This window comes from Aurantimonas endophytica, from assembly GCF_014196845.1.
In the GTDB taxonomy this organism is placed as follows: domain Bacteria; phylum Pseudomonadota; class Alphaproteobacteria; order Rhizobiales; family Rhizobiaceae; genus Aurantimonas; species Aurantimonas endophytica.
The window spans coordinates 1-54,007 of sequence record NZ_JACIEM010000001.1 but is presented as its reverse complement, the minus strand read 5'-3'; the positions used below and the strand labels follow the sequence as shown (position 1 = coordinate 54,007).

Below are 54,007 nucleotides of genomic sequence, written 5' to 3'. Positions count from 1 at the left end.
GTGACATTCGATATGACCGGGACGGAAGGCGCAGCGATGACGGTCTCGGCCAAAGCTGCCTGCATGCGGTCGGCCGCCGGCTGCATCAGCCGGCAGTGAAAGGGTGCTGAAACGGAGAGCGGGATGGCGCGTTTGGCGCCCCGCTCCGGCGCCATCGCCACGGCGCGGTCGATGGCCGCCTTGTCGCCGGAGATGACGATCTGCCCGCCGCCATTATCGTTTGCCGGCTCGCAGACCTGCCCTTCGGCCGCAGCCTCGCAGAGGGTGAGCACCGCATCCGCATCGAGGCCGAGAATCGCCGCCATCGCGCCCTCGCCCTGCGGCACCGCGGCCTGCATGGCGGTGCCCCGGATGCGCAGCAGCCGGGCCGTGTCGGCGACGGTGATCGCGCCGGCCGCCGCCAGCGCCGAATATTCGCCCAGCGAATGGCCGGCGACGTAGCGCGCCTCGGTCAGGCTGAAGCCTTTGGCCTCGAGGGCCCGCAGGGCAGCGATCGACACCGCCATCAGCGCCGGCTGGGCATTGGCCGTCAACGTCAGCTGGTCTTCCGGTCCTTCGAAGATCAGAGACGATAGCTTCTCGCCCAGCGCCTCGTCGACTTCCTCGAAGACGGCACGGCTTTCGGCGAACGAGTCATGGAGCGTCCGACCCATGCCGACGCTCTGACTGCCCTGTCCCGGAAAAACCAATGCCATGGCCATGCGCCATCTCCTGTGATTGCTGTTCGGCGTGTGCCGCAATGGTTGTCGCCACGACCTCCTGTCAAGGCTGCGGTGGCACATGAGCCTCCGCCGGCCCCAGGCAACACCGCTTCAGGGTTGAATTACCGCCGGAAACCCGGTAGGTGCACACTCGTCAATGCTCGGGCCTCAGCTGGGGGCTGAACGGAAGGCTGCCGCTGTGCCGGCAACAGGGTGCCATAGAAGGCATCGGCTTCCCGTGTCTCCGCTCTCGACCGTTCTCGTACAGGCGCCTTTCCACATCGTCCCGGGTCACCGGGTTCGCAGGGAAGTCGACGAGGCTTAGCCGCTGTACCCGGGCAGATGCGAACGAAACAATGGAAAGGCGATAGCGCATGGCTCTTTACGAGCACGTATTTCTTTCGCGCCAGGATATCTCGAACCAACAGGTCGAGGCTCTCGTCGAGCAGTATCGTGGCGTCCTCGAGGCCAATGGCGGCTCGGTCGGCAAGGTCGAGAACTGGGGCCTCAAGACCCTCACCTACCGGATCAACAAGAACCGGAAGGCCTACTACACGCTGATGAACATCGACGCCGCTTCGGCGGCGGTCCAGGAGATGGAGCGCCAGATGCGCTTCAACGAGGACATCCTGCGCTACATCACCATTCGCGTCGATGAGCACGAGGACGCCCAGTCGGTGATGATGCAGAAGCGCGACGACCGGCCCCGCCGTGGCGGCCGCGACGATCGTGGCGACCGGGGCGACCGTCCCCGCCGTGACGATGACCGCCCGCGTCGCGATCGCGACGATGACCGCCCGCGCCGCAGCCGTGACGATTCGGAGTAAGAAACATGGTCGATATCGCTCAGCTTCCCACCCGCCGGCCGTTCCATCGCCGCCGCAAGTCCGATCCGTTCGCCGGCACCGATTCGCCGAAGATCGATTACAAGGACGTCCGTCTCCTGCAGCGCTACATTTCCGAGCGTGGCAAGATCGTCCCGTCGCGGATCACCGCCGTGTCGCAGAAGAACCAGCGGGCCCTCGCCCGTGCGATCAAGCGCGCCCGCTTCCTCGGCCTTCTGCCCTACGTCCTGAAGTAAGACTTCGATACCGGGAGGCGGCGCGCGGGCGCCGCCTCCCGTCCCACGCGCGTCAGGCCGCCGCGGGACACGACCAAGCCTAGTTGGGGCGAACGCCTCTAACTGCCGCGAGCAGGACAGCGCACTTAAGATGAAACCAACCACCATCCTCATCGCCGTGGCCTCGGGCCTTGCCAGTGCGCTGCTGTTTGCCGGCATCGTCCTGCAATCGGCGTCGGCGGTGAGTCTGGCTCTCGCCGCCCCGATCCCCATCGCCATCGCCAGCCTCGGCTGGGGCTCCGTCGCCGGCTTCATCGCCGCCGCGACCGCCGGTGCGACGATCTTTGCGGTGACCCTCTCCGTTCCCAGCGCGCTGACGCTGCTCGTCTCGATGGCGATCCCGACGGCCGTTGCCGGTCATCTGGCGGGTCTTGCCCGGCCCGCCGAGGCGCCGATGCGCGCAGCGAACGGTAACGTCCCGGCCACGCCGCCGCTCGACTGGTACCCGCTCGAGCGGGTGCTGATGGCGATCACTGCCATGGCGACGGTCGCCTGCCTGTTTCTCGGCTGGATGCTCGGCTACGACGCGCAGGCATTCGTCCCGGCCGTCGCCCAGGCGCTCGGCGAGGGCGGCGTCGCCGGACCCGATGCACCGGACCAGGAACAGATCAGGGAACTCGCCAGCCTCGTCGTGTCGCTGGTACCGTTCGTTCAGCCGGCGATGCTGACGATCATCCTGGTCATCGGGCTCTATCTCGGCGCCACCGTGACCCGCATCTCCAACCGCCTGCCGCGGCCACGCGACGACATCCCCGCCATCGCCGGTCTGCCGCGCACGACGCTCCTGGTCTTTGCGGCCGGCCTTGGCGCGGTCCTCGCCGGTGGCACGCTCGGCCTCATCGGCGCGGTCATCGTCGGGGCCTTTGGTGCCGCCTACACGCTGATCGGCCTGGCCGCCCTCCATCGTCGCAGCCGCGGACGGCCCGGCCGCGGCCTCGTGCTGTTCACCAGCTACGCGGCGATCCTGCTGCTCTCATTCCCGCTCCTCGTTTTTCTAGGGCTCGGGCTCTTCCAGACCTGGCGACACGGCGACGGCACTGCCTCGCCCGCCAGCCAGTAGACGACGCATTCAACCCCTCCAGAAAGGAACTCAAAATGGACGTCATTCTTCTCGAACGCATCGCAAGGCTCGGCCAGATGGGCGACACCGTGAAGGTGCGCGACGGCTACGCCCGCAACTACCTCCTGCCGACCGGCCGCGCCCTTCGCGCCAACGAGGCGAACCGCGCCAAGTTCGAATCGCAGAAGACCCAGCTCGTTCAGCGCAACGAGGAGCGGAAGGCCGAAGCTCAGGAGATCGCCAAGACGCTTGAAGGTCGCAGCTTCGTCGCGGTCCGTTCCGCCGGCGAAACCGGCCAGCTCTACGGTTCGGTGTCGACGCGCGACATCGCCGATCTGCTGGCGGCCGAAGGCTTCAAGGTCGGCCGCAACGAGATCGAGCTGCGCCAGCCGATCAAGGCGATCGGCGTGCATTCGATCTCGATCGCCTTGCACCCGGAAGTCTCGGTTTCCATCAACGTCAACGTCGCCCGCTCGCCGGACGAAGCCGAGCGCCAGTCGCGCGGCGAGGATCTGACCTCCGCCGATGCGATCTACGGCATCGACGATGAGGACGAGATCGACGAGGACGAGGACGCCGAAGGCGAAGCCACCGAAGAAGAAGGCGGCGAGACGACTGCTGCCGACTCCGAGGAAGAGGCCGACGAGGCCCGCTAAGCGCCAGTCAGAGCGTCGATACCAGCGGCCTGGCCCGCGGGCGGCGCCCGGAAACGCTCAGCAGACATACGTAGAGGGGCCCCACACCGTGGGGCCCCTTTTCATATGTTCAGTGCGGGTATTATCTTTGGTTCGCAGTGCATCGTGCGAAGCAACTCCCGGCGGCGTTCGGGCCGTCGAGGTTCTTCAGGCTACGGCCAGGAGATCGACCTCATGAACCGCATCCTCTCCGTCTTCCTCTCCCATCTCTTCAAGACCGGCAACCTCACCATCACCGATGCGTCGGGCGGCGTGACCCAATGGGGTGACGGCACCGGCGAGAAGCTGCACATCCGCTTCAACACGAAAGCGGCGGAACGGGCTGTCGCCCTCCATCCGAGCCTGAAATTCGGCGAGGCCTACATGGATGGCGGCCTCGACGTCGTCTCCGGGTCGATCTACGACGTGCTGGCGCTGATCTTTGCGAACGCCGACAGGGGTGACGCCGCCCGCGAGCCGTGGATGCGCGCCATCGCCCGGATGCGGCTCCTGTACCGGCGCTACATCCAGAACAACACGCCGAGGCGAGCCCGCGCCAACGTGCAGCATCACTACGATCTGTCCGGCGCGCTCTACGATCTCTTCCTCGATGCGGACCGGCAATATTCCTGCGCCTATTTCGAGCGTCCCGGTGCATCCCTCGAAGAGGCGCAGCTGGCCAAGAAACGGCACATCGCCGCCAAGCTGAACTTCGACCGGCCGGGGCTGCGCGCCCTCGACATTGGTTGCGGCTGGGGCGGCATGGGGCTCTATCTCGCGGGCCAGCTGCAGGCCGAGGTCACCGGGATCACCCTGTCCGACGAGCAGCTGGCGGTCGCCCGGAAACGCGCCGAGGATGCCGGGCTGGCCGACCGCGCCAAGTTCCGCATCGAGGATTATCGCGACGTGAAGGGGCAGTTCGACCGGATCGTCTCCGTCGGTATGTTCGAGCATGTCGGCGTCGACTTCTACGAAGCCTATTTCAGCCGCTGCGCCGAGCTCCTGGAGGCGGACGGGGTGATGCTCCTCCACACGATCGGCCGGTTCGAGGAGCCGACCAACACCAATTCCTTCATCGCCAAATACATCTTCCCCGGCGGCTACATTCCCTCGCTGTCGCAGATGACCGCGGCGATCGAGCGCGCCGGCCTGATCGTCACCGATGTCGAGGTGCTGCGCCTCCATTACGCCGAGACGCTGCGCCACTGGCGCGAGCGCTTCGCCGCCCGACGCGACGAGGCCAAGGCGCTCTACGACGAGCGATTCTGCCGGATGTGGGAGTTTTATCTCGCCGCTTCGGAGGGCTCGTTCCGCTGGCAGGACCTCGTGGTCTTCCAGGTCCAGCTGACCAAGTCGCGCGATGCGCTGCCGCTGACCCGCGACTACATGTTCGAGGCCGAAGCAAGATTGCGCCAGCGCGACGATCCCGACGCCGCTGCCGCCTCACGCGAAGGCACCTGGCCGGAGCGCTGTGCCGCGGAGTAGCGAATGCGGGGCACCGTGCCGCGGAGCCTCGCGGTCGGCTTGTCGAAGATATCCACAGGCTCACGGCCGTCCAGACTCCCGCGCAAAGGCCCGGCGGCGCGCTTTTCCCCGTAATCCTTCCACAGGGAAAATGGGGCGCGAAGCGGTACCCGGCGTGGCGGTTGAAGACGCTAGGAGCGAAGCCTGCGCTGGTGTAGGCAGGGTCCATACGGGATCGTGGGCAGGGGTGACGCGGCATGGCGGATGCGGCGCGGAAATTCGATGAGGACGCGGCGGCGCTCTATCGCGAAGCGCCGAACAACATCGAGGCGGAGCAGGCGCTGCTCGGCGCGATGCTCGTCAACAACGATGCCTATTACGTCGTCCACGATTTCCTGAAGCCGGACCATTTCTTCGAGCCGCTGCACCGCGAGATCTTCTCCAAGACCTCGGAGATGATCCGGATGGGCAAGATCGCCAATCCGGTCACGATCAAGACGTTCCTCGCCGCCAACGACAAGGTCGGCGAGCTGACCGTGGCGCAATATCTCGCCCGCCTCGCGGCGGAAGCCACGACCATCATCAACGCCACCGACTATGGCCGCGCCATCTACGACCTGGCGATGCGCCGCTCGCTGATCCGGATCGGCGAGGACATGGTCAACATCGCCTTCGACGCGCCGCTCGACATGGAGCCGAAGGGCCAGATCGAGGACGCCGAAAGGCGACTGTTCGAGCTTGCCGAGACCGGCCGCTACGATGGCGGCTTCCAGTCCTTCACCGAGGCGGTGACGCTGGCCGTGCAGATGGCGACGGCGGCGAAGGACCGCGACGGCGGCCTGTCGGGCGTGTCCTCCGGCATCATCGGCCTCGACCGGCGGATGGGCGGGCTGCAGTCCTCGGATCTGATCATCCTCGCCGGCCGTCCGGCCATGGGCAAGACGTCGCTCGCCACCAACATTGCCTTCAACATCGCGGCTGCGTACGAGCCCGCCGAACAGGCCGATGGCTCCTTCAAGGCCAAGAATGGCGGCGTCGTCGCCTTCTTCAGCCTGGAAATGTCGGCCGAGCAGCTGGCGACGCGTATCATTTCCGAGCAGACGGAGATCTCGTCCTCGAAGATCCGCCGCGGCAACATCAACGACCAGGAGCTGACCAAGCTGATCGCCTGTTCGGAGATGATGCAGAAGCTGCCGCTCTACATCGACCAGACGGGTGGCATATCGATCGCCCAGCTCGCCGCAAGGGCAAGGCGCCTGAAGCGCCAGCGCGGCCTCGACGTCATGGTCATCGACTACGTCCAGCTGATGCAGGGATCGTCCAAGGCCTCCTCGCAGAACCGCGTGCAGGAGATCACCGAAATCACCACCGGCCTGAAGGCGCTGGCAAAGGAGCTGTCGGTGCCGATCATCGCGCTGTCGCAGCTGTCGCGGCAGGTTGAAAGCCGCGAGGACAAACGCCCGCAGCTCTCGGATCTGCGCGAATCGGGCTCCATCGAGCAGGACGCCGACGTGGTGATGTTCGTCTACCGCGACGAATATTACCTCTCGAACCGCGAGCCGAAGCCCGGCACCGACGAACACCTGAAGTGGGAGCAGGCGCTGAACGAGGCCCGCGGCAAGGCCGAGGTGATCATCGCCAAGCAGCGTCACGGGCCGACCGGCACCGTGCCCCTCGCCTTCCAGGCCGAATACACGCGCTTCACCGACCTGGCGGACGAGACCTATCTGCCCGAACGCTACGAATAGGCGCCGCCGTGCCGAGTCTTGCCGATAGGAGCGCCGAACCGTCCCGCATGCCGGTGCTGGAGATCGACCGCGCCGCGCTCGCCGCCAACTGGCGGACGCTGGCGGCGCGCCAGCCGGGTGCCCGCACCGGTGCTGCCGTCAAGGCCGACGGCTATGGCCTCGGGGCGGCGCCCGTCGCGACGGCGCTACACGAAGCCGGCTGCCGCGACTTCTTCGTCGCCTGGGCGTCGGAGGGCGTCGCCGTGCGGAAGGCTTTGTCGCAGGCCGGGGCCGACCCAGGCGATGCGCAGATCTTCGTCCTGCAGGGCCTCGAGCCGGCGACCGTACCCCTGCATCTCCGGCACGATCTCACCCCGGTGCTGTCGACCCCGGACGACATCGCCGTCTGGCGGGACGGCTTGTGCACGGCTGGCGTACAAGCCCCTGCGGCCCTGCAGGTGGAAACCGGGATGAACCGCCTCGGGCTCGACGACGGCGAAACGCATCAGGCCGCAGCGCTGGCCGCCTCCGGCAACCTGCCGCTCTGCCTGGTGATGAGCCACCTCGCCTCCGCCGACGAGACGACGGCGCAAAGCGCCGAGCAGTTGCAGCGATTCCTGGCTTTGTCCGCGCTGTTCCCCGGCGTGCCGCGCTCGCTGGCCAATTCCGCCGGGGTGTTTCTCGGGCCCGATTACGGCTTCGACCTCACCCGCCCCGGCATCGGCCTCTATGGCGGCCGCGCCGGACCCGCCGGCGCGCTGCAGCCGGTCGCGCGCCTCACCGCCGCGATCCTTCAGCTGCGCACCGCGCGGACCGGCGAGGCCGTCGGCTACGGCGCAGCGACGCGGCTCGAACGCGACACCCGCATCGCCACGGTCGGGATCGGCTATGCCGACGGCCTGCCGCGCGCGGCCTCGGGCGCCGGCATCGCCTTGCGGCCGTTGTGTCCGGCGGCCGACGCCTTGCTCGCCGGGCAGCGCGTGCCGGTCATCGGCCGCATCTCCATGGACATGACCCTGCTCGACGTCACGGCGCTGCCGGACGACGCCGTCAGGCCGGGCGATCGGGTGGAATTCTTCGGACCGGGCGTCGCGATCGACGAGGTGGCCGCGGCGGCGGGAACGATCGCCTACGAGCTCCTGACCGGCATGGGGAAACGGGTGGAACGACGCTGGGCCTGACGGTCATCGAATGTCCGGGCGCGCGGCCCTATGGCTTCGACGCGGCGCCGGCGACCATGTCACCGAACGCCGCCAGGCCATCAGCGCCGACGATGGCCGCACCGAGCAGCAGGAGGCCGTGCAGGACGAGGATCGCCCGCAGCCGCGAGCGGAACGGCTCCTTCTGCGTCTTGTGCCGCAGCAGGCGCTGCGCCGCGACCGCCCCGACGATGCCGCCAATCAGCGCCAGGCCGAGCAGCCGACGTTCGGGCACGCGGCGCCGGCCTTCCATCGCCATCGCCTTGTCGTAAGCGAAGGCGGCATAGGCCGTCGCATTGACGACGAACAGGTAGACGAGGACGGCGAGGATCATGACGCGGCTCCGGGCGGGGCCACCATCCTGTCGCATCCGCCTTGCCAAACCCTGTCCCGCGATCCGAGCGGCAAGTGCAGCGCCGGTCGGACGTTATAGCCAAGACGGCGACGACGCCCGCCGCCCTTGTTTCTGATTTGTTCTCACTTCATATTGCCGCAACTCCCGTTCGACGAAAGACCGCATGGCCAAGCCGAAACTCTCCTTCATCTGCCAGAATTGCGGCTCGGTGACCGCCCGCTGGCAGGGCAAGTGCGAAGCCTGCGGCGAGTGGAACACCGTCGTCGAGGAGAATTCCGCCGGCGGCATCGGCGGTGGACCGCAGGGCGCTTCTCGGCGCCGCGGCCGTCCGTCCGCGCTGCTCCCGCTCTCCGGAGAAATGGAGGAGGCGCCGCGGATCATCTCGAAGATCGATGAGCTCGACCGGGCACTCGGCGGCGGCATCGTGCGTGGTTCGGCGATCCTGATCGGCGGCGACCCCGGCATCGGCAAGTCGACGCTGCTGATGCAGGCGGCGGCCGCCCTCTCCCGCAACGGCCACAGCGTCGTCTACGTCTCCGGCGAGGAGGCGGTAGCGCAGGTGCGGCTCCGGGCGCAGCGGCTGAAGGCCGCCGACACCGACGTACAGCTGATGGCCGAGACCAACGTCGAGGACATATTAGCGACGTTGGCCGAGGCGCGGCGGCCCGACCTCGTCATCATCGATTCGATCCAGACGCTCTGGTCGGACATGGCCGATTCCGCGCCCGGCACCGTCACCCAGGTGCGGGCGGGCGTCCAGGCGATGGTGCGCTTTGCCAAGGCGAGCGGCGCGGCGGTGATCCTCGTCGGGCACGTCACCAAGGAGGGCCAGATCGCCGGGCCCCGGGTCGTCGAGCACATGGTCGACGCGGTGCTCTATTTCGAGGGCGAAGGCGGCCATCACTACCGGATCCTGCGCACCGTCAAGAATCGCTTCGGCCCGACCGACGAGATCGGAGTGTTCGAGATGGGCGACCTGGGCCTGCGCGAAGTGCAGAACCCGTCAGAGCTGTTCCTCGGCGAGCGAAACGAGAAGGCGCCGGGGGCGGCGGTCTTCGCCGGCATGGAGGGCACGCGGCCGGTGCTGGTGGAGATCCAGGCGCTGGTGGCGCCCTCCGCGCTCGGCACACCGCGGCGGGCAGTTCTCGGCTGGGACCAGCCGCGCCTCGCCATGGTCCTGGCGGTGCTGGAAGCCCATTGCGGCGTCCGGCTCGGCCAGCACGACGTCTATCTCAACGTCGCCGGCGGGTTCCGCATCTCCGAGCCCGCCGCCGACCTTGCCGTAGCCGCAGCTTTGGTCTCTTCGCTGAGCGGGGCGCCCTTGCCGTCGGACTGCGTCTATTTCGGCGAAATCAGCCTGTCGGGCTCGGTGCGGCCCGTCGCCCATGCCGCCCAGCGCCTCAAGGAGGCCGAAAAGCTCGGCTTCCGCCAGGCGGTGCTACCCTCGGCGCCCGCCGACATGCCGCGCTCGCGCGACATGAGCGGCTTCGAGGTCGAGGCTCTGCCGGACCTCGTGGCAAGGGTCGCATCGGGCGGCGGGGCCACAGATGCTTGATTTTCCGCCACGGCCCTAGTGTAAAATCGGCGGCAAAGGGTTATTGCCCAGCGACGCTGCGCGGACGGGACCGGCAAGACCCGTTGCCCGCTCGCTCCGAAAGGCCAGAGGATCGATCGTTTATGACGCTTACCCTTCTCGACGCGATCCTCTTCGCGATCATGCTCGTCTCGGCGCTTCTGGCGATGGTGCGTGGTTTCTCCCGCGAGGTCCTGTCGGTCGTCGCGTGGCTGGTTGCCGCGGCCGCCGCGTTCTTCTTCTACCGGCCCCTTACCCCCTACGTGTCCGAGTACATCGCGTCGGACATGGTGGCGCTGGCGGTTTCCGCCGCGCTGATCTTCCTGCTAACGCTGATCGTGGTGTCGTTCATCACGCTGCGGATTGCCGACTTCATCATCGACAGCCGCGTCGGCGCGATCGACCGGGCGCTCGGCTTCGTGTTCGGCGCGATACGCGGCCTGCTGCTCGTCGTCGTGGCCATGCTGTTCTTCAACTGGCTGGCACCGGCGAATCAGCCGCAATGGATCGCCGACTCCCGCAGCAAGCCGTTTCTCGACGATCTCGGCCAGCGACTGGTGGCGGCGCTGCCGGAGAATCCCGAGCAGGTCATCATGGACCAGATCCAGGGCACGGATAGCGAACCGAACACCGTGCCGGCTCCGGATGGCGAGCCGGGCGCGGCTCCCTTGCCCGACGCGACGGAGGCACCCGGCGAGCCGAGCTCGATCGAGGGGCTCATCGACGATTCCGGCGAGACGCCCCCGCCCGCCAACTGAGGTTTCGCGGGATTGAACGATCCGTGCAGCAAAGACTCGCGCATCGGCGGGCGCGGGCCTATATGGTGATCTTTACGACGGCAGGCCGGGGCGCACCGGCAAACGGCGGACAAAATCATGGATGAGACGCCTTTTGGCGATGACTCGCTGCATGAAGAATGCGGCGTGTTCGGTATTTTCCAGCGGACCGATGCGGCCGCCGTTGTCACGCTGGGGCTGCATGCGCTCCAGCACCGGGGCCAGGAGGCGGCTGGCATTGTCTCCTACGACGGCTCGCAGTTCCATGTGGAGCGCCACTCGGGGCTGATCGGCGACACCTTCACCAAGCAGTCGGTGCTCGAACGCCTCCCCGGCACCTCTGCGATCGGCCACACGCGCTACGCGACCAGCGGCGGTGGCGGCCTGCGCAACGTCCAGCCCTTCTTCGCCGAGCTTTCCGCCGGCGGATTCGCCGTCGCGCACAACGGCAACATTACCAATGCGATGACCGTGCAGCGCGAGCTGCAGCGGCGCGGATCGATCTTCTCCTCCACTTCCGACACCGAGACGATCCTGCATCTGGTCGCGACCAGCGCCGGGCGGCTGTTCGTCGACAAGCTCATCGACGCGCTGTCGCGGCTCGAGGGCGCCTTCTCGCTGGTCGGCCTGTCGTCGAAGAAGATGGTCGGCGTTCGCGATCCGCTGGGCATCCGGCCGCTGGTGCTCGGCGAGTTCGAGGGCTCGCTGATCCTCGCCTCGGAGACATGCGCGCTCGACATCATGGGCGCGACCTTCGTCCGCGACATCGCGCCGGGCGAACTGGTGATCATCACCGAAGACGGCATCGAGAGCGTCTTCCCCTTCCAGGCAAGGCGGCCGCGCTTCTGCATCTTCGAATATGTCTACTTCGCCCGGCCCGACTCCAACGTCGAAGGCCGGAACGTCTACGACATCCGCAAGAAGATTGGCGCCGAGCTTGCCCGCGAAAGCCACGCGGAGGCCGACATCGTCGTGCCGGTGCCGGATTCCGGCGTTCCTGCCGCCATCGGCTACGCCCAGGAAGCCAACCTGCCGTTCGAGCTGGGGATCATCCGCAACCACTATGTCGGCCGGACCTTCATCCAGCCGACGGATGCGATCCGCCACATGGGCGTCAAGCTCAAGCACAACGCCAACCGCAAAATCCTAGAGGGAAAGCGTGTTGTGCTGGTTGACGATTCGATCGTGCGCGGCACCACCAGCCAGAAGATCGTGCAGATGGTACGCGAGGCCGGCGCTGCCGAAGTGCACATGCGCATCGCCTCACCGCCGACCCGCGCCAGCTGCTTCTACGGCGTCGACACGCCGGAAAAGGGCAAGCTGCTTGCCTCGCGGATGACGATCGAGGAAATGGCTGACTACATCAAGGTCGACTCGCTCGCCTTTTTGACGATCGACGGGCTCTACCGCGCCGTCGACGAGCCGGAGCGCAACCGGATGATGCCGCAATTCTGCGATGCGTGCTTCACCGGCGACTACCCGACCTCGCTCACCGACCAGGACGGCACGGACAATGTTCGGCAGTTGTCCCTGCTCGGCGGCGCAGGCTAAACTTCTCCCAACGCATTCGCTTCGACAGAGATCGCATGACCGGACAGCTCAAGGACAAGGTCGCGCTGGTCACCGGCGCCTCCCGGGGCATCGGCTACCAGATCGCCAAGGGGCTCGCCGCCGAAGGCGCGCATGTCATCGCCCTCGCCCGCACGGTCGGCGGGCTCGAGGAACTCGACGACGAGATCAAGTCCGCCGGTGGCTCGGCGACGCTGGTGCCGCTGGACCTCACCGACATGGGCGGAATCGACCGGCTGGGCGGCGCCATCAACGAGCGCTGGGGCCGGCTCGACGTGCTGGTCGCCAATGCCGGCCTCCTGGGCGTGCTGGCGCCGATCGGCCATATCGAGGCAAAGACCTTCGAGAAGACCATGACGGTCAACGTCACGGCGACCTGGCGGCTGATCCGCTCGGTCGATCCGCTGCTGCGCAAGGCGCAGGCGGGGCGCGCCCTCGTCATCTCCTCGGGCGCCGCCCATTCGGCAAAGGCGTTCTGGTCGCTCTATGCCGCCAGCAAGGCAGCGACCGAGGCCATGGTGCGGTCCTGGGCCAACGAGACGCAGAACCTTCCGCTCCGCGTCAATTCGGTCAATCCCGGTGCCACGCGCACCGCCATGCGCGCCCAGGCGATGCCGGGCGAGGATCCGAAGTCGCTGCCGACGGCCCGCGAGGTCGCGGCGAAGATCGTGCCGCTGGCATTCGCCGGCGTCACCGAGACCGGCAAGCTGTTCGACGTGCGGGCCGAAAAGTTCCTGGACTACCGCGACCCGGCCTGATCGTCGCCGCGGGCGTCGAGCGCTGCCCGCTGGCTGAAGGCCCGGGCGGAAAACCCGATCGACACGAAATAGGCGATCGCGGTCAGGGTCAGGGTCTGCCAGAAGAAGCTGAGCAGCACCGCGACATAGGCGACGAGCCCCAGGATGATGGGGATCGCATAGTCGCGCGGCACGCGGATCCCGGCACCCTTGCCCGACCAGGTGGGCAGGCGGCTGGCCATCAGCAGGCCGATGGCGACGAGATAGACACTGGCGATTGCCGCGGTCACGCCCGGCACGCCCAGATCGAACCCCGAAAAGCTGAGATAGACCGGGAACATGGCAAGGGCTGCGCCGGCCGGCGCCGGCACGCCGACGAAGAAGGCCGAATGCCATTTCGGTCGGTTCGGATCGTCGAGCATGGTGTTGAACCGCGCCAGGCGCAGGGCGCAGGCGCTCGAATAGAGCAGCGCGGCGATCCAGCCGAGCGAGCCTGCATCGTGCAGCATGTAAGCGTACAGCACGAGTCCGGGCGCGACGCCGAAATTAACGATGTCGGCGAGCGAATCCATCTCGGCGCCGAACCGGCTCTGGCCCTTGAGATAGCGCGCGACGCGGCCATCGATGCCGTCAAGCAGCGCGGCGCCGAGGACGAGGCTGACGGCGAGCTCGAACCGGCCCTCGAAGGCCATGCGAATTCCCGTCATCCCGGCACAGATCGACAGCAGCGTGATCAGGTTCGGCGCGATGCGCCGGAACGGGATGCGGCGGCGGGCGGGAACATCCGCCTCGTCCGGATTGCCCGGATCGAAGGGCGGGAACGGCGAGCCGATAGCCATCAGTCGCGCCTCGACGGCCATGTCGGCAGCTGATTGCCGAATTCGGCGATGACCGTTTCGCCGGCGATCGCCGTCTGGCCCTCGGCGACGCGCGGCCGGGCACCGTCCGGCAGGTAGACGTCGAGACGCGATCCGAAACGGATCAGGCCGAACCGCTCGCCGGCCTCGAGCCGGTCATCCATCTTCGACCAGCAGATGATCCGCCGCGCCAGGAGCCCGGCGATCTGCACGACGCCGATCTCGCCTTGCGGCCCGTCGATGACCAGCGAGTTGCGCTCGTTGACCTCGCTCGCCTTGTCGAGCTCGGCGTTGCGGAACTCGCCCTCGCGATACGCGGTGCGGGTGATCCGGCCGCGCATCGGCGCGCGGTTCACGTGGCAGTCGAGGACCGTCATGAACACCGAGATGCGCAGCATGGGCTCGGCGCCGAGGCCGAGTTCGGCAGGTGGCACGACATGGCCGACCAGCGAGACACGCCCGTCGGCCGGGCTGACCACCAGATGATCGGCGACCGGCGTGACCCGCTCCGGATCACGGAAGAAATAGGCGCACCAGGCCGTCAGGATCATGCCGATCCAGAACAGCGGCTGCCAGAGAAAGCCGAGCACCACGGCGACGGCGAAGAACGCAGCGATGAAGGGGTAGCCGGCCTTGTGGACCGGGGCCAGCACGTTACGGATCGAGGCGAATATGTGCATCTCTGGCGGTCTTTTCTTCAAGCGGTGGACCCGGCAGTCGTGATGCCGGAAGGGCGGACGCCATCCTGTTGTTCCGCCGGGTCTAGCCGATGGACGCCATCAGCGCAAAAGCCGCCTTATCACGCTGGCGACATCCGGCTCGGTCAGAGCCGCCTCACGGCGCGGGTGGCGGCCGCCGCTCGACGACGCCCAGCGAATCCGCCTCGCGCGCCCGGCGCAGCGTCTCCTCCGCCTCGGTCGCCTCGCGCTGCATTGCCCACATCTCGGCATAGAGCCCGCCGGCGGCCAGGAGGCTGCGATGCGACCCGCGCTCGACGATCTGGCCGGCCTTCAGCACGATGATCTCGTCGGCGTTGATGATGGTCGACAACCGGTGGGCGATCGTCAGCGTCGTCCGCTCCTTGGAGACCAGGTCGAGCGCCGTCTGGATGTCCTGCTCGGTATGCGTGTCGAGCGCCGACGTCGCCTCGTCCAGGACGAGGATCGGCGGCGCCTTGAGGATGGTGCGGGCGATGGCCACCCGCTGCTTCTCGCCACCCGACAGTTTCAGGCCGCGCTCGCCCACCATGGCGCCGAAGCCGCCCGGCAATTCGCGGATGAAGGAGGCGATCTGCGCCAGTTCCGCCGCGCGCTCGACGTCTTCCTCCGTGGCATCGACGCGGCCATAGCGGACATTGTAGGCGATGGTGTCGTTGAACAGGACCGTATCCTGCGGAACGATGCCGATGGCGGCGCGCACCGAATCCTGCCGGACCGAGGCGATGTCCTGGCCGTCGATCAGGATGCGGCCGGCGCTGACGTCGTAGAAGCGGAAGAGCAGCCGCGAGATCGTCGACTTGCCGGCGCCCGACGGGCCGACGATCGCCACGGACTTGCCGGGCGGCACCTCGAAGGAAACGCCCTTGAGGATCTCGCGCTGCGGATCGTAGCCGAAGCGGACATTCTCGAAGCGGATCGCACCTTCCCGCACCACCAGCGCCGGGGCACCCGGGGGGTCCTTGACCTCTGCCTCGACCTCCAGCAGCGCGAACATCTCCTCGATGTCGGTCAGGCCCTGGCGGATCTCGCGATAGACGAAGCCGATGAAGTTCAGCGGCACCGACAGCTGCATCAGCATGGCGTTGATGAACACGAAGTCGCCGAGCGTCTGGGTGCCGGCCCGCACCTCCAGCGCCGACATCACCATGGTGATCCCCATGCCGACGCCGAAGATCACCCCCTGGCCGAAATTCAGCCAGCCGAGCGACGTCCAGATCCGCGTCGCGGCAATCTCGTAGCCCGCCATGGAGCGGTCGAAGCGCTGCGCCTCCATCGCCTCGTTGCCGAAATATTTCACCGTCTCGAAATTGAGCAGCGAGTCGATCGCCTTGGTGTTGGCGTCGGTGTCGGACTCGTTCATGTCGCGGCGGATGTCGATGCGCCAGTCGCTCGCCTTGATGGTGAACCAGCTGTAGAGCCACACGGTCACGGCGATCACCACGACGTAGGACAGGCCGTAGGTGACGCCGAAGATCACCGCGACGAGCGCGAATTCCAGGATCGTCGGCACGGTGTTGAGGATGGTGAAGCGGACGATCGCCTCGATGCCCTTGGTGCCGCGCTCGATGATCCGCGACAGGCCGCCGGTGCGCCGCTCGAGATGGAAGCGCAGCGACAGTCGGTGCATGTGCACGAAGGTCTGGTAGGCGAGCCGGCGCACGGCATGCTGGCCGACACGCGCAAAGAGCGCGTCCCGCAGCTGGTTGAGCGCGACGGCGACGACCCGGGCGACATTGTAGGCGACCACCAGGGTCACCGCGCCGGTGACCACCAGTGGCAGCCATTCCCGGGCGCTGTTGGCGCCGTCCAGCGCGTCCGTGGCCCATTTGAAGAAATACGGGACGGCGACGGTCAAAAGCTTCGCGAGGATCAGGAAGACGGAGGCGTAGACCACCCGCATCCGCAGGTCCGGCCGGTCCGCCGGCCACATATAGGGCCACAGGTTCACCAGCGTGGAGAACGTCGCTCCCCGGTCGCCCGATACGCGCTTGCTGCCTGGATTCGCCAAGACTGTCCTTCCGACGCGGGCAAAGCGCCGATGAGCGCCGCGCCTCTCCACGTCCTGTTAGCTTAAGCCCGCTCGCGAGCCTCTATCCGGACGCGAGCTGGGCGACGCCCTCTCGCGATCGGACGCGGTGACCGCGCCGGTTAGCCGCGGTCACCGACTTCGGGCGTTTCCACGCGCTCGTTCGGGACGCTGAAGACCTGACCGGGATAGATCAGATGCGGGTTCCGGATCTGGTCGCCATTCGCCAGATAGATCACCACGTATCGACTGCCCATTCCGTAGGTCTCCCGCGAGATCCGCCAGAGCGAGTCGCCGCGCCGGATGATCACCCGGCCCTGCGCCGTGGTCAGTGCATCCTGACGGCTCACCGGCACCTGCTCCGACGCGGCGTCGGCGGAATCCGCCGGGAGCGTCTCGACCCGCCCGCCGGCGGGGGTCGGCGCGGCGGCAGCGGGGGCGGATGTTCCGGCAGGGGGCGCGGATGCGGCCTGGCTGGTGGCTGGCGGAGCCGGAGTAGCCACTGACTGATCGGCGGCGTTTTCGCCAGTGGCGACTGGGTCACCCGCAGCGTCGCCGGGCGGGATCTCTGCAACCGTCACGGGCCGGCCACCCTGCGACGAAGCCTCGCCAGGGCCGACTGGCGTTGCCACGGCGTCGTCGGGCGAACTCGTCCGTGCCTGCAAGCCGTTGCCGGTACCCGCCCCGGACGCACTCGACGGAGCGGCGGATCCTGCCGAAGCCTCGCCCGGCGCCGCCGCGCGGGCAGCATCGCGGTCGTCGCCACTGGCGCTGTCCGCCTCCGGCGCAATGGCCGGCGGCGGCGCCACCATGGCGACCGATTCGCCGGCCGGCCGCTGGAACGGCACTTCGGCGCGCATCTGGACGCTGCCGTCCCGCGTCACCTGATCGGCGCGCACGACGTGGTCGCCGGGCGCGACCGGCGTGTCGGCACTGACCAGGAACCGGCCCTTGGGGCTGGCGCGTTCCTCGGCCAGCAGCACATTGTCGATATAGACCCGTACCAGCGCACCGGCCTCGGCCGCTCCCGCGACGAAGACCTTGCCGGCCTCGATTTCCACCGCCTCGACCCGCAGCATCGGCACTGTCGCCGGTACGCCGACGGGGGACTGCGGCGCGGCGCGCGGCAGCGTCACCGCGTCCGGCGCGGCCGGATCGGCAGCCGGCGCGGCCAGGCGCGTCTCGGCTCCGGCAGGCGCAGACGCCGTCTCTGTGGCGCCCGAGGTCGATGGCGGCGGGGCGGCGTTCCGCGGCTCGAAGGCGGGGATGCTGATCAGCCGGGACGCCTCGTTCGGCGCCTCGACCATGGCCAGCAATTCGCCCTCCCGCCCCGGCTGCGGAACCGAGACGATGGCGATCTCCTCGGACGACGCGACCGCGCCGTTTTCGCCGGTGGCGGTGATCCGGATGGCGTGGTCGCCCGGCTCCAGCGCATTCTCGAGCACGATGGCGAACTCGCCGGATGCATTGGCCGTGTCCGTCCCGATCGTCGCCTCGCCGTCGCGCAGGGCGATTCGGCTGCCGGGCGCCGCACGCCCCGCGATCACCGTTGCGCCGTCGGGTTCGACCCGCAGCAGGTCGAAGCGCGGCGTCACTTCGGATGCATCGGCGTCTGCAGGCGCAGCACCGGCCGGCGAAGCGGGCGCCGCGGCAGCGTCCGAGGCACCCGTGGCCGCCGACGGCAGCGCGTCGGCGTCATCCGCCGCCGCATCGTCCGGAACTGGAACTGCCGGCGCCGCTGGATCCTTTGCCGGCGCGCCCGCCTCGGTGCTTTCGGTGGGCGCGACCAAATCCTGCGCCGTCGCCACGGGATCGGCGATGTCTTCGGCCGACCCGCCGCTCCAAGTCGCATCGGCCGGCAACGCTTCGGCCGCTTCGGGAGCCGCCGCGCTCGACGTCGTGTCGCCGGATGAATCCGCGGGCGGGACCGAGCCACCGGGCGAAGCCTGCGACGCCGTTTCGCCGGCCGGTGCCTGCGCGGGCCGACCGCCGCCCTCCCGGGGCACGTCCTCGCCCATCGCCCTGCCCTCGGGCAGGAGGGCGACGTCGTCTTCGGCCGTTTCCTGCGGCGGATTGGAGATGCGCAGACTCTCGCTCTGGAGCATGTCCCAGTAGCCGGCGATGATCGCCACCAGCAGGACCACGCAGACCAGGAGTATCCCCACGACTTTCCGCTGCATCACGACACCATGCCCCACCGTCCCGACGTCACCGTTCGAACACCTCGAGACGCTTTCTCCCGACCTTTAACGAAGCCCTGCCCGCCCCACAAGCAACGGCCCGGGCGCAGACGCCGCGGGCGACATCGCGCAGCCTCCCGCCGGCGACCGGGCGCCGGGTTTGCGGCGGCTTCCCCGGACCGTTCGCCAGAGGGCCGATGCCCCACCAGAAGGGTGCTGCGAACCCTGGCCACGCGCGCACGGCCTCGCACGGCCGCACCGTCCCATGCCGGACCCTGGCTTTTGCGCACGGCTTTTGCCGCCTTCTCCCTTGCCAGCGGCGGCCGTCACGCGTATTGCCGGTCCCCGGAGAGGTGGCCGAGTGGTCGAAGGCGCTCCCCTGCTAAGGGAAGCAATACGATCCCGCCGCGATCCAATTTCCCTCGTGCGAACAACAGCTTACATTCAGGCCCGACAGCCAAGCAATCCGCACTCTGCGGATTTCTTGCAAAACCGGGAGGTGACGATGCCCAGTCCTTGGTCCCGCGGCGCCGTCCAGCCGCACGACGACCTGGCCTCCCTGCTCGAACTCGCGAACGCCAATACACGCGAGAACGCCATCACGTTGCTGCACATGATCGCCAAGGAGACGGATCCGGCCGTCGCCCGATCCGACAGCGCCCAAGTCATCGACGAGTTGCTGCGCGCCATCGGCTATGCTGACGTCGCCGACGCATGGAATGCGGTGCATCGGGGATGGGCGTGACCCGTCTCCCCCAGCCGAAGGAATGACCGATGCCAGCCAGCAAGCTCTATGTCGTGCAGCAGTTCGTGAAGCACGGCCGTCGGCTCATGAACGGGCAGACGATGCAGTTCAAGACTGCCGAGGAAGCTCGGCTGCGCGCCGATCGCGACGGCGGGCGGCTCGGCAATGTGGTTGGCGTCGTGGCGGTAGAGCAGACGGTCGACGTGGAGACCGGCGAAGTCCTGGAGGAGCCGATCGTGCTCGTGCGGCATGGCGAAGTGCCTGCGGAGGTGGCGGGCGATTGAAACCAACACACCAGAGCTTCACCATTTCGACCCTCGGCGACCTGGTGGACAACGGCATGGGCATCGCCTGGGCGTGCGACGATTGCCATAGAGATCTCGACCTAACTCTCTCCCGCGCGATCGAGATGTGGGGCCACGATCAGACCTATGTCCGCTGGAAGGCGCCGGTGCGATGTGTCCGATGCGGGAGCCGGAACGTCAGCATGCGCATAAGGGCGAACACGACTATCAAGCAGGCGACCGGGAGGCCGTTCGAGCCGTCATGATCCGCCGCTTGCTCTCCCGCCTCTCCCGCCGCCCGCCCGATATCCGGCGCGAGGTGACTGTGCTGATCACTCTGTACGGACCGGAAGGCGCATGGCTGGAGGCGCGTGATCGCTGGCGAGTGGCGCGCGAGGATGCGCGGTGGAGGGGCAGCCAGTTGCTGCGTCGCCGCGGCCGCCACTGGAACAGCGTCATGCGGGAGATCGAGCGACAGACGGGCTACCGGCATCAGCCGGATAACGCGCGGGGATATCTGGAGAGGTAGAGCGTCAACTGCCTCTCGTGGCTTTGGCCTACAAGGGGACCCCACTGCGCCTCGGGGCAGCATAAGCCTTCCTCTCGTAGCTGCTCTGAGTTTCGATCCAACCCAGAACGCCTGAGCAGGACCGGCCGCTCAATCACGGACGTGGTTCACTCGGACATGCTACAGGTGGCACGACTGCGCTTTCGATTATGAAGTTAGAAACAGCTTCTTCAGATGTCGCTTGTTAGGGTGGCGCCGTAAGGACACCTCATGATCGACAATTTTGCGCAGCCAAGCCGGCGCCTGTTCTTTCTGAAGATTATGCTGCCAATGCTGGCTGCGGCATTGCTCCTGAACGGCATTGCAGCGGCGCTGCTGTGGTGGTCGGCCTCGGAATCAGACCGTGTCTCGATCGACCGCCAGCACATGTTGGTCGATGTGGTGGTCGCTGAGATCCGGTCGAAGATCGCTCATGACCAGGAGAGCGTAACGGTCTGGGACGACGCCGTTACGGAGGTGAAAAACCCCGGCGGTGCGGAGTGGATCGACGTCAATCTGGGTTCATGGATGGCCAGCTATTTCGGCCACGACCACGCCTATGTCCTCGATGCCGAGGATCGGCCCATCTATGCCTTTGCTGACGGTGCGCAGCAGGATCCGTCTGCGTTTGCTGCCGTTCAGCCACAAACTCAACCCCTCGTGGCGGAGTTGCGGTCCCGAGTGGCGTCGGGAGATACCGAAGGCATATCTGATCGCGTGCTCACTCTCGGAGCATCGGATCTCGTGAACGTCAATGGCCGTCCGGCCATTCTCAGCGTCAAGCCGATCGTTTCCGACACTGGCGATCTGGTGCAGGCACCGGGCGATGAGTACATGCATGTCGCCGCACGCTACCTCGACGGGGAATTCGCGGCTGGGCTCGAGCGCGACTATCTTCTCGATGATCTGAGGTTTTCCTGGGATAGCGAGGTGCCACCGGGCGGGGCAAGAGCCGCTCTCCTCAAGGACGACGGCCTGCCGCTCGGCTATCTCGTGTGGACGCCCTTCAGGCCCGGCTCGACGGTGCTCTGGCGGGTTGGACCTGTCATGTTGGGCCTCGCGATTGCCAGCCTGATCGTCCTGGTGGGACTCCTCATGGCGCTGCGCCGGCGCTCGATCAATCTATCCTTGAGCGAAGCGGAGGTTCGGCATCTCGCCCATCACGATCTCCTGACGGGTCTCGCCAATCGTGCCCATCTCGCCAAACGCTTCAATGCGGCGCTTGCGGACCGCCGGACGGGCGATAACCTCACACTGATCTATCTGGATCTCGATCACTTCAAGGAGGTGAACGATACGCTCGGCCACCCTGCTGGCGACGAACTGCTGCGAGAGTTTGCCGATCGCCTCAGGCGAATGACCAGCGAAGCCGATACGGTTGCCCGCGTCGGCGGCGACGAATTCGTGGTCCTGACGCGCTCCCTATCGTCTTCACAGGCCGTCGAGGATTTCTGCGCGACCTTGATCCAGACGACTAGGCGCCCCTTCGACCTGGAGGGCACGCAGGTGTTTGTTGGAGCGAGCGTTGGGGCGGCAAGAACGTCACACCGGTCCGACGATCGTGAGGAGCTATTTCGAAGAGCCGACGTCGCCCTCTATCACTCCAAACGGTCGGGACGCAGCAGCTATACACTCTACGACCCGCAACTGGACCAGGCGGCCACGCTCCGCCGGAACCTGGAGCGGGACCTGCGAGCGGCGCTGGAGCAGCCGGGCGAGCTTGAGGTACACTATCAGCCGCTCATCCGCGCAAACGACGGCACAATATCCGGGTTCGAAGCCCTGTTGCGGTGGCATCACCCGATCGAGGGGACGATTTCGCCGGCGGTGTTCATACCGGTGGCCGAGGAGACAGGTCTTATTCTCCGGCTGGGTGCGTGGGTCCTAGAACGAGTGTGCACGGAAACCAGCACATGGCCCGTCGACACCGTGGCGGTCAACGCCTCGATGATCGAACTGCACGACGAGCACTACGCCGCCCGCGTCGAGAAGATCCTTCTCGCGAAGGGGATGGCGCCGCAACGCCTCGAGCTGGAGATCACCGAGAGCGCTTTCTGTGAGAGGGCGACGGTCTGCGAGAAGAACATCACGCATCTGCGCGGGCTCGGCGTCAGGTTCGCGCTCGACGACTTCGGCACGGGCTTCTCCTCGCTGGGACGGCTTCACGATCTCCATGCAGAGGCCCTGAAGATCGACCGCAGCTTCGTTGCAGGGTTCGGAACCGACAAGGGTGACGAAGCGATCGTGCAGGCCATCGTCGACCTGGCGCAGGCAGTCGGGATGAAGACCACCGCCGAGGGCGTCGAGACGACCGCGCAACACGACCTTCTCTTGGCGATGGGATGCGACCAGCTACAGGGCTTTCTGCTTTCCCGGCCGCTGCCTGCCCGCGAGATCGAGACATTGCTGCGAGCGGGGACGATAGAGGCGGCACTCGGGGCTCCGGATGGGGGCGGACAGTGGTCCATTATGAGGTGGCGGAAGCAGGAAGCGATAACCGAGACGGCCCGCTGACCCTACCATGCTCCCACACAGCGGGTGTCGATGTCTGCCTAGTTCGCCGCCTCCCCGTCCTTCCGCTCCCCACGCGACACGATCCGCAGCATGTCATCCAGCAGCGGCCGCTGCAGCACTGACGCCTCCGCCCACTCCGCCCGCATCCACACGTCGATCTCGTCCGGCTCCGTCAGGATCACGGGCATTGCCTTCGGGTGGATGGGCCCGACGACAGCGTTCGGCTCAGTGGTGAGGAAGCCGTAGAGGTCAGCGTTCACCTCCCCCTCCTTCACCTTCCGCACGCTGGTCCAGTTCGTCCAGATCCCGGCGAAAACCATCAGGGGGCGGCTCTCATCCTTTGCGAACCAGGTCGGCACCTTCTTGCCCTCGATCGTGTCGTATTCGCAGAAGGAGGTCACCGGCACGACGCAGCGGCTGGCCGGTCCCAGCCAGCGGCGCCAGTGCGGGCTGTTGGTCTGCCGGATATTCGTCACGCCCGGGTCGGTCTTCTTGCCCTCCAGCGCAAATTTCGGCGAGGGCATGCCCCAGCGCGCCATCGTCAGCTCGCGCACGCCGTCCTCGCCGTTCCGGACGACCGGCGCGATTGTGTCCGGGAAGACGCCGGGCAGCGGCGGCATGTTGCCGGTGCGGTCCCGCATGGCGCGGGTGAACTCGAGGATGGCCGTCTGGCCCTTGGTGATAGAGTAGAGGTTGCAGATGTGGACGGCCTCCACTTGTCAGGATCGTAGCAGCCTTCTGACCTGATCGCTTGCTATCAGATGTCCGGCCTGTTTGCGCGGCCAAAGCCGCTGGCCAAGATGGTGTTCGCTACGCACGTTCCAAGCACATGGGCGACATCGGGTGCCAGTGTAACCTTCGGAAGCCCGCGCGTATCGACCGACCGGTCATTCCATCTACTGCGTCCTGCAAGTTCGTAGGGCTACTGCCGAGCAGCCTCGCTCGTCGGCGCCGGTCTCGGATCAGGTAGGCATGGCGGCTTCTGGCCGGTTGTACACGCCGCCCGAGACCATCAGTCGCCAAGCGATGCGGGCGAACTTCTTGGCCAGCGCTACCGCTACCAGTTTCGGTGGCTTTCGCTCCAGCAGGGCGGCGAGCCATGGCGAAGGCTTATGGCGTCCCTTGCGGATGTGCCTCAGCACGGCTGTCGCACCGACAATCAGCGTTGAGCGGAGCGCTGAATCCCCAGCCTTCGTAATGCCTCCGTGTCGCTGGCGGCCGCCTGTCGAATGATCCTTGGGCGTTAGCCCCAACCAAGCGGCGAAGTCGCGACCGGACCTGAACGTCTCAGCCGGCGGAGCCTTCATGCTCAGCATGCTCGATCCAATGAGCCCGACGCCGGGTATCGTTGCGATCCGCCTGCTGACGTCATCCTCACGGTGCCACTTCATCAGCTTGGCCTCAATCTCCTTGAGGTGCGTCTCGACCGTGGCGTACTCCCGGGCCTGGAAGCGAAAGAGATCCCGCGCCATCTCTGGCAAGGTGTCATCCTCGAGCACGCGCTTGATGAGCGCGTTGACGTTCTGTCTTCCGGCGGGACCGATAATGCCGAACACTGCCGCATAGCTCCTGAAAGCATTCGAGAGCTGCGACTTCACGCCGACCAGGCGCTCCCGCACGGTCATAAGCATGCAGGCGGCCTGCCGCTCTTTCGACTTCACGGGCACGAACCGCATGCTTGGCCGAGTCACCGCTTCGCACAGGGCCTCGGCGTCGGCCGCATCGTTCTTGCCACGCTTCACATAGGGCTTCACGTACTGCGGCGGGATCAGCTTCACCTCGTGACCGAAGGATTGCAGCAGCCGCGCCCAGTGATGCGAGCTGCCGCAGGACTCGATGGCAACAAGAACAGGTGGAAGCCGCTCGAAGAAGCGGATCATCTCGGCGCGCCGGAACTGCCGGCGGACAACCACGACCTCGTTCTCGTCAACTCCGTGGAGCTGGAACACCGACTTGGAGGTATCCATGCCAATGCGGACGGGAATGTTCACGGGACTCTCCTCTCATCTGGTTGTGACGCTTGCGACGTCATCAAACGCTTGGGGTGAGAGGCCGTCCACACCAGCACATCACGGTAGCAGAGCACGGGCCACAGCTGCCGTCGAGAACAGGACGCTTGAGCGCCATGGGCGTAAAGGTCACCACCGTGACCCAGAGGGCATGCAATTGCTCCGACCAAGGCTTGGATGTCGCTGCTACATGATTGCACCCTCGAGATGCCGTCTGGCGAATGATTCGAAAGTCGCTTATTGAAATCGGATTAACGTCTTAGGGCGCATACCACTCGTTTTCTCGGAAACTCATTGGAAGCGCAGCCGGCGTGAAGCTGGAGGGGTTGGCATTGGCTAAACGACTTGCCGTAGCAATTTGCGAAGGCAACCCCTTGTACCGCGCGGGGCTAGCACACCTCCTCACCGAGGAGAACCACCGCGTTTTCGCCGTCGCCTCCAATCTCGAGAACCTCACTGAAGTCCCACGAAAGTGGCCGGAGGACATCAGTGTCTTGATCGGGCACGAAGATGGTGCTGCCCTCGATAACGGCGGCATATCTGGGATGCGCAATAATCACCCCCTGGCTCGCATTATCTTCTTAGTCGACACCTTTTCCGAGGTGTGCAGGCGCCAAGCCATCGCCTTGAACGCTCAGGGTATTTTGCACCGTTCGATCTCACGGGAGTTCTTAGTCAAGAGTCTCGAACTCATCGCTATTGGAGGGTCCGTGTTCTCGCCAACTGCGATCGAAGCTTCTCCCGGAGCTCGCGCCGCCGCCGAGGAAACATGCGAGGGGGCATCGTGCAGAACAGGCGACAATTGGGCTCAGGCCCACTCGAGCGCCCCTTTACGGGCATGGCACGCTATAGAAGAACCGGCAAACCGTCACCTCGCCGCTTCATCGCTGGCTGAGCCGGAGCGCCCGACTTTATCTGATGTGGAAATAATTTCGCGGCGCTGCGAAAACCTCTCAGCCCGAGAAATGGAAATTCTCGACTATGTCGCTAAGGGATTTTCAAACAAGGCTATTGCCCGCATCTGCCATATTTCTGATGCGACCGTAAAGGTCCACGTGAAGTCGATCCTTCGCAAGATCAATGTCACCAATCGTACCCAGGCCGCGATCTGGGAAATGAACCGCACGCAGGGAGCGATCGGATTCATCGAGCGAGAAATAATGCGTGGGGCACCGCCTCCCGTGAGGCCTGCCGCGTAGGGAAAAAGGTCGGCGGGATTTGCCAGTCACGCCTTGAACAAGCACCCGATCGCCGCAAACAAAGAAGATCTCAGTGCGAGTTGGCATCACCATAGTTGCATTTATAGCAGTGATGCTTACGGTATTCAGCTGAAGAGCGATTTCTATCGTCTCAGCAACCGGTTGCTCTGGATTCGGCTGTATTTTCTACACAAACGTAAGGGAGTGGAACTATTTCGAGTAGCCATTCGAGTTGCTCTGTTAGGGCCTGCAGGCGCTGACACATTTTCGGCCGATTTTTGTAACGGAATGTGTCAGGACCTAGGCAGTTGGATCATATTGACCATGAGCACCGTGACTTGTCAGCGGCTCTGAGAGAGTTCTGGCTTAGTGTGGCGAGGCGCCATGACTGTTCATTTGTTGAAGCCAAGGACTGTTCATAGATCTAACCGGAAAACCGTGCCCACGGAACCCACTCATGTATTGTGTCTTCAACTGATCGCGGATGGAACTTCAGTGATTGAAGCCGCCAACCTTCTTGGTAGCACCCCATTCGAGGTGGAGGATTTTCTATTCCAGGCGTGCGATCATTTGAAAGCTGTCAACGTGACGCATGCCGTTACGATTGGCTTACGCTCCGGGATGATCAAATAGCTTCGACACCTGCCTTGAGAGAGCCAGTGATGAGGACTGTGCTCCTTACTCTGCAAACTCGCCAAGCCGTCGCGTGACCGGCGGCCCCTCGAACATGACCATCAAGCAGACGACTGGAGCGCCGTTCGAACGGTCATAACCTTGGTGGCCGAAGGGTGCGCCCCGTCCGCGGGAGGGGCGCGCGGGCGGGGCGCCGAGCGCACCAGTGGGGCCGTGCCTGCGCTCGTCCCCCTGTCTCGTTTGGGGGTGAGATGAAGCTTGTGTGGCCGATGAGGAATTCAACGCGGGCGGAGAAACAGAATGCAGAGACGACGAAAGGCCCGCGCCACCCAATGAAGGGCAGCGCTGACGCGGCGGCTCGATGACGTGGTGGTCCGCAGCCGCATTCGCTGCCCCTCACCAGCCTTGCTCATGTCTCATTAAAAGCGCACGCTCGGTAATCGCTCGCATTTCTTCGGCGCGGGCGGCTGAGAGCTGGTTACTCTTGCCGAACGCGCAGGAGAGCCCAATGGCTCGGTTCTTCTTCAATCTGCATGATGGCATCGATGTGCTTGACACCGTTGGCTCGGAGCACGCCGACATGGCAAGCGTACGGGGAGAAGCAGTCGAATTCCTGGCTGAGAGGGTGCGGGGCAACCTGCTGCGCGGCAAAGATACCGCCGCATGGCTGCTGAAGGTAACGGATGAGTCGAGGAAAACTGTTCTCACCGTGAGCTTTTCCGCCGCATTGCAGGTCACAGGCGAAGGCGTCGGCGCCTAGCTCACCCTTCCGATCCTGCGCAGCCGGCTCAGGCGTCGTGACGCAAGAGGCCGATGTAGCGCTCATATTCCGCCTCCGCCGGTCCGTAGCATCCGTGGGCGATCCCTATCAGCGCCTCCCGGTCGAGGATCGTGATGTTGCCGCGCTTGGCCGAGATCAGCCGCGACCCTTCGAGCAAATGGATCGCGAGGGTGACGCTCGATCTTCGCACGGCGAGCATCACGCTCAGGAAGTCGTGCGTCAGATGGATATCGTTACGACCAAGGCGGTCCTGGCACATCAGCAGCCAGCGGGCGAGGCGCTCTTCGACGTTGTAACTGCCGTTGGCGAGGACCGTCTGCGCCGTCTGGAGTCCGAGCATGTGAACCCAGCGGAACATCATCCGGCATACCGCCGGCCTCTCCTCCGCTAGTCTGCCGAGATCGCTCGACTTCATTCTAAGGCCGGTTCCCGCCACCTGGACAAAGCACTCCAGCGGCACGCTGTCGATTCCGGCCCCGATCCAGCCGTCGCTCATCCCGTCTCGGCCGAACAGCCCCGCCTCGATGCCTCGCTCATCGGATGGATGTATCACGAGCGAGAAGATGCCGCTCTCGGGAAACACGATATACTCGACAGGCTCGTTCGGCCGGAAAAGGACATCGCGCTGCGCGAACTCCACCCTTTCCAGGTGCTCCGCAATCATACGGAAGTCCTCCTCCGGCAAAGAGCGGAGCAGCGTGTTCTGGCAATTTTCGAAAGTGAGATCGAGCATCATGCCGCCTCCAACTGGGGCGGGAACATGACGAGTTCGCGGCCGCGTGCGCCCGGTCAAACCTGCACGCGATGAAGCGAAACTAAGCGCAACGATCCCGCGTTACAACTGCCACCGCGTAAATGTTCGCTACCGGACGCTTCCCCGCATAGGTATTTCATTTCGGTGGCTTAGAGCTTTGATGATCGCCTCACACTGGCTCGGAGGTATCTTGGTGTCGAACCTTTCTCGCGGTCCGCTCCGGCTGGCGCTGCCAATCCCGGATGATGATCTGGATGCGCTATTCGACGTCTTTTCCCAGACGATAGTTGTCGGAAAGCATGCCTTCCTGCGGCGAGAGGGCGACCGTTCCGACCTGGTGAGGATCCTTCAGAGCGGTGTGGCCATCCGCCACAAGGCGAACAGGCAAGGAAACAGGCAGATCGTCGGCATCCTCATGCCCGGCCACATCTGCGACCTCTCCTCGCTCTTCTTCGACGACCCGGACCACTCCATCGAGACCGTGACGGACTGCGCCGTCGCCGTAGCACGCAGGGATGAGGTGCTCGCCCTGATGGATAGACGTCCGGTAATATCCCGAGCCTTCCTCGCCAGAAGCCTCGCCGATGCATCGATTGCGCGGGAGTGGGTGATGAATGTCGGGCGCCGCACCGGCTACCAGAGGGTCGCCCACCTGTTGTGCGAGATCTTCGCGTGCAGCCGGAACCTCGACTTCGCAGACACCGCGACCTGCATCTTCCCGCTGACGCAAGAGGAACTGGTCGACGCGACGGGCCTAACGGTCGTTTATGTGAATCGAGCTCTGCAAGATCTGCGTCGACGGGAACTGATCACCCTTCGCCAAAACCTGCTCACGGTTCACGATTGGCAAGGTCTCTGCGCCGAGGCCGACTTCAGTCACTTCTACCTTCACGGGGACGACCACATCTGGAGTCAACCGGGGGGAAAAGCCTCTCTCGAAGATGCTGGAGCTTGAGCAAAACTAGGAAGTCCGCAACTATCGCCGCGCTCCTCATGTCCTCCGGTTGGTCGCCTGCAGAAATTTCAGCGGGCCACACGGTCTGACTGGGCACCGAGTCAGTGTTGCGACACTAGCTGGCGACAGACTTTTCTCCAGTTCCGCCGGATCAGACGCGAAAGCGGAGCATCGACTGTGCTACCAGACGACATCCCCTGGAGATCTAGTTTGGCCCGTTACTTTTTTGACATCGATGACAATGGGCTTTTCGCCCCTGACGATGAAGGGGTCGAGTGTGAGACCCTAGACGCGGTACGGGAGGCTGCCCTCGATGCCCTGCCCCGAATGGCGTGCGACGTACAGCACGGAGATCGCTACGTGATCAGCATCTGCGTGCGCGATCAGGCGGACAACCCGGTGTTCCAAGGGTCGCTGACGATCGAGGCCGGGTGGCTGCATTAACCTGATCCTAGAACGACAAAAGCCGCCGCCCAGGTGAAGGGACGGCGGCTTTGGTATGACAACGATGTTGGCCGAGATCCTACGGGGGATGTGTGGCGACGGCGGCCAGCGCCATAGGTTTCGGTGTCATGAGAAGAACCGGCCCCTTGCGCACCAGGAAGTTCCCCTCCCTCACCGGCTTGTCTCCAACCCGTATCCCTAAGGCGAACGCCATGGCGACCATGGCGATGATCGCGAGCACGAGCACCCACCACTTCGGCAGTCGAACCCGATCCGGCGTTGAGTTCGGGCTGACGATCAGCAGCCAGAAGCCAGCGGTGATAGTCGCCCGTCCGAACCCGGAGAAGGGTGTGTTCAGCCATTCTGACGGGTTCCCGAACGAAGCCCACGTCATGGTGAAGACGCCGGAGTAGCAGCCGCCGAACGCGATCAGGTACAGACCCATCAGCGACAACCTGTCGTCGCCGATTTTCCCCTCCTTCGCCACGGCGATGAAGTCCGGCGTCAACTGGATCATCAGGACGGTGCTCGACACGAACAGGACTGCGGCAAGCATGGCGCCGAACCAGGGGCCGGCCGCGAGCAACCCCGTTCCCCAGTAGAGCGCCAGGGAAAGGAGCATCCCGGCGATGATCCGGTTCTTCACAATTCTAGTCATTTTGGCCTTCCCGTATGAGCGCCATGGTGCGGGCCATGGTGTTCAGCCGGCGCGAACCCGATTGCATCACCTGTGCCTGATTGCGGAGATCTCCGACGATCTGTCGTGTCTGAACCTCGGATGATTCCCGGCGCGACTTCATCTCGGCGTCCTCGCCGCACCGCCACCACCTGAGAATGCGGGGTAGCTTCATGGCCTGCCCCTCTCCCGCGTCATTTCTTTCGCGAGTTCGATGAAATTTTCCATGGCCACTTCGAAGGACTGCAGGGCCTCTCGCATCGAGTTCCCGTGCGTGTATGCGACCTTCAGCGCCTCGATGTGAGCGTCACGGGTTGCCTGATGCGCGAGCCGCTCGTCGCGCATCTCTTTGGCGTGCATGCGCTCCTTGACGACCAGCGCTGCGGCCAGGAAGAAGCAGACGGCACCGAGGATGCCGAAGTCGAGGATCGGCCTGGCCGCATCAGTGACGAGTTGCTCGAGCATGGCTGGCTTCACCCGCCGCGAGTGAAGAGCGCCACCAGGCCTAGCCCAGCCAGGAACGCTACGACTGCCCAAAGCGTGGCGGACCAGACGCGGCGGCTCACCGGCCCATCCTTTTCATGATCGCCTCGAAGGCGTCGTCGGACTGAGCCGTCTTGGCCGCGACGTTGCCGACCTCTGGGCTCACCTTCGACTCCGGCGAGGCACCAGCGATCGCCACGATGTCGTTGTCGACACGCTTGATGATGTCGAGCACTGACGGCGGCAGGATGTATTCGAACGCCTTGCCGATGCCGAGCGCGATGAATGCGCCCGCCTCGATCGGGATGTCGGTGCCAGCCCAGGTGTTGGACGCCAGCACGGCGAGAAAGGCGAGGACGGCGAACAGTCCGCCGGACCAGACCTTGCGATCGGGAATCCACTTCGACATGGCTCAGGCTCCGTAGTGCTTGCGGAGATCCGCGGTCGCGGCCTCGATGATGGTCAGGTACTGGATGGCGGTGAGCGGCGCGCCCGGCGCCGGCGTCGGTACCGTCGGCGGGACAACCACCGGCGCCGGCATCGGCTTCTCCGGCACGACGATCGGCGGCGCAGGCAGCGCCGGCGCATCGCCGAACACGAACACCGGCAGCTTGCCGAGCGCGTCGTGCATGGCGCCGCGCGTCTGTGGCCCGGCGATGTCATCGGGGATCAGCCCGTGCTCTTCCTGGAACCGCCGGACGGCTCCCGCCTCGAGCTTGCGGCCGAGCAGGACCAGCGCGGTCCGCTCGTACATGACGAGCCGGTCAGCATAGCCGTTGGTGCCGCCGTTGATCCGGCGCGTCACCATCTCGATGTTGCCCTCGTCCGCGTAGCGGTTGAGGTTGCGCGTCGACCAGTACCAGATCGGCGCAAGGCCCTCCCAAGGGTCGGTATTGACCTTGTCCGGCTCCCGCTCGAAATCCGGCGCCGGCAGCCCGGCTGCCCAGCACCAGTCCCGGAAGCCGCGATAGTTGTCGCCACCCGTCACTTGGATGCCGGATCGGCCCATGTAGAGCTTGCCGTCGCCGTCGCGCGCCGGCGTGTTCCCGAGATCCTCGCGGACATCGTAGCGGAAGCGGCCGCTCTCGTGGGCGAGCTGCGGCAGGTACTGCGACAGGCGCTGCGGCCGGTCGAGCCCAACCTGAACACCCATAGCCGCCAGGCCAGCGAGGATCGACTGCATGTTCGAACGACGGTCAGCCGTCATCGTCCCGCCGGCAATCGCCGACAGGTGCTGAAGCGTCAGGCGCATGGCGCGTCTCCTGTGGTGGCAAAGAAAAGCCCGCCGCGGCAGGACCGGGGCGGGCATTGGCTTTTAGTCTGGGCAGTCGGCAGGATGCTATTCAACCGATGGACACAGTTGCATCCCTAAGCTAAGTCGGCCCGAATATTTCTGAGAGGAATGGGGCGGTGAAGCCAAAGCAGGGAACGTACATAATTGGCCTAGACCATCTCCGTGCGCTCGCCGCCTTCCTCGTATTCTTCTGGCATGGAATTCATGTGCGCGACGTTCCGTTTGTGCGCGACATTCCATTTGATACCGTTCCAAGCACTTGGGTCGGTAGCCTGTTCGAGGAAGGGTGGAGCGGCGTAACCCTCTTCATAACGATCACCGGTTTCGTCTTCACTGTTCTCACTGCCGGGAAACAGATCGATTTCCTGCCGTTCCTGAAAAACAGAGTCCTCCGCCTCTTTCCGCTAATCTTCCTTATGACGCTCTACGCTGTCCACGCGATAGGAAGCACGAACACATCACTGTTCCTGTTTTTCGGATTGCTTGGCGGAGGAACCGTCTACGGCACATGGACTCTGGCGGTAGAGTTCCAGTTCTACCTCGCCTATCCTTTTCTCAGGAACACACTGGAGGGAAGTAGCGCTACCAAGACCGTCCTACGGTGCGCGTTGTTCTGCGGCCTATTTCTGATGCTCCGCTACATCTTCTTCATCGATAAAGGTGAAGTCCGGGCGATCGCGTACTGGACCATCCTCGGGCAGGCTGACGCGTTCATCGCAGGCATATTGGCAGGCCACGTGTTCAACACCCACCGGCACAGGCACGAAAGGTCCGTACGGGCAGTCTCGGTCGTCGTTCTCGTGGCGGCGGGTACAAGCCTCGTGGGTGTATACCACTGGCTTAACATTCACGGCGGATTTTACGGAGATGCGCCCGATCAGGGTGGGGTTTGGGTTTACCTTCCGACCGTCACTGCCGCCCTCTGGGCCTGTGTTGTCGGATCATACACGTTGCTGGCTCAGCGCCTGTTCGGACCAATCTCAAGGGCGTTGGGATATATCGGCGCAATCTCTTACAGCACCTACATGCTGCATTTCCTGACCGTCCCAATGTGCAACTACCTCTATGGGGAGTATGTCGGCTTTCAGTTTTCGGAAGTGCCTATCCGGCAGATGGGCCTGACCCTGCTGACGTTCCACTACCCCGTAACCCTGTTGGTCAGCGCCGTCTCATATGAGTTGATTGAGAAAGCGTTCCTTCGGAAACGGGTTCCTTACCTGTTGGACCCTGAGATCCCAGCGCTGCAAAAGCCAGTGATCGCGTGAGCACTGGAGACGGACATTTCCTCCACGAGGCTGCTGCGATCGACGAAGAACCGATCCACCTCGGCCTCGATCCTACCTAGGAAGATTGCACTGTGGCAGTGCGGTGGCACGATGATCTCGGTGACTTTTGCAGCGCTGTCCCCGGCGCCGGGAAGCCCGCCGCGGATGGACCGGGACGGGCTTCGTGGTATGGGTGACGAAATCGGGAGGCCACTGATGCAGAGCCCATTCTGGCACTACAATTCCAGCTTCGACGCCGTCGCGTTAATGCATGCCTACGCAGTGACCGCGCCCCCCGACCCGCAGCACGTCACAAACTTCCTCGGCGTGAAGGTCTCGCCGCGCTTCTTCCCGGGTATCCTCGACGGAAAGGCGGGCGTGGTCGAACCGGTCCCGATCCCAGCCAACTGGCACGCTGACATTGCCGAGTGGGGCTCGGTTCTTCATGCGGTAGACCATGCCGGCAGCACCTTTCGCATGGCCGAGCTTGGCTGTGGCTGGGGCTGTTGGCTGAACAACGCCGGGGCGGCAGCAAGAAGCCGCGGAAAGAGCATCGAGCTCATTGGCGTTGAGGGCGACTTGGGTCATGTGGAGTTTGCAGAGGAAGCCCGTCGGGCCAATGGCTTCAGCCAGACGGAATACAGGATCATTCACGGAATTGCTGCGGCCTCGAAGGGGAAGGCACTTTTCCCGATCGCGGAAGTGTCAGGCCAATCATGGGGACTTGAACCCGTGTTGGGCGCCAGCCAGAACCAGATCGATGCGGCACTAGAGAACAAGACGCATCACGTCTTGGATATGATTCCTCTCGCGGACATCGCGGGAAACCAGCCGCTGGATCTGCTTCACATCGATATCCAAGGCGGAGAGGCGGATTACGTCCAGGAGAACCTCTGCGATATGAAACGCCTTGTTCGACGCGTCGTCATCGGCACCCACTCGAGGCAGATTGAAGGGCGGATCATGAGCACCTTCCTTGACGCAGGGTGGAAGATTGAGATGGAGCGCCCCGCCATAATCGCGGTAGATAGTGGCAAACCGGATATCCGGGTCGACGGCGTGCAGTGCTGGTGGAACTCGGAGCTATGACCGACAGAGACACGTTCCACGAGGCAATCGAGATTGCCGCGAAGGCCATCGCCGCCGAATGGGAGCACTGGCTCGCGGTCGTGCCGCCATCCGACAAAGAGCGGTGGACGCCCGAAATGATCGGGCGCCTTCAAGCTGCTGCGATAATGGCGGAACTGGGTAAGCGCGGTATCAAGCTGGTCAGGGTGCATTAGCTTGGCGTTTATGCGCTAGCGGAGTAGGCAGGCAACTCAGGTGTCCAGAACGGGCGGCGGGAAACTCAGGAGGATCGAATGAAGCGTTTGCGACTGTTCTGGCTTCGCCTCAACGGGCTCACCGAGTGGCACCCGTCTCACCGCGGCACCGAGTTCTGCGAGGGGCGCTACCACCCAGAGACAGGTGTCTGGGAGACGCGCGCCCTCACCCCCGAGCAGCAGATCGACGCCGATTGGATGACGGCTATCCGGTGATCAGCCGAAGCGCGCCGTGATCGCCGGCGCCAGGACGGTCGCAATCCTCGGCACCAGGCGCTGGTTCATGTCCGCGATGAGAGGGTGAAGCCCGTCTGGCAGCAGCCCCGTCGTCGGAGGCTGCGGCCAGTCCAGATAGTTGTCGATCAGCCCGACATTGAGAGACGGGTCTGCTGCCATCTGCCGATAGACGTCGTAGTACCAGACCAGGTTGGGCCGAGCGATGAAGCCGCCTGTCCCCGGCACGATAGGCGTCATGACCAGCATGTAGATCATGATGTCCGGGTCCTGCGCCCGGAACTGGTTGATGATCGAGATCGCGTTCGCCCGGCTCTGCGCAAGGGTCAAGGACCCACCGGAGTCGTTCATCGAATATTCGATAGTCAGGATCTCCGGACGCGCCGGCAGAAAGCTGCCGATGCTTGCAAGGCCGTTGGCCGATGTCCCTCCCCCGATGCCGAAGTTGCGAACCGTGATCGGGTGAGAGGTCTTCGTCTCAAGCAGGGCCGCGAGCTGCGGCTGCCAGAAACGGTTCTCGTAATTGCCAGCCGTCAGGCTGGTGCCCATCGTGGCGATCGTGATCCTACGCAACGTCGCGTCCCCGCCGATCCAGGTAGCCGCGGGTGTTCAATGCCAGCAGCTGCAGGCCCGCGTCGTCGTAGGCCGCGACCCGCCGCTCGGTGTCCGTTGTGACCCACAGGGTGGCGATGCCGAAGGACTGCGCTGCGCTGTTGTACCGATAGATTGCCTGGGTTGCGGAGCCGGGACCGGGTCCGGTCGCGATCACCGGATCGACGATCGAGAGGCCGCCGTTTGTCGTGACAGTGGTTGACCATATCGCTGTGACCTCAGCCATGATCTTCAGCCCGGGCGGGACGTTCAGATCGCGCAACACGCGGGTCTGAGCGGCGACTGCTGCACTGTTATTGCTTGCCGGCACGGCGAACTGGAAATGGTCCCCGTTCTGAGTGAACCGGCGAATGTTGGCAGAGCCGTCCGTGAGAACCGCCCCAATCCTGCGCTTCTTCGTCCAGCCGGACGGCAATGCCGGGTTCGTAAGCGATGTCGAGAAGATCGCGTCGACCGCCCCCGTTGTCGGGTTTCCGATCAGGAACAGGTGATACCAGGTGTTGTTGGCGATGGGCCCGACATCGAGGCCGCCGGCAGCGCCCGCTGCCCAGACCGCACCGAGGTTCTTGCTTGTCCCGGGCGAGAGCCGCAGATCCGCGCTGTCGGCTTCGTCACGCGCCGAGCCAGCAGCTATGTCGATCCACCGCGCCGGGCTCGGCGCATTGTTCGCCATGGCCAGCCCGAAGAGCCACCCAACGGGCAGGCCGATTCCGAGCGTCGTGCGCGCCACTGCAGCGCTCGCTGCGGTGAATAGCGCGGAGCCCGTGGCCGTCGCTCCGATGTTCGAGCGCGCCTGCGCCTGTTCGCCAGCGGTCGGGAACTGCGGGGTGTAGGCGACAGACGCCGCCGCCTGTGCCCACCACTGGCCATCTGCGGACCGGAACTGCCCGGCGAGGATCGGACGAAGGCTGATGTCATCAATGGCTCCGACGAAGTTCGTGCCAAAGATCGTCAGGTTCGTCATAAGCGAGGTGAGATTTGGATATGCGACGAATGTCCCGTTGGTGGACCTTGCCGGCTCAGAGTACCGGTTCGTCGCAGTGAGGTCGTCAAGGACAAAGGTTGCCGTTCCCGCCGTCCGATTGAGGACGGTGTACGAGAGCCGATACTGCTGGCTAACGACGGCGAGTGCGCTCTGACGAGATGTCCCGGCAGCAGGACCGGGAAAATTCATTCTTCCCGACGAGATCGTCGGTGGATTGGTGCCGATCAGCAGCCAACCGGTCCCTACCGAGAAGTCGCCGTTCGTGATGAGTTCAGCACCGAGCGCCGGTTCCGTGACACGCTCATAAGTCGCTTGGCCTGGGATTGTGACATAGACGATACCGGCCGGAATAGTAGCGTCCTTGGCAGCAGCAACCGTCGCGTATTCTCTCCTGATAACCGCCGCCGTCGTGTCAGGGACCTCCAGCGACGCCCTGACCGCCTCCGCATCCGCGTCGTCAAACAGCGTCCTGACGAACGGGCTCACTTCCGACAGTTGCGCGACCAGCTCGGCCAGCCTGGCATTCGCGGTGATCGCGGAGGCGGCGCCTGAGTTCCCCAGCGAGATTGCATACGCGCCGGTCGATGTGCCCGAAGGCCAGGGATAGGCCAGCGTCAGCGAGGTGTTGCTCTCGATCGACGCGATCGGAATGCTGAACCCGTTCCGCGAGAAGATCCCGCCGTTGACGACGCCGATCGTCCACGCGGTTCCCGTGCCGGTGACGGTCGCACTGCCGCTGGTGACCGTTGCGGTTCCGGTCGCGTAGAGGGGTTGCACCGCCATGGGGCCGCGCTCCTGTCATGTCTGGGAATGGTGGAAGAGTGTCAGCCGCCGTGGGCGGCGATGATGCTGTCGAGTTCGGCGGGTGACTCGGCTGCGGCGATCTCCGCCTGCGCGTCCTGCCGCTCCGCCTCGAGTGCGCCGATCTGCGCAGCCTGGCGGTCGGCGCGGATCATCACTTGCGCCGCGAGCGCCTTTTCGTCGAGGCCGCGCCGCTTGGCCTCCGGCGCCAGCAGCAGCGAGGTGACGCCCGATGCGATCACCTGCCTCGCCTCTGCCGCCTTGCGTTCATGGATCGCTTGCAGGGGGCCGAGGATGGCTGCGTAGCGATCGGCGAAGATCTGGTCGAGGCGCGCCTGCGCTACGGCGCGGAACGCCGCCATGTCCTTCGTCATCTTCATGTGGCGACGATCTCCACCGACCACGGCAGGTAGGGCCACTGATCGACCTCGATCCGGTACGTGCCCGGTACGTCTGCTGTCAGCGTGAGCGTCCCGCCCTTGCGCTCAACGGACTGGCCGTCAACGCGGACGACGCAGGGCTTGGGCAGGCCGCTGATCACGGCCTTGTCGGCGCCGTCGGCGAGGATGGCGGCTTTCGACACCGTCGCGGTGATGGCCGGGCGTGGCACAAGCGGCTCCAGATCGCCTGGAAGCCACATGCCGCCGAACACTTCGTTCATGGGCACGTCTTCCGGCACGATGCCGAGCCGGTCGCCGTTGGCGCGAAGCCGGTCCAGATACCCTTGGACGAATGGCTTGCCGGGGCTCAAGTACGGACGCCCGTCGTCTTTCGCCAAGACGACGTTGTAGCCGAGCAAGGTCTCTTCGCGATTGTAAAGAATGTCAGCCATCAAAAGAGCCTGCCGCTGAATACCCGGATGTGAGCGGTTCCTGTCACTTGCCCGAAGATGAAGAGGGCCGTCAGTTCCGTATTGATAAACATGTACCGGGCGCCGCCGTTGTTGAGGACGAGGATCGGCGGAACCCGCCCCGGTACTGGAAGCGCAACGCCGGTCATCTGGTCTGCCACCACTGAGACGTACAGGTCGGTTGCATCAAGGAGGCTGCCGAAGGCCTCGGAAAACAGCAGCCCCTGGATCGGCGCCGATGCCGCATCGTAACCAGGAGCGGACACCCGGATCAGCCCGGGGGCAAGGTAAACGCGTCTGGCCATTCGACCTCAGCCGATCGGGATGTTGAGGACGCTCACGTAGGCGCCGTACATCTGGAAGTCGTTCGGGGGCGCAGGGTCCTGCTGGATAGGGCCGATCTGGGCAAACGATCCCGAAAACACGACGCGATCTGTAGAGGGCGTGTAGACCACATCCATGACGCTGGTCTGATGAAAACCGCGCCCCGTAAAGAGCGCTCGCGGCGCGGCAATCTGCTGATCGTGATAATCGTAGTAGACCATCGCCACCGGGAGGAAGGGCAGCGCATAGGGGAACATGTACGTCCCCGAGAAACTGTATTGGGCCAAGTAATAGCCAAAGCCGATGATCCCCCCGACTTGCTGGAACTGATATGATACGCTCTGGCCGATGCCAACGTATGCCGAGAACAGCTTCTGCGCGTAGAGACTGTCAGAGTCGAAGATCGCCGGTGAAGCCGGATTGTCGACATCGGTCCCGGGCGAGGAGATGCGGATCCCGTACGTGCCGTTGGGCTTCAGCCCCAATCGCATTCGTTTAGGCAAGGATCACCCCTTCAGAACCATCCAGAAGAAGCTCTCCTGTGAGTAGTAGGTGACGCCGCCGTCTACCAACGTTCTCCGGGCTTTCTGGACCTGATCCGGGTAGATGACCCAGCCGTCTACCGAGAAAGCCCCGGCAGCGTACGAGAACGCCGTCGTTCCCACAGTGATGGCGGTGAAGACGATCGGGAACGGAAAGGTCGGGATGCCAATGACGTGGAGGCTGGAGGCGGTCGTGTAGGCAGGGTAGTTCGGAGGGCCGTTCGAAGGGGTGGGGTCGATATAGAGCCCCCTCGCGAGGACGAGCGCCGTGGACGGCCATGCGCTGTCGAACAGTTTCCCGTCCATCGGGGTCGCCGGCCCGGCCTCAAACCCGGCCAGGCTCAGCACGATCCGATCGGGCGCGATGTAGACCCCCCTAGTCATAGATCGAGATCGTCCCGCCCGAACCGTCGATGACCATCTTGCCGTTGTCGGAGACGAGCTGCTGGAACCGGGCAATCGCCAGCTTCACCACGCCGCCCTGGATAACGAAAGGATAGGTGGATGCGCTGCCGTCCGTGACGATGAAGCGGTTGGCTTGAATGAGGACCGTTCCGACGCCTCCGGTGACATCGATGTAGAGGCCGGAGTCGACATAGCCGACGCTGTCGTTGACCCGCGCGAACAGCGCCATGCGGACGCTGCCGATGCCGTCCCCGGCGATTGCGTCGACAGAGAACAGGCCATTGGCGGAGACCCCGTCCACAGTCGCCTGAACGCCGTTGATGAGGGCTGCCTGAGCGGTGATGGAACTGGTGTTCTGCGTCACCGTCGCGCTGAGAGAGTTGACGGCACTCGCGGCTCCGAGCGCCACCCCCTCGGCATTGTCGATCCGAGCGGTTGCAGCCGTCACAGCGCTTGCCGCCGCGGTGACCGTTCCCTCGGCGCTTGTCACTCGCCCTTCAAGGGTGGTGACGGCCTGAGCAGTCCCGGTGACCTTCGTCTCAACATCCGTGAGGGTTGCCACCACGCCGTCCGTCCGACGGGCAAGTGCCTCGGTCTCGGTCGCCCGCGTCGTCCGTTCCTCGATGATAGCGGCGCTGGCGCTCTCTGCCTCGCTGTGCTGAACCACGTTGGTTGTGGCGATGGTCGCCGCCAGTCCTTCCAGCAGTTCCTCAAGCTTCCCGAGGCTCTCCGGCCCGAACCGCAGGATCTCCTGAATATCCTCCTGCAGATCGGCAAGCTCCGCCGCCAGGTCTTCCGTCAGCGTCGTGACGATCTGCGGCGCCGAGAAGAACGTGTTCCGCGGCGGGTTGGTTACCACCGTGCCCTGCAGCGTGTAGGAGGTGCGCGGCACCAGCCCCTCGGCGACGACGCCGGTGACCGACGCCCTTTCGAAGTTCGCCTGGATGCGCCGCGTCGGATCGTCCGACTTCCAGTATTCGATCAGGACGGAGTCGACCGTCACGTCGTCGATCAGATCCCACTGCACCGTGATGGCCGGCAGCGCCCTGCCCGACTCGCTGGTGACCTGGCTCGCGTAGGCGAGGAAGCCCTGCAGCGTCGACAGCCGCACCGGGAAAGCAGGCGCGATCCGCACCGGCCGCTCCGGGATGACGATGGAGCTGTCATAGATGCCGTTGCCGACCTCATCCAGCGTCAGCGTCACGTTGCGGGCGCCGTTGGCGTTCAGCGCGCCCAGCGAGCGCCCAACCACCTGATAGGTCCGCGTGCCGTAGCGGGCGCTGGCGAGCGAGATCCAGTCGCCCGGCTCGAGCACGATCCACCGTGGCCGGACGATGATTGTCTCGGACGCCTGGTAGCGTGCCCGGCGCAGCGCCGCCTCGGCAAGGTCCGACGCCTGGCTGGCGAGGAACACGGCGCCGAAGTTCAGCGCCTTGGCGTGCCGCTCGCGATCGGCGGCAAGAGCCTCGGCCGAAGACCGCGGATCGTAGGAGGTCGCCGCCCACAGATCGTCCGGCGAGTTGTAGGTGCCGAAGACCGTGTTGACGAGATCCGAACGCCGCTTGGCGCGGAACTGCCGCGGAGAGCCGACGATGATGTCGTCGTCGGTGAGCGTCGCGACCACCGGCTGGTTGGCGCCGACGATCGGATGGTCGCCGTCGACCAGATAGAACAGGCCGCCGCTGCAGGCCTCGAGGACGGGCGCCAGGTTGTCCGAATGCGTCACCCCATCGCTGGTCGAGAACAACGCCCCTGCCCTGTAGCGGAACGCCCGTGTCGGCGTGCTCTCATCGCAGACATTGGCGGCCGACATCCATGGGGCGGCGGGAAGGTCGATCTCCGGCACGCCCTTGCCCACGAGCAACTGGCCGTTGGCGAAGAACCCGCGCTCGTAGTTGTAGGCCTGGACGATCGGGTTCTCGGAATACTCCCATGTCGCGACGTCGTTCCAGCGATGCGCCCCGGCGCCGCCGGATGTCGTATCCTTGCGCGGGTCGTAGAGCGGCGCCCCCTGAAACTCAAACAGGAACTGCGGCAGCGAGGCCATCTCCTCGTCGTCGAAGCGGGCATTGATGACGACGAAGGCCGTGCTCTTCCCGACGTGCTCCGCCGTCCACCGCCCGGCCGGGTTGGACGATCCGACCAGACCGTGCTCGCCGAACTCGGCCGCCTGCAGCGCGGTGTGCCGCCCGTCGTAGAACCGGATGCGCAGCACGTCGCCGTCGAACCCGGTGACCTGCGCCCCGCGGCCCTCGACATTGCCCCAGTTGATCGTCCGCCACTCGCCGTTGACAGCGATCCGCGTCAGCGCCGTGACCGGAAAGTCCGACAGCACGAACACCTTCTGCATGTACTTGTTCGATGGGCCGTAGGTGTTCGTGTAGACGTCGTGTCCGGCGACGGCGACGAGCCCGACTGCGATCTCGCGCGGCCGATCGGCGCCATACTGCACCTGCAACTGCGTGCCTGTGACGGCCTGCTGTTGCTGATCGCCCCGGAGCGCATTGACAGCGAAGTTGAGCCCGATGCCGAGCAGCGCCTGGCCGACGACGCCGAGCCCGCCGACGAAGGACGCAATGCCGGTGACGGCGGCGCCAATGGCCGCGATGGCTGGTGCGATGAAAGGCATGGATTATCCGATGCGAAAGGCTCGGGAGAGCGCCGTGATCGGCTCGTAGCCGACGCCGTGCTCGGTCTTGATAGCGACGCCGAAGGAGGTAACGACCGCGGCTCCGACCTTGCCGTCACGCTCGATCGTTCCGACATCGCCGCGCTGCGCCATCGCAGGTGGGATGGGCTCATAGGCCGACGCGAACAGGTCGCCGATGTCGTTGAAGCCGGCCCTTAGCAGCTTCTTGGCCGCGCCTACCTCTGTCTTGTAGCCGCGGAACTTCTTGAACGGCAGCGATCCGGTGACGGCCTCGATACAATCCGTTGCGAGATAGCCGCAGTCCGAGACGCCCCAGGCAAACGGCAGGGTCGCGTGCTTCTCGATCGCGCGCACAAGCGCCTGTTCCCATTCGGGGACGCGGGTCATGGCTTGTCCCTCCCCCAGAAGATCTCTTGCTTGCCTGACACCTCGGCATGTTCATAGAACCGGTCGCCCGGCCATACCGACTGCTGGTCGGCCGTCGAGCGAACCCGGAAGCCCGGCTTCACGTTGTCCAGCGCCCGGCTCTCGCACTGGATCACCAGCGCCGATTCCTCGCCCGCGTCGTGCGTGACGACGTCTACTAGGCCGCGATAGACCGGCTCAACGAAGAGCAGCGCGCCCGTGTCCGGGTGGAAGTACGCATCCGAGATGGTGACCGGCCGCTGGTGGTAGTCTTCCTGCTCGATCGTCGCGAGCACTGCCGGCGTCAGGCCATCGGCTGGCGCCTCCGCCAGGCGGAGGGTGAGTCCGACCGCCTCGGCGCCGTAGCTGCCCTGGATGTCCTCGACCTCGATGACGCCGCCTGGCAGGTAGGTTCGCCCCTCGAACTCGAACGGCGCCGAACCATTCCAGAAGCAGTAAATGCCGGTGCCGAAATCAAAGCGGATCATGCCGCGGATGACAGCCTTGCCTTGGTCGAGTAGTGCCAGTGTGTCTGCGTTAAGCGACCTCATGGCAGTCTCGTCTCGATCAGGTCGAATGAGGCTTGGTAGAACAGCGTGTCGCCAGACTTTTCAAACGACCCCGCGACCGGGCGCATGTAGAGGTTGATCCGGTCGAAATAGACCCCGGCGCCTGTGAAGGCTGAGCCCGGGGGAAAGGCCGGCTCGAACTCGATCGTGCGAGTGGTGCCGGCGCCCGACGTGTCCGTGACTTGGGCCACATGGAAGTATCCATTGTAGAACGTCACATAGTCGCCGCGGCTGATCACCAGCCCGGCGTTCAGGCCGGTGGCAGACACCGTGTTGCTGTTGGTGATGGACGCCACCGCGCCCACCGTCTGCGCTGGCGCCAAGTTGCCCCGGTTTGAGCGCGGCCCCGGCCATGCGGGATGATAGAAGAGGACGCTGCGAAGGCCGCCCCTGAGCGAGTGCCACCATGCCTCGACTTCCGTGAACGGATCCCGGCGGATCAGCCCCGTCTTGAGCGTCACCATCCACAGGGGATCTGCGACCTCGATAATGTTCGTCAGCCGATTTCCCGAGCGGGAATGCGACACCGATCGCTCAAGCCGAAAGTCGATATCGGCCCAGCCCACGACCGGGAGAAGGCGGGGAAAGGTGGTCAACGTGTCGTACCTCGGCGCTTGGCGTCACCGATCATGTCGGGAAGACCCTTGTGGACGATCCGAACTGCCTGATCCCGGCCCTGCTCCGCGGCCTTAGTCGAGACGGCTTCAACGAACGGCATCAGATTGCCGTTAGTGTCGACCGATGCGCTCCACGTGACTTCCAGTTGGATTGGCCCCCCATCATTCGCTGCCGACCGCACCCGCGGCATCTGGTGGTTCGGGATGACCTGCGCCGGCCCCTTGATGATCTCCGGACCGTTCTCGCCGGCGATGCCCCACTTGCCGGCGCCGAGCGTTCCGCCGTCGGCGAAGAATCCGCCGAAAGGGTTGGCCATGATGGCCGCCGTTGCACCACTGGACACCGTGCCTGATCCGAAGCCGCCACCAAGGAGACCGGTGAGCGCGCCTAGCAAGCCGCCGCCACCGCCGCCGCCGCCAGCCTGACCCGCACTGAACAGCGCGTCGATGAGCTGGTTCTGGATCCTGTCGATGATGCTGTCGAGGGCATTGAGCGCGGCGTTCTTGAAGGATCCCCACAGCCCCTCGCCTGCGTTCAGGCCGTAGCGAAGGTCCTCGACGAAGCCGCGGGTCGTCTCACGGTTGAACTCCATCTGCTCCTTCGCTTTGGCCGTCGCAGCCTCCGTAGCGGCCATCTGAGACCCGAGAGCGTTCAACTCGGCCGTCTGCGCTGCCGTGAGGTTGATCCCGGCGTCGCGCGCCTGGTTGAGCATGTCCGTCTGATATTTCAGCGCTGCGGCCTGCTCCGCGGTCTGCCCAAGGGCTGCCGCTTCTGCCCGAGAGGCGGCGATGTGCCGCTCGGCACCCGTGACGATGCCGGCGTATGCGTCCGAGAGCTTCTGCGCCTCCCTGGCGGCCTTCTCGGCTGCCTTGGCGCTCTTCTTGCCCGCCTCATCCATTGCAGCCCCGGCGGACCCGGCGTTGCCGTTCACGGCGTTGAGCTGGCGGTTCAGTTCCTCGATCGCCGCAGCATCAGGAGCGCTATCGCCGCCCGACCCACCCCATCCTGGGAAGTAGTCGGTGTTCGTGGCCTGAACCATTGTGGCTTTGGCACCGCCCAGAGCTGCCGTCTCGGCCTCTGACAGGCTACCCTTCATCCCCGACAGATCGAAGCCCGGAACGATCACCTTGCCGCCGATCTCCCATGCGGGCTTTTCGAATTCGGCAATGAAGCTGTTCCACGCCTGCTTGCCGATGGCGCTGAAGAAGGTCGGAAGGTTGCCCCAGGCCTCGACAACAGCGTTGTAGGCGCCGACGAAGAGACCGACGATGGTGTTTGCTGTACCCTTGACGATCTCGGCAACATCCACGCCGACCGCCTGCTTGATCTCGTCTCGGAATAGCCAGACCGCGGTAATGACCGTCGTGATGGCCACAGCCAAGGCGCCGAATGGGTTGGCCATGATGGCAACGGTGATCGCCGACATCGCAGCGACGCCAGCCGTGCCGATCGCCATCAAACCGGCGGCCATGGCAGCGAGGATGGCGGGCGCGAAAGCAGTCACCAGCGCTACGCCGGCCACCGCGGCCACCCGGGCTATCACCCCGATATTGTCGCCGAGGTAGATGATGGCCTCTGCCAGTCGTGCCGACGTGCCGGTGGCCTGATCCATGCCGCCGATCCACTCCAGCAGAGAATTGCGCAGCAGGGTGAAGGCGTCGCCGATCGTCGCCGGCATGCTCTCGGCCTGCTCCTGCAGAAGCTCGAGGTTGCCCGTCAGCGACGTGTAGATAATGTCGCCGGTGATCTTCCCATCAGCGCCAAGTTGGCGAAGCTGGTTGACCGTGACGCCCATCTTCTCCGCGATAACCTCGGCCACACGGCCGCCGGTTTGGATCACGGTGTTCAGCTCGTCGCCGGACAGCTTGCCCGCCGCCATCGCCTTCGTCAGCGCATTAGTCACGGATGCGGCGCGCTCGGCCCGGGCACCGGAGACGACCAGGGCGAGGTTCAGCGCCTCGGTGTAATCGAGCTGCTGGAGCGTCGAATAGCCGAGCTCGCGTAGAGCCGTGGCATTGCCGATGTAGCTCTCGGCCGTATTCGCCAGATCGGAATAGGTGCGGCGGGCGACGGTGCCCAGTCGCTCCATCACCGCGGCGCCGGCTTCCGTGCTGCCGGATGCCAGAGCAACCCGCGCATTGATGTCGGACCATGTGTCGGCGTATCGGGCAAGGGCACCGGTGGCGAGTGCAGCCGTGATGAGGCCGATGGCCCGGCCGACCATGCGTGCTGCCATCTCCCACTTGCCGTAGGCCATCGCTGCCCGATTCGCAGATCCGGCCGCGTTGTCATTTGCGGCGGCGGCGGCGCGTCCCGCAGTGGTCGTCTCTTTCCCCATGCCCTTGGCGGCACGTTCGGCGCTGCCTGAGACCTGCACGAACTTCTCAAGCGCGTGTGTGGCGTCGTCGACCGTCCGGCTTTCGACGGCAATACCGAGGCGGGAGATGTCCATGGTTTTGCCTTCCGTTGCACCAGTAGCTAGCCTGCCGGCTCAACAAGGAGGCGGACATGCGGTTAGGACTGACGGTGGTTTCGATGAGGGACGGAAGTTTCTCGGGGGATGCCAATCATCCCTTGCTAGTCCCCACTCCAGACGCGGACGTTTAGGCCCATGCGTAAGAGCGCCAACCGCAGCCGTTCCAGATCACGAAGCCGGAGACATCTCCCAGCGGCAAACGGAAACGCTGAGCCGACGCCGGCCGAGGTTGAAGATAGAGAGCGGCTCTGGAGATCGATCTTTGGGGACGAACCGATGCCGGAAGATGAGGCGGCCGAGCTTCATCAACGCAGCCGTAGATCTTGGTGGCAGCAGCTCAAGGAATGGGCGACGATCAGGCGAAGCTAATCGTTTCCCCTGCTGTCGCCTCTGTCCCCACGCAAGCACCGCATCATCCCTCATCACCCGAACAGGGCGTCAAACAGGGCCCCGGTCATCGGCCGGGATTCCACGTTCTCTCGCTCCGCTTTCGGCTTGGCCGCCCAATCGAGAAAGACCTTGTCCATGGCCCGGATAGCGGAGCGGAAGCTCTGCGCCTCGACCACATCCATGCTCTCCCTGTCCGTCCATTCGGATATGGACCGGCTCGGTATGGGACCGGCAGACATGCCGATAGGGCGATCCGTGCCGAGCTCCCAGAAGGCATTGAGCCACTCATAGGTACCCGGCAGCAGATCGCCTTGGAGAAGAAGGTCGTCCCCGGCTAGGTAGCGCGAGACGGCCGCCGCGAGCCGTTTCCCACTTCTTCCTGATCGCCGGCCCTGCCCTTGTCCACGACTTGGGCGGCCCAGACTACGGCGTCGGCGAACGGGGTGAAGTCGGGATCCGTCAGCCAGACCTTGGCGATGTCGGCATCGAAGGGCAGCGGCTTGCCGTCCGATGTGATGCCGTCCCATTCGAGCAGCACGGCCTCATGCAGGATCTCGCCGAAGATGACCAAGGCGACATCGGTCTTCAATTGGCCGTCACGCTCCCGGCCTTCCCGCGAGACCTTGCGTTCCTTGCGGGAGCGAAGGGCTGCCACGGTCGGGCTGGAGAGGCCGCGCACCCGTAGGCGAACGTCTTCCATGCCCGGGATGTCGCCGACCCACTCGCCGGCCTCGACCTTCTTGCTGTCGCGCTTGAGCGAGGAGATATCCATCAGGCCGGGACCTTCACGACGTTGGAATTGATCTCCACTGTCGCCGCGAGATTGGCGATGGTGTTCGCATCGCCGCCGGACTCCTGGGCGCTCATGACCAGGCCGATGAACAGGCGCTCGCCGCCGCTCGAGAGCTCGATGCGGAACGCATAGTTGTCGTTGGCCTCGGACGCGGCGATGAGCGCGATCTGCCCCGGGTCGGTCTCGATGATCGCGAAGGTGTTCTGCATCTGGCCAGCGTTCTTCGTGCCCTTCTGCTTCACGTCCCGGCCGCGATTGATGAGGGCGGTGGTGATGAGCGCCGACGTGTCGCCGGAAGAGCCCATGGTCGACCAGCCGTCAATCTCGACCCAGGGCTCTGCAGCGGTAAAGTCCGCCGCGATGAAATCGGTGCTCTTGTCCGAAAGAACGCCGCCGATGAACAGCCGGGAGCCGGCAACCGGATAAAGGGCCATCTCGGCCTCCTGTCATGATGATGCCCTTGCCGAAGGGGCTTTCAGGCGGGAGAGGATCTAGCTGAAGCTCTCGTAGGGGATCTCGATTGGCGTGTGCCAATGCGCCGTTTCCGGCCTGCCGTTGCGGATGAACGGGGCGGAGGTGACGCGCACCGTGACGCCGTTGCTGGTCATCGTGGTGTCGGGCGCAAAGTGATCGGCGATCTGGTCCGCGATCGGCTTCGCGACGTCGCCCTGATTGAGCGGCGTGAAAAGCGAAAGCTGCAGGATGCCTTGCCGGCGGTGCGGGCCATCGGAGCCGATGAGGATGCGGTCAGGCCGGTTCGGCAGCGGCCAGACGCGGAGGTAGGTGGTGCGGCTTCCCTCGCTCATGTTCGGCCAGACGGCGGGAATGACAGGCGACAGGACGATCGAAGCTACCCGGGCGAACAGCGCGTTCTGGATGTCGTTCTCGACGCTCACGACCGGCTAAGCTCCTGAGCGACCTTCTCGACGATGGGCTGCCACCGCTGAGCGGCCAGGCGGACCATTCCGCCGGGGGCCTGCCGGGATGATCCGAACTCTAGCGCCTGGGCGTAGGGCAGATTGTTGATCAGGTAGATCGTCTGCCCGACCTCGAGCCCCATCGTGGCCGCCTGCACCTTGCTGATGGTTGCGGTGCCGTCCTTGTCCTCGATCTCCAGCGTGCCGGCAGGGACATCGCCGATGGCGACCTGCCAGTTGCCGCGGAACCGGCCTGTATCGACGGGGCTCATCAGGATGACCTCGCTGAACACGTCCAGCGCGATCTTCCGGACGGCCAACTCCATCTTGGCGTTGGTCTTCGCCACCCACGCCGCGACCTCTTCCTGGAAGCCAGCCATCAGGAGCCCACGAAGATCTTGAAGGCGACCGGCGTGCCGGCGGCCGGAATGGCATTGATCTGCTTGATGGTGTGTGGCTTGCCGTCGATGGTGATGATGTCGTCAAGGGACGGCGCCACCGGCGGGACGGCGCAGGTCACGATCAGGTCGCTCATCTCGATCAGGCTGCCGTCCTGGTAGGCCGCGCTGGCGTTCTCGACGTAGGCCGTGGAGACGGTGGCATCGAGATCGTAGGTCTCTGTCGTCGGCGCTCCTGGCAGCCACGGCGTGTTCGGGTCGGGCGCACCGGGAACCGTCTTCTGCAGCGTAACCGTGCCCTGGTTGAACTCGGCCAGGATGCCTGAGGCGATCCCCTGCATTTCCTCGTAGAAGGTCATGCCCGTTTGACCCAGTTGGTCGTGGACGCCCCACGGGTCAGAAGCGAGGCGAGAAGGCCGTCCACAGCGGCGAGGACGGGCATCATGTCCCTTGCACGACCGGCGGCGTACTCGACCTCCACAGCGCCCTCTACCCGAACCTTCTTCTTGATTGAACCGGGGATGATGTCGGGGGAGAGCGAGCCGGGCGTCGTCAGTTCTCGAAGCGCCGCCTCATAGACCGCGCGCTCAACCTCGATCGGCACGGCGTCGCTATTGATCGCCTCGCCGGATCCGTCGCGGGCGTTGGTGCGCGGCCACGCCAGGAGTTGTTCCCTGCCGCCGCTCCTGATGCCATCGAACCGGGCGCCGTAGGTCGCATCGATCCATGACGAGGCGCGGATGAGGGCAGCGGTCTTGGCCGTGTCCTCGCCGGTCCATCCAGCGTTCAGACGCGCCGAGTGATAGGCGTCGGCGCCGCCGATCGTGCCGTAGTGGTCGGGCATCTTCAGTCCTCCAGATGCCGCCGCAGCAGACGCGCTTTAAGGATCTCGATCGCGCCCAGCATCCGCTGGAAATCGTCGCCATCGGTCGCGGAGGTGTTCGTCGAACCGTCAGCGCACGTGCCGACGATCATCACGCCGACGACCTCGCCGCTCTCAGCGCTGGCGAGCCATTCGCGGAGCATCTCGATCACCTGCTGATTGATCTGGCCGCGTCTGGTCTTGCCCTCGATGCTGACGAGATTGCTCATGCCGAATCCTCAGGCTGAGGCCGAGGGGCGGACTGCTCCCCGGCTGTGGAGCGAAAGCCCCGTCCGTACGTTCTCAATCGCCACAGAGGAGAACGGCAATGGCCAAAGCCACCACCAAGAAGCTTGCCCAGTTCCGCATCGAGCCGGACAGCGAAGGGCAGACAGCTCAATTGCATATCGAGGATGATTCCGGCGCGACGCTCGAATTGACTGCCTCTCGAGATCAACTCGACGTGCTGGCGGACACGCTGGACGACATCCTCGCGAAAACCGAGGAAGCCGACGAGGTCTGATACCGTGGCGTCGGGCGGCTCAATCGTAAATCGCCCGGCGCCCACATTTTCATCCATCATCGCCACCTCGACGGATGCCGCGGCTTCGGACATTCTGGGTTGGTGGCAGCAGCGGAGATTATCGATGGCCAAGAGTGCATCAGGCGGCAAAAGCAGCGGCGGTGGCGCAAAGAAGGAGACGTCACAGTCCGTGTCTGCCGTAGCGTCGAAAGGGCTTCGGACCGGCAAGCTGACGCCAGCTGAGACTAAAAAGGTTTCCGCTTCCGCGCTCGGCCAGGACGAGACGAAGGGCAAGAAGAAATAACCTTCCCCTCCTTCAGTCGTACGACCCGCGTTACCGCTCGCGTGGGAATACGGATGATGCCGCACGCCTGAATGTGATCGGGGTCCTCGACCTCGCCCATGTTCGGCGCGAGCGCGTGAACTTTCTCGTCTTTCTGGATGAGCCACCCAACGGAGACGCAGGCGACGGGCGACAGCTTTTCGTGGTCGCGAAGGTAGGCCCAGCGTGCAATTGGCTGAGCACTATCCTCCCATTCGACCATGACGAGTTCTACCGTTGCCTTGGTCACTGGACCGCACCGGCGAAACACATATCAGACCGGTCGGCGCCGCCGCAGAATGTAACCATTCCTGCCTCCGCGACTAATCGCGCACTCGCGCGTTCTCCTTCCGAAGGAGATCCAGATGAACATTAATCCGAAGAAGCCGACGCTCGTTTCCGGCACCGACAACCCGGCAAGCGCCGAGGAAATAGAGACCGTTTCCGATCGTGCTGACGAGCCGCAGGACACCAATGAGGCCCTCCGCGACGCGGTGCGGGATGAGGAAGACGACGATCCCGATCTCGAAGACCTGAGCTCGCGCACCAGCGCGGATTGATGGCCCCGTCAAGGAGACAAGCAATGGGCGACGAATCCGACAAGCCGGCACCGTCGATGTCCCACGGGCCGAACGCTCGCCCTCAAGACGAGAGAGTCGGTCAGACAGCGGGCGGCTTGCGCAGCGACGCCGGTAACGCGTTTGGTGCCGGCTCGGAAGAGGAGGAGCGGCTCATCGCCGCTGTCATCGAGAACGCGGAGCCACCGAAAGGGGCCAATCCGGAAATGCCTTACGACGTCGACCACGCGCGCCGGCACGCCGAGGTGAAGCCGAGGGACTAGCCGGGGCGACTGCCCCGACCAGCCTCCCCGGAGTTATCCGCGCTGCTCAACCTCGGCCTTGATGATCTCGTTGGCCTCTTCGGCCTTGAGATCGGACTTGCCGGACAGCCGTTCCGCCAGCGCCACACGAGTGCGCCAGTGCGAGCCCTCCCAGTCGGACGGGATGTCGATGACGTCACCGCCGCCGACCTCACCGTCAGGTCCGACACCGGTGGTCGCGCCGGAGAGATCAACGTCCTCGGCGCGCTGCGCCTGTTCGTCGGTCCCGGCCTTGGTGTTGCTCGCCTCGACACCGATGCCGCCGACGTTGGCGACATCAGGGTTCGGCGCGAAATTGCCGGCGCTGTCGGACAGCGTTGGGGCGGTACCGGCCTTGTCGAGCTGCGGCGGCTCGATGTCATCGATGGCGTCGGCAGACTGGCGCGACGCCTTCTCTGCCTGCTGCGCCATCTTGTCGAAGGCACTGGCGAGCCGCTCGACGGCGCCGCCCCCGGCCCGATTAGCCCGCGACCGCAGGATGTGGGCTCGGCTTTCGTCACGGCGTGCAATCGCCTCCGCCAGAAGCGGATCGTTCTGATGTTCGGTAGTCATGGATGTTCTCCAGAGGATGAGGGGATGAATGGGCGGGGCCGGAGCCCCTACCCTCAACCGTTGGTGACGACCGCCACCATGCGGATCAGCTTCGGATCGTAGACGCGGGTCCAGCTGCCGCCGGCGGCGAGCTCGGCGTCGGTCACGCCCGATGCCGAAGCCGGGGTCGCGCTGAACTGGACACCGCGCGGGTGCATGACCCAGTGGCGACGGTACCAGACCGTCTCGACGCCCTCGCCGTTGCCGGCAGCCGGCGCGCTGTCGAGCTCGACCGGCTTCTTCGGGCCGCCCTCGCCGGTAGCCTCGGCATAGCCGATGGCTCCGTTGCCGAAGAGGTAGGACGTGTACTTGAAGCCACTCGTGGTACCTGCTTCCCGCGGGCACTGGTCGGACACGAAGACGTCTTTGTCGTCCCACCGGGTGAACTCGAGACCGGTCACCGGGTCGCGGCCGAACTCGATCGCCCGCTGAGCCCGCAGGTTGTAGAACACACGGCTGTGCATCATCACCGCCGAAAGCGTCTGCCCGTACTCACCGAGCAGGGCGTAGGCGTTTGAGGCCACCTCGGCATCGAGATTGACCGGTGCGGCCGCCCCGTCTTCCGACGCCACGTCAAGCACGTTGCCGGCCATACCAGCCGAAGCGAACACACCGGCCATCTGCTGGCCCATGATGCGCTGTTCCTCGCGGACCCAGTACTCGGCGATGAGCTGGGCGACGGCGTCGAGCGGATCTTCCGCCAGCATGGAGGCGACCAGGTTGGCCGACTGCCAGCCGTTGTTGCGGCGGATCTTGCGGGCCATGTCCTGGCCCTGCGTGAGCTTGTTCGGCGTGGCGTTCTGCGCCGGGTCGTCGGTGGAGACATTGGAGTTGCCGGTCAGGTCGTTCCAGAACGGCATCTGGACGAGGTCGCCGGGGCCGTTCGCGAACTGCTGAAGCTGCGCGTCGGCGGAGACGATCGGCGAGTTGCGGATGCGCGAAAGCTGCGCAATGCGCTGGATCGTCGTCGGGAGGAAGAGCGGGCCATAGATGACGTCGCTCAGGCGGGTGGTGGCCATGAGAGGCTCCTATTGGATCAGTGGGGTGAAGGGATTGGGTTCGGCCACCCCACTGGGCGCAGCCTCGGTCTGTTGGCGTCACTGACGCCGGAAATGCTTACCAGTAGGGCTTGATGCCCACGGCCTCGGCCATCTGGCGGGCCTTGGCGTCGTTCGCGACGATCAGCTCCTGCTGCTTCGTCCGGTTCGGGTTCTTCGGGTCGAACGGGTTCTCGCCAAAGGAGCGGCCCTGCCCGCCTTTTGCGTCGCCGCCTGTGGCCTTGGCGATGAAGGGCTTGCCTTCGTCCTGACCGGCCCACGAGCGGACGTAGTCGGAGAGCGGGGTGCGGTCATTCACGCCGTCGTCGGCGAAGACCTCGATCGCATCGTCATCCTCGATGAGCTTGATCTGGCCCTTCTCCTTGAGGAGCGCCTTCGCCGCCGGAAGGAATGTCTTGTCGATGCCGGCGTCCAGGAGAGCCTTCGTCAGGCCGTCATCGACCATGACGCGGCGAAGTGCGCCGTCCAGCTTCGTCGCTCGGCCTTCCAGCTTCTCGCGCTCCTTGGCGAACTTCGCCTCGAGCTGCGTCTTCTGCGCCGTCAACCGCTCGTCCAGATTGGCCGGTTCCTTGCCTTCCGCCTGCTGGCGCAGATGTTCGTAGGCGTCGGCGTCGAAATCGTCCGGCAGGCCCTCCAGACGGCTTTCAGCGGTCGTCAGCTTGTCGCTGAGCGTGCGCTTCTCGCCGCGGACGCGGTCAAGGGCAGACTTCAGCGACTGTGCTCCGGGGTGCTGCTCGATCCCTTCGATGACGAGAACGAACTTGCCGTCCTTCTCTTCGTAGAGGTCATGGAACTGCGGATCGACGCCATCGAGGCTGTCGAGGATTGCTTTCAGGGCCACTGGCCGCTCCTATGGTGAGAAGCCCGCACTGCGGGCATGAAAAAGCCGCCCCCCGAAGGAAACAGCCTATGCAGATTGTCGAGGTGTTCTTGCCGCTCGATACCGGCCGCGGCAGGCCGATCGAGCCAGAGATCATCGAAGAGATTATTGACGGTCTTGCGGTCCGGTTCGGCGGCGCGACCGCCTTCACTCGTGCACCAGCTGACGGGCTGTGGAAGCAGGACGCCGCGATCCAGAAGGACCGCATCATCGTCATCGAAATCATGGTGGACGAGATCGAGGATGCTTGGTGGAAGGACTATCGCGCACAGCTAGAAGC

The 54,007-nt window shown here is 64.9% G+C and carries 64 protein-coding genes (1 of these 64 cut by a window edge); 28 read left to right on the top strand and 36 right to left on the bottom strand.

The window, feature by feature from the left end; translation table 11 throughout:
- A protein-coding gene (gene fabD, locus GGR03_RS00320; protein WP_183205276.1) for an ACP S-malonyltransferase crosses the window boundary here: on the bottom strand, positions 1-701 show its 5' portion. Its footprint begins 238 nt before the window's first position; the window shows 701 of its 939 coding nt (coding positions 1-701); its start codon is at positions 699-701; its stop codon lies off the left edge, out of view.
- 374 nt (positions 702-1,075) lie between these two features.
- On the opposite strand from fabD, the gene rpsF reads away from it, so the two are divergent.
- The 7 genes from rpsF (at position 1,076) to alr (ending at position 7,927) form a co-directional block, all read left to right on the top strand.
- On the top strand, positions 1,076-1,528 hold the full coding sequence (gene rpsF / locus GGR03_RS00315) for a 30S ribosomal protein S6 (RefSeq protein WP_183205274.1): 453 nt from the start codon (positions 1,076-1,078) through the stop codon (positions 1,526-1,528).
- 5 nt (positions 1,529-1,533) lie between these two features.
- A complete protein-coding gene (gene rpsR, locus GGR03_RS00310; RefSeq protein ID WP_163043733.1) occupies positions 1,534-1,782 on the top strand; it encodes a 30S ribosomal protein S18 in 249 nt (82 codons plus the stop codon).
- Positions 1,783-1,912: 130 nt separating this feature from the next.
- A complete protein-coding gene (locus GGR03_RS00305; RefSeq protein ID WP_183205272.1) occupies positions 1,913-2,881 on the top strand; it encodes a hypothetical protein in 969 nt (322 codons plus the stop codon).
- Between the two features lie 35 nt (positions 2,882-2,916).
- Positions 2,917-3,537, top strand: coding sequence for a 50S ribosomal protein L9 (gene rplI, locus GGR03_RS00300; RefSeq protein WP_183205270.1), 621 nt, complete (start codon positions 2,917-2,919; stop codon positions 3,535-3,537).
- A gap of 213 nt (positions 3,538-3,750) precedes the next feature.
- A complete protein-coding gene (locus GGR03_RS00295) occupies positions 3,751-5,040 on the top strand; it encodes a cyclopropane fatty acid synthase (RefSeq protein WP_183205267.1) in 1,290 nt (429 codons plus the stop codon).
- Positions 5,041-5,276: 236 nt separating this feature from the next.
- On the top strand, positions 5,277-6,767 hold the full coding sequence (locus GGR03_RS00290; RefSeq protein ID WP_183205265.1) for a replicative DNA helicase: 1,491 nt from the start codon (positions 5,277-5,279) through the stop codon (positions 6,765-6,767).
- 8 nt (positions 6,768-6,775) lie between these two features.
- Positions 6,776-7,927 (top strand): alanine racemase, encoded by a 1,152-nt coding sequence (alr, locus tag GGR03_RS00285; RefSeq protein WP_252920140.1) that lies wholly within the window; start codon positions 6,776-6,778, stop codon positions 7,925-7,927.
- 28 nt (positions 7,928-7,955) lie between these two features.
- Here alr and GGR03_RS00280 read toward each other — a convergent pair whose 3' ends face one another.
- Positions 7,956-8,279 carry a DUF1294 domain-containing protein gene (locus tag GGR03_RS00280; RefSeq protein ID WP_183205263.1) on the bottom strand — a complete coding sequence of 108 codons (324 nt, stop codon included), beginning with the start codon at positions 8,277-8,279 and terminating at the stop codon, positions 7,956-7,958.
- A gap of 184 nt (positions 8,280-8,463) precedes the next feature.
- Here GGR03_RS00280 and radA point away from each other — a divergent pair, with 184 nt between their 5' ends.
- The 4 genes from radA (at position 8,464) to GGR03_RS00260 (ending at position 12,976) form a co-directional block, all read left to right on the top strand.
- Entirely contained in the window at positions 8,464-9,855 is a 1,392-nt protein-coding gene (radA, locus tag GGR03_RS00275; RefSeq protein ID WP_183205261.1) for a DNA repair protein RadA, read from the top strand.
- A gap of 122 nt (positions 9,856-9,977) precedes the next feature.
- A complete protein-coding gene (locus GGR03_RS00270; RefSeq protein WP_183205259.1) occupies positions 9,978-10,631 on the top strand; it encodes a CvpA family protein in 654 nt (217 codons plus the stop codon).
- 117 nt (positions 10,632-10,748) lie between these two features.
- Positions 10,749-12,200: an amidophosphoribosyltransferase gene (purF, locus tag GGR03_RS00265; RefSeq protein WP_183205257.1), complete on the top strand. Its 1,452-nt coding sequence runs from the start codon at positions 10,749-10,751 to the stop codon at positions 12,198-12,200.
- Positions 12,201-12,235: 35 nt separating this feature from the next.
- Complete coding sequence (locus GGR03_RS00260) at positions 12,236-12,976, top strand: SDR family NAD(P)-dependent oxidoreductase (protein ID WP_183205255.1); 741 nt, start codon at positions 12,236-12,238, stop codon at positions 12,974-12,976.
- Here GGR03_RS00260 and GGR03_RS00255 read toward each other — a convergent pair.
- The 4 genes from GGR03_RS00255 to GGR03_RS00240 form a co-directional block, all read right to left on the bottom strand.
- Positions 12,958-13,788: a CDP-alcohol phosphatidyltransferase family protein gene (locus GGR03_RS00255; RefSeq protein ID WP_183206951.1), complete on the bottom strand. Its 831-nt coding sequence runs from the start codon at positions 13,786-13,788 to the stop codon at positions 12,958-12,960. The two genes, GGR03_RS00260 and GGR03_RS00255, sit on opposite strands and share 19 nt — an antisense overlap.
- A gap of 5 nt (positions 13,789-13,793) precedes the next feature.
- Positions 13,794-14,492 (bottom strand): phosphatidylserine decarboxylase, encoded by a 699-nt coding sequence (locus GGR03_RS00250; protein WP_183205253.1) that lies wholly within the window; start codon positions 14,490-14,492, stop codon positions 13,794-13,796.
- A gap of 154 nt (positions 14,493-14,646) precedes the next feature.
- Positions 14,647-16,461, bottom strand: a complete 1,815-nt coding sequence (locus GGR03_RS00245) for an ABCB family ABC transporter ATP-binding protein/permease (RefSeq protein WP_183206950.1) — start codon at positions 16,459-16,461, stop codon at positions 14,647-14,649.
- A gap of 218 nt (positions 16,462-16,679) precedes the next feature.
- Entirely contained in the window at positions 16,680-18,737 is a 2,058-nt protein-coding gene (locus tag GGR03_RS00240) for a LysM peptidoglycan-binding domain-containing protein (protein ID WP_183205251.1), read from the bottom strand.
- 505 nt (positions 18,738-19,242) lie between these two features.
- Between GGR03_RS00240 and GGR03_RS00235 the strand changes: the two genes are divergently transcribed.
- From GGR03_RS00235 to GGR03_RS00220, 4 genes are all read left to right on the top strand, one after another.
- On the top strand, positions 19,243-19,482 hold the full coding sequence (locus GGR03_RS00235; protein ID WP_183205249.1) for a hypothetical protein: 240 nt from the start codon (positions 19,243-19,245) through the stop codon (positions 19,480-19,482).
- 29 nt (positions 19,483-19,511) lie between these two features.
- Entirely contained in the window at positions 19,512-19,766 is a 255-nt protein-coding gene (locus GGR03_RS00230; RefSeq protein ID WP_183205247.1) for a hypothetical protein, read from the top strand.
- 181 nt (positions 19,767-19,947) lie between these two features.
- Positions 19,948-20,295, top strand: a complete 348-nt coding sequence (locus GGR03_RS00225; protein WP_183205245.1) for a hypothetical protein — start codon at positions 19,948-19,950, stop codon at positions 20,293-20,295.
- Positions 20,296-20,544: 249 nt separating this feature from the next.
- Positions 20,545-22,827, top strand: a complete 2,283-nt coding sequence (locus GGR03_RS00220; RefSeq protein WP_183205243.1) for a putative bifunctional diguanylate cyclase/phosphodiesterase — start codon at positions 20,545-20,547, stop codon at positions 22,825-22,827.
- 38 nt (positions 22,828-22,865) lie between these two features.
- Here the strand turns inward: GGR03_RS00220 and GGR03_RS00215 are convergent, their stop codons facing one another.
- Complete coding sequence (locus GGR03_RS00215; RefSeq protein ID WP_183206949.1) at positions 22,866-23,528, bottom strand: SOS response-associated peptidase family protein; 663 nt, start codon at positions 23,526-23,528, stop codon at positions 22,866-22,868.
- A gap of 261 nt (positions 23,529-23,789) precedes the next feature.
- Positions 23,790-24,794, bottom strand: a complete 1,005-nt coding sequence (locus GGR03_RS00210) for an IS110 family RNA-guided transposase (protein ID WP_210291999.1) — start codon at positions 24,792-24,794, stop codon at positions 23,790-23,792.
- A 353-nt stretch (positions 24,795-25,147) separates the two neighbouring features.
- Between GGR03_RS00210 and GGR03_RS00205 the strand changes: the two genes are divergently transcribed.
- Positions 25,148-26,035 (top strand): LuxR C-terminal-related transcriptional regulator, encoded by an 888-nt coding sequence (locus GGR03_RS00205; RefSeq protein ID WP_252920141.1) that lies wholly within the window; start codon positions 25,148-25,150, stop codon positions 26,033-26,035.
- Between the two features lie 1,141 nt (positions 26,036-27,176).
- Entirely contained in the window at positions 27,177-27,428 is a 252-nt protein-coding gene (locus GGR03_RS00200; RefSeq protein WP_183205239.1) for a DUF6894 family protein, read from the top strand.
- Between the two features lie 28 nt (positions 27,429-27,456).
- Here the strand turns inward: GGR03_RS00200 and GGR03_RS00195 are convergent, their stop codons facing one another.
- Positions 27,457-28,185, bottom strand: coding sequence for a Crp/Fnr family transcriptional regulator (locus GGR03_RS00195; protein WP_246367545.1), 729 nt, complete (start codon positions 28,183-28,185; stop codon positions 27,457-27,459).
- 211 nt (positions 28,186-28,396) lie between these two features.
- Here GGR03_RS00195 and GGR03_RS00190 point away from each other — a divergent pair, with 211 nt between their 5' ends.
- Positions 28,397-29,158, top strand: coding sequence for a Crp/Fnr family transcriptional regulator (locus tag GGR03_RS00190; protein ID WP_210291967.1), 762 nt, complete (start codon positions 28,397-28,399; stop codon positions 29,156-29,158).
- Between the two features lie 210 nt (positions 29,159-29,368).
- Entirely contained in the window at positions 29,369-29,602 is a 234-nt protein-coding gene (locus GGR03_RS00185) for a DUF6894 family protein (protein WP_183205235.1), read from the top strand.
- A 79-nt stretch (positions 29,603-29,681) separates the two neighbouring features.
- Here GGR03_RS00185 and GGR03_RS00180 read toward each other — a convergent pair whose 3' ends face one another.
- The 4 genes from GGR03_RS00180 to GGR03_RS00165 form a co-directional block, all read right to left on the bottom strand.
- Positions 29,682-30,248, bottom strand: a complete 567-nt coding sequence (locus GGR03_RS00180; RefSeq protein WP_183205233.1) for a hypothetical protein — start codon at positions 30,246-30,248, stop codon at positions 29,682-29,684.
- A gap of 201 nt (positions 30,249-30,449) precedes the next feature.
- The gene (locus GGR03_RS00175) at positions 30,450-30,743 is read right to left on the bottom strand and encodes a hypothetical protein (protein ID WP_183205231.1); all 294 of its coding nucleotides are present in this window, start codon (positions 30,741-30,743) and stop codon (positions 30,450-30,452) included.
- Between the two features lie 97 nt (positions 30,744-30,840).
- Positions 30,841-31,170 carry a hypothetical protein gene (locus GGR03_RS00170; RefSeq protein WP_183205229.1) on the bottom strand — a complete coding sequence of 110 codons (330 nt, stop codon included), beginning with the start codon at positions 31,168-31,170 and terminating at the stop codon, positions 30,841-30,843.
- Between the two features lie 3 nt (positions 31,171-31,173).
- The gene (locus GGR03_RS00165) at positions 31,174-32,013 is read right to left on the bottom strand and encodes a peptidoglycan-binding protein (protein ID WP_183205227.1); all 840 of its coding nucleotides are present in this window, start codon (positions 32,011-32,013) and stop codon (positions 31,174-31,176) included.
- Between the two features lie 158 nt (positions 32,014-32,171).
- Here GGR03_RS00165 and GGR03_RS00160 point away from each other — a divergent pair, with 158 nt between their 5' ends.
- The 4 genes from GGR03_RS00160 (at position 32,172) to GGR03_RS00145 (ending at position 34,858) form a co-directional block, all read left to right on the top strand.
- A complete protein-coding gene (locus GGR03_RS00160) occupies positions 32,172-33,320 on the top strand; it encodes an acyltransferase family protein (RefSeq protein WP_183205224.1) in 1,149 nt (382 codons plus the stop codon).
- A 216-nt stretch (positions 33,321-33,536) separates the two neighbouring features.
- Positions 33,537-34,409 carry a class I SAM-dependent methyltransferase gene (locus GGR03_RS00155; protein WP_183205222.1) on the top strand — a complete coding sequence of 291 codons (873 nt, stop codon included), beginning with the start codon at positions 33,537-33,539 and terminating at the stop codon, positions 34,407-34,409.
- Entirely contained in the window at positions 34,406-34,603 is a 198-nt protein-coding gene (locus GGR03_RS00150; RefSeq protein WP_183205220.1) for a hypothetical protein, read from the top strand. The genes GGR03_RS00155 and GGR03_RS00150 overlap by 4 nt, the downstream gene beginning before the upstream one ends.
- Positions 34,604-34,681: 78 nt before the next feature.
- Positions 34,682-34,858, top strand: a complete 177-nt coding sequence (locus GGR03_RS00145; protein ID WP_183205218.1) for a hypothetical protein — start codon at positions 34,682-34,684, stop codon at positions 34,856-34,858.
- Here GGR03_RS00145 and GGR03_RS00140 read toward each other — a convergent pair whose 3' ends face one another.
- The 20 genes from GGR03_RS00140 to GGR03_RS00045 form a co-directional block, all read right to left on the bottom strand.
- The gene (locus GGR03_RS00140; RefSeq protein WP_183205216.1) at positions 34,859-35,449 is read right to left on the bottom strand and encodes an SGNH/GDSL hydrolase family protein; all 591 of its coding nucleotides are present in this window, start codon (positions 35,447-35,449) and stop codon (positions 34,859-34,861) included.
- Positions 35,442-37,256: a hypothetical protein gene (locus GGR03_RS00135; protein ID WP_183205214.1), complete on the bottom strand. Its 1,815-nt coding sequence runs from the start codon at positions 37,254-37,256 to the stop codon at positions 35,442-35,444. The genes GGR03_RS00140 and GGR03_RS00135 overlap by 8 nt, the downstream gene beginning before the upstream one ends.
- A gap of 41 nt (positions 37,257-37,297) precedes the next feature.
- On the bottom strand, positions 37,298-37,654 hold the full coding sequence (locus GGR03_RS00130; protein ID WP_183205212.1) for a hypothetical protein: 357 nt from the start codon (positions 37,652-37,654) through the stop codon (positions 37,298-37,300).
- Positions 37,651-38,106, bottom strand: coding sequence for a hypothetical protein (locus tag GGR03_RS00125; protein ID WP_183205210.1), 456 nt, complete (start codon positions 38,104-38,106; stop codon positions 37,651-37,653). The genes GGR03_RS00130 and GGR03_RS00125 overlap by 4 nt, the downstream gene beginning before the upstream one ends.
- A complete protein-coding gene (locus GGR03_RS00120) occupies positions 38,106-38,429 on the bottom strand; it encodes a hypothetical protein (RefSeq protein ID WP_183205208.1) in 324 nt (107 codons plus the stop codon). Before GGR03_RS00120 ends, GGR03_RS00125 begins: the two co-directional genes overlap by 1 nt.
- A 6-nt stretch (positions 38,430-38,435) precedes the next feature.
- A complete protein-coding gene (locus tag GGR03_RS00115; protein WP_183205206.1) occupies positions 38,436-38,933 on the bottom strand; it encodes a hypothetical protein in 498 nt (165 codons plus the stop codon).
- A 21-nt stretch (positions 38,934-38,954) separates the two neighbouring features.
- Positions 38,955-39,374 carry a hypothetical protein gene (locus tag GGR03_RS00110; RefSeq protein WP_183205204.1) on the bottom strand — a complete coding sequence of 140 codons (420 nt, stop codon included), beginning with the start codon at positions 39,372-39,374 and terminating at the stop codon, positions 38,955-38,957.
- Complete coding sequence (locus GGR03_RS00105; RefSeq protein WP_183205202.1) at positions 39,367-42,024, bottom strand: phage tail protein; 2,658 nt, start codon at positions 42,022-42,024, stop codon at positions 39,367-39,369. Before GGR03_RS00105 ends, GGR03_RS00110 begins: the two co-directional genes overlap by 8 nt.
- A gap of 3 nt (positions 42,025-42,027) precedes the next feature.
- Positions 42,028-42,432, bottom strand: a complete 405-nt coding sequence (locus GGR03_RS00100) for a DUF6950 family protein (protein ID WP_183205200.1) — start codon at positions 42,430-42,432, stop codon at positions 42,028-42,030.
- Positions 42,429-43,001: a DUF2163 domain-containing protein gene (locus GGR03_RS00095; protein ID WP_183205198.1), complete on the bottom strand. Its 573-nt coding sequence runs from the start codon at positions 42,999-43,001 to the stop codon at positions 42,429-42,431. Before GGR03_RS00095 ends, GGR03_RS00100 begins: the two co-directional genes overlap by 4 nt.
- Complete coding sequence (locus tag GGR03_RS00090; protein WP_183205197.1) at positions 42,998-43,615, bottom strand: hypothetical protein; 618 nt, start codon at positions 43,613-43,615, stop codon at positions 42,998-43,000. Before GGR03_RS00090 ends, GGR03_RS00095 begins: the two co-directional genes overlap by 4 nt.
- On the bottom strand, positions 43,612-46,089 hold the full coding sequence (locus GGR03_RS00085) for a tape measure protein (protein WP_183205196.1): 2,478 nt from the start codon (positions 46,087-46,089) through the stop codon (positions 43,612-43,614). The genes GGR03_RS00090 and GGR03_RS00085 overlap by 4 nt, the downstream gene beginning before the upstream one ends.
- Positions 46,090-46,535: 446 nt before the next feature.
- Entirely contained in the window at positions 46,536-46,805 is a 270-nt protein-coding gene (locus GGR03_RS24850) for a phage tail assembly chaperone (protein ID WP_425486700.1), read from the bottom strand.
- Between the two features lie 32 nt (positions 46,806-46,837).
- Positions 46,838-47,275, bottom strand: a complete 438-nt coding sequence (locus GGR03_RS00075; protein ID WP_183205194.1) for a hypothetical protein — start codon at positions 47,273-47,275, stop codon at positions 46,838-46,840.
- Positions 47,275-47,730, bottom strand: a complete 456-nt coding sequence (locus tag GGR03_RS00070) for a hypothetical protein (RefSeq protein ID WP_183205193.1) — start codon at positions 47,728-47,730, stop codon at positions 47,275-47,277. Before GGR03_RS00070 ends, GGR03_RS00075 begins: the two co-directional genes overlap by 1 nt.
- A gap of 57 nt (positions 47,731-47,787) precedes the next feature.
- Positions 47,788-48,192 (bottom strand): phage tail terminator-like protein, encoded by a 405-nt coding sequence (locus tag GGR03_RS00065; protein WP_183205192.1) that lies wholly within the window; start codon positions 48,190-48,192, stop codon positions 47,788-47,790.
- Positions 48,189-48,593, bottom strand: a complete 405-nt coding sequence (locus GGR03_RS00060; RefSeq protein WP_183205190.1) for an HK97 gp10 family phage protein — start codon at positions 48,591-48,593, stop codon at positions 48,189-48,191. Before GGR03_RS00060 ends, GGR03_RS00065 begins: the two co-directional genes overlap by 4 nt.
- Complete coding sequence (locus GGR03_RS00055) at positions 48,593-48,970, bottom strand: hypothetical protein (RefSeq protein WP_183205188.1); 378 nt, start codon at positions 48,968-48,970, stop codon at positions 48,593-48,595. Before GGR03_RS00055 ends, GGR03_RS00060 begins: the two co-directional genes overlap by 1 nt.
- Complete coding sequence (locus GGR03_RS00050; protein ID WP_183205186.1) at positions 48,967-49,455, bottom strand: DnaT-like ssDNA-binding protein; 489 nt, start codon at positions 49,453-49,455, stop codon at positions 48,967-48,969. The genes GGR03_RS00055 and GGR03_RS00050 overlap by 4 nt, the downstream gene beginning before the upstream one ends.
- Before the next feature lie 2 nt (positions 49,456-49,457).
- Positions 49,458-49,703: a hypothetical protein gene (locus GGR03_RS00045; RefSeq protein WP_183205184.1), complete on the bottom strand. Its 246-nt coding sequence runs from the start codon at positions 49,701-49,703 to the stop codon at positions 49,458-49,460.
- A 98-nt stretch (positions 49,704-49,801) separates the two neighbouring features.
- On the opposite strand from GGR03_RS00045, the gene GGR03_RS00040 reads away from it, so the two are divergent.
- The 4 genes from GGR03_RS00040 to GGR03_RS00025 all read left to right on the top strand — a co-directional run bounded on the left by GGR03_RS00040 (position 49,802) and on the right by GGR03_RS00025 (position 51,159).
- A complete protein-coding gene (locus tag GGR03_RS00040; protein ID WP_183205182.1) occupies positions 49,802-49,996 on the top strand; it encodes a hypothetical protein in 195 nt (64 codons plus the stop codon).
- Positions 49,997-50,120: 124 nt separating this feature from the next.
- Positions 50,121-50,300 carry a hypothetical protein gene (locus GGR03_RS00035; RefSeq protein ID WP_183205180.1) on the top strand — a complete coding sequence of 60 codons (180 nt, stop codon included), beginning with the start codon at positions 50,121-50,123 and terminating at the stop codon, positions 50,298-50,300.
- Positions 50,301-50,683: 383 nt separating this feature from the next.
- Complete coding sequence (locus tag GGR03_RS00030; protein ID WP_183205178.1) at positions 50,684-50,878, top strand: hypothetical protein; 195 nt, start codon at positions 50,684-50,686, stop codon at positions 50,876-50,878.
- Between the two features lie 23 nt (positions 50,879-50,901).
- The gene (locus GGR03_RS00025; RefSeq protein WP_183205176.1) at positions 50,902-51,159 is read left to right on the top strand and encodes a hypothetical protein; all 258 of its coding nucleotides are present in this window, start codon (positions 50,902-50,904) and stop codon (positions 51,157-51,159) included.
- Positions 51,160-51,192: 33 nt separating this feature from the next.
- Here the strand turns inward: GGR03_RS00025 and GGR03_RS00020 are convergent, their stop codons facing one another.
- The 3 genes from GGR03_RS00020 to GGR03_RS00010 form a co-directional block, all read right to left on the bottom strand.
- Complete coding sequence (locus tag GGR03_RS00020; RefSeq protein ID WP_183205175.1) at positions 51,193-51,750, bottom strand: hypothetical protein; 558 nt, start codon at positions 51,748-51,750, stop codon at positions 51,193-51,195.
- Between the two features lie 53 nt (positions 51,751-51,803).
- Positions 51,804-52,808, bottom strand: a complete 1,005-nt coding sequence (locus GGR03_RS00015; RefSeq protein WP_183205174.1) for a hypothetical protein — start codon at positions 52,806-52,808, stop codon at positions 51,804-51,806.
- A 97-nt stretch (positions 52,809-52,905) separates the two neighbouring features.
- A complete protein-coding gene (locus tag GGR03_RS00010; protein ID WP_183205173.1) occupies positions 52,906-53,688 on the bottom strand; it encodes a hypothetical protein in 783 nt (260 codons plus the stop codon).
- 68 nt (positions 53,689-53,756) lie between these two features.
- Here GGR03_RS00010 and GGR03_RS00005 point away from each other — a divergent pair.
- The coding region (locus GGR03_RS00005; protein WP_183205172.1) for a hypothetical protein at positions 53,757-54,007 on the top strand (251 nt) is incomplete at its 3' end.

What these genes read in the sequence shown, in the direction of transcription:
- GGR03_RS00170 (WP_183205229.1), bottom strand. Translation starts at nt 31,170, where the DNA reads ATGTCGAAGTGGATTCCCGATCGCAAGGTCTGGTCCGGCGGACTGTTC.
- GGR03_RS00120 (WP_183205208.1), bottom strand. Translation starts at nt 38,429, where the DNA reads ATGGCCAGACGCGTTTACCTTGCCCCCGGGCTGATCCGGGTGTCCGCT.
- GGR03_RS00235 (WP_183205249.1), top strand. Translation starts at nt 19,243, where the DNA reads ATGCCCAGTCCTTGGTCCCGCGGCGCCGTCCAGCCGCACGACGACCTG.
- GGR03_RS00210 (WP_210291999.1), bottom strand. Translation starts at nt 24,794, where the DNA reads ATGGATACCTCCAAGTCGGTGTTCCAGCTCCACGGAGTTGACGAGAAC.
- GGR03_RS00200 (WP_183205239.1), top strand. Translation starts at nt 27,177, where the DNA reads ATGGCTCGGTTCTTCTTCAATCTGCATGATGGCATCGATGTGCTTGAC.
- GGR03_RS00060 (WP_183205190.1), bottom strand. Translation starts at nt 48,593, where the DNA reads ATGGCTGGCTTCCAGGAAGAGGTCGCGGCGTGGGTGGCGAAGACCAAC.
- GGR03_RS00020 (WP_183205175.1), bottom strand. Translation starts at nt 51,750, where the DNA reads ATGACTACCGAACATCAGAACGATCCGCTTCTGGCGGAGGCGATTGCA.
- GGR03_RS00295 (WP_183205267.1), top strand. Translation starts at nt 3,751, where the DNA reads ATGAACCGCATCCTCTCCGTCTTCCTCTCCCATCTCTTCAAGACCGGC.
- GGR03_RS00045 (WP_183205184.1), bottom strand. Translation starts at nt 49,703, where the DNA reads ATGAGCAATCTCGTCAGCATCGAGGGCAAGACCAGACGCGGCCAGATC.
- rpsR (WP_163043733.1), top strand. Translation starts at nt 1,534, where the DNA reads ATGGTCGATATCGCTCAGCTTCCCACCCGCCGGCCGTTCCATCGCCGC.
- GGR03_RS00105 (WP_183205202.1), bottom strand. Translation starts at nt 42,024, where the DNA reads ATGCCTTTCATCGCACCAGCCATCGCGGCCATTGGCGCCGCCGTCACC.
- GGR03_RS00070 (WP_183205193.1), bottom strand. Translation starts at nt 47,730, where the DNA reads ATGGCCCTTTATCCGGTTGCCGGCTCCCGGCTGTTCATCGGCGGCGTT.
- GGR03_RS00050 (WP_183205186.1), bottom strand. Translation starts at nt 49,455, where the DNA reads ATGCCCGACCACTACGGCACGATCGGCGGCGCCGACGCCTATCACTCG.
- purF (WP_183205257.1), top strand. Translation starts at nt 10,749, where the DNA reads ATGGATGAGACGCCTTTTGGCGATGACTCGCTGCATGAAGAATGCGGC.
- GGR03_RS00035 (WP_183205180.1), top strand. Translation starts at nt 50,121, where the DNA reads ATGGCCAAGAGTGCATCAGGCGGCAAAAGCAGCGGCGGTGGCGCAAAG.
- GGR03_RS00245 (WP_183206950.1), bottom strand. Translation starts at nt 16,461, where the DNA reads ATGTGGCCGGCGGACCGGCCGGACCTGCGGATGCGGGTGGTCTACGCC.
- GGR03_RS00305 (WP_183205272.1), top strand. Translation starts at nt 1,913, where the DNA reads ATGAAACCAACCACCATCCTCATCGCCGTGGCCTCGGGCCTTGCCAGT.
- GGR03_RS00100 (WP_183205200.1), bottom strand. Translation starts at nt 42,432, where the DNA reads ATGACCCGCGTCCCCGAATGGGAACAGGCGCTTGTGCGCGCGATCGAG.
- GGR03_RS00150 (WP_183205220.1), top strand. Translation starts at nt 34,406, where the DNA reads ATGACCGACAGAGACACGTTCCACGAGGCAATCGAGATTGCCGCGAAG.
- GGR03_RS00030 (WP_183205178.1), top strand. Translation starts at nt 50,684, where the DNA reads ATGAACATTAATCCGAAGAAGCCGACGCTCGTTTCCGGCACCGACAAC.
- GGR03_RS00280 (WP_183205263.1), bottom strand. Translation starts at nt 8,279, where the DNA reads ATGATCCTCGCCGTCCTCGTCTACCTGTTCGTCGTCAATGCGACGGCC.
- GGR03_RS00015 (WP_183205174.1), bottom strand. Translation starts at nt 52,808, where the DNA reads ATGGCCACCACCCGCCTGAGCGACGTCATCTATGGCCCGCTCTTCCTC.
- GGR03_RS00230 (WP_183205247.1), top strand. Translation starts at nt 19,512, where the DNA reads ATGCCAGCCAGCAAGCTCTATGTCGTGCAGCAGTTCGTGAAGCACGGC.
- GGR03_RS00220 (WP_183205243.1), top strand. Translation starts at nt 20,545, where the DNA reads ATGATCGACAATTTTGCGCAGCCAAGCCGGCGCCTGTTCTTTCTGAAG.
- GGR03_RS00270 (WP_183205259.1), top strand. Translation starts at nt 9,978, where the DNA reads ATGACGCTTACCCTTCTCGACGCGATCCTCTTCGCGATCATGCTCGTC.
- GGR03_RS00110 (WP_183205204.1), bottom strand. Translation starts at nt 39,374, where the DNA reads ATGACTAGGGGGGTCTACATCGCGCCCGATCGGATCGTGCTGAGCCTG.
- GGR03_RS00240 (WP_183205251.1), bottom strand. Translation starts at nt 18,737, where the DNA reads ATGCAGCGGAAAGTCGTGGGGATACTCCTGGTCTGCGTGGTCCTGCTG.
- GGR03_RS00125 (WP_183205210.1), bottom strand. Translation starts at nt 38,106, where the DNA reads ATGGCTGACATTCTTTACAATCGCGAAGAGACCTTGCTCGGCTACAAC.
- GGR03_RS00155 (WP_183205222.1), top strand. Translation starts at nt 33,537, where the DNA reads ATGCAGAGCCCATTCTGGCACTACAATTCCAGCTTCGACGCCGTCGCG.
- GGR03_RS00165 (WP_183205227.1), bottom strand. Translation starts at nt 32,013, where the DNA reads ATGCGCCTGACGCTTCAGCACCTGTCGGCGATTGCCGGCGGGACGATG.
- GGR03_RS00095 (WP_183205198.1), bottom strand. Translation starts at nt 43,001, where the DNA reads ATGAGGTCGCTTAACGCAGACACACTGGCACTACTCGACCAAGGCAAG.
- radA (WP_183205261.1), top strand. Translation starts at nt 8,464, where the DNA reads ATGGCCAAGCCGAAACTCTCCTTCATCTGCCAGAATTGCGGCTCGGTG.
- GGR03_RS00075 (WP_183205194.1), bottom strand. Translation starts at nt 47,275, where the DNA reads ATGGATATCTCCTCGCTCAAGCGCGACAGCAAGAAGGTCGAGGCCGGC.
- GGR03_RS00055 (WP_183205188.1), bottom strand. Translation starts at nt 48,970, where the DNA reads ATGACCTTCTACGAGGAAATGCAGGGGATCGCCTCAGGCATCCTGGCC.
- GGR03_RS00175 (WP_183205231.1), bottom strand. Translation starts at nt 30,743, where the DNA reads ATGCTCGAGCAACTCGTCACTGATGCGGCCAGGCCGATCCTCGACTTC.
- GGR03_RS00135 (WP_183205214.1), bottom strand. Translation starts at nt 37,256, where the DNA reads ATGGCGGTGCAACCCCTCTACGCGACCGGAACCGCAACGGTCACCAGC.
- GGR03_RS00025 (WP_183205176.1), top strand. Translation starts at nt 50,902, where the DNA reads ATGGGCGACGAATCCGACAAGCCGGCACCGTCGATGTCCCACGGGCCG.
- GGR03_RS00260 (WP_183205255.1), top strand. Translation starts at nt 12,236, where the DNA reads ATGACCGGACAGCTCAAGGACAAGGTCGCGCTGGTCACCGGCGCCTCC.
- GGR03_RS00250 (WP_183205253.1), bottom strand. Translation starts at nt 14,492, where the DNA reads ATGCACATATTCGCCTCGATCCGTAACGTGCTGGCCCCGGTCCACAAG.
- GGR03_RS00085 (WP_183205196.1), bottom strand. Translation starts at nt 46,089, where the DNA reads ATGGACATCTCCCGCCTCGGTATTGCCGTCGAAAGCCGGACGGTCGAC.
- GGR03_RS00195 (WP_246367545.1), bottom strand. Translation starts at nt 28,185, where the DNA reads ATGATGCTCGATCTCACTTTCGAAAATTGCCAGAACACGCTGCTCCGC.
- GGR03_RS00130 (WP_183205212.1), bottom strand. Translation starts at nt 37,654, where the DNA reads ATGAAGATGACGAAGGACATGGCGGCGTTCCGCGCCGTAGCGCAGGCG.
- rplI (WP_183205270.1), top strand. Translation starts at nt 2,917, where the DNA reads ATGGACGTCATTCTTCTCGAACGCATCGCAAGGCTCGGCCAGATGGGC.
- GGR03_RS00290 (WP_183205265.1), top strand. Translation starts at nt 5,277, where the DNA reads ATGGCGGATGCGGCGCGGAAATTCGATGAGGACGCGGCGGCGCTCTAT.
- GGR03_RS00040 (WP_183205182.1), top strand. Translation starts at nt 49,802, where the DNA reads ATGGCCAAAGCCACCACCAAGAAGCTTGCCCAGTTCCGCATCGAGCCG.
- GGR03_RS00225 (WP_183205245.1), top strand. Translation starts at nt 19,948, where the DNA reads ATGCGGGAGCCGGAACGTCAGCATGCGCATAAGGGCGAACACGACTAT.
- GGR03_RS00145 (WP_183205218.1), top strand. Translation starts at nt 34,682, where the DNA reads ATGAAGCGTTTGCGACTGTTCTGGCTTCGCCTCAACGGGCTCACCGAG.
- rpsF (WP_183205274.1), top strand. Translation starts at nt 1,076, where the DNA reads ATGGCTCTTTACGAGCACGTATTTCTTTCGCGCCAGGATATCTCGAAC.